Raw genomic sequence first — 50,773 nt, forward strand, 5'->3', positions numbered from 1 at the left:
AATTGTTGCACTTTATTTTTAGATCGAATGTCGAGTTTTAATAAAAACAGCTACTAGACAGTTATTTATATGCTAACAAGGCTGTCATTGCAATGCTTGACACGGCAATCTTTCCAACGGATTATCAACCGAGTTCCTTTCAGAAACATCGCAGGGGCAAGCACGGCAATGACAGTAAATTTACAAAACTCGAAGTTTGGGCTAATAAGAATATTGTGATTAACAGATTAAAGGATAAACTTTCTTCTTTAGATAATATCACTGAAGATTCAGAATTGTGGGAATATGGTGCATCTTGTTATGGAAATCCTTCGTCGATTTTGGGTTGTTGTGAAGAAGATGATTATGGAGACGAGTCATGGGCTTGAGTATGTGAGAAAAATTGTTAGATTTTTCCAATCCTTATGGCAATTTTAAATAATGTTTGTATTACAATTTGAAACTTCAAGTCTTTATTCCCCTAATTGCAGTTTTGCCATTGTTGTAATATAATCTATGCACACTATTTAATAGAGGAAACCATGCCTAAGATTGAAGTCAACGAAAAACTTTTTTTTAATTTGCTTGGAACTAAATACGACTGGGATACTTTTGAAAAGAAGCTTACATTTGCAAAAGCCGAACTTGACGAAAAGCCCGATGAATCTGCTCCAGAAAATGAGCGTGTTATAAAAATTGAACTGAACGACACAAACCGTCCTGACTTGTGGTCTGCCGGCGGAGTTGCAAGATGCCTTCGCGAGCACGAAGGAAAAGGCCATTCAGACTACAGCAAATTCATGTCGGATGAAGGGAAGCTAAAAGACACAGGAAATCGTCTTGCTGTTGTTGATCCGGCTTTAAAGCATATCAGGCCGTTTATGGTTTCTTTTGTTATAAGCGGAAAACCTATAGACAATGCGATGCTTATTGACATTATGCAGACTCAGGAAAAGCTTGCCTGGAACTTTGGGCGCAAAAGAAAAACAATTTCAATGGGCGTTTACCGCGCAGCAAATTTAAAGTGGCCGGTTCATTTTGTTGCAGCTGATCCAGACAAGGTAAGTTTTGTTCCGCTTCAGGGTGAAGAAAAACAGACTTGCCGTGAAATCCTTCAAAATCATCCAAAGGGAAAAGAATACGGCTGGATTTTAAAGGATTTTGAAAAATATCCGGTTTTGCAGGACGATTCTGGCGAAATTATGAGCATGAGCCCTATAATCAACAGCGCGACTTTGGGACAGATTGAAGTTGGCGACAAGGATTTGATGGTTGAGCTTACCGGCGTTGACATGAAAGACTTGATGCTTGCTGCGAATATTGTTGCCTGTGATTTTGCAGACGCAGGTTATGAAATTCTTCCTGTAAAAGTTCACCACGAATATGACACTGGATTTGGAAACGATGTTGTCATTCCTTATTATTTCCAGCAGACAGCAAAAGCCCGACTTTCTGCAATAAACAAAAAGCTTGGCAGTTCTCTTTCCGAGGACGAAGTGAAAGATGCTCTTGTGCGCATGGGAAGCAAAGTTGATGTTTTGAATGAAAACGGCGAAACTGTTTTTGTTGTGCATCCAGCTCCTTACCGCAACGACTTTTTGCACGAAGTTGATGTTATTGAAGATGTTATGATTGGAAAAGGCCTTGATTTCTTTAAGCCTGAAAAACCAAACGACTTTACAATCGGACGTCTTTTGCCAATTACCGTTTACAGCCGCAAAGTAAAAAATATTATGGCTGGAATCGGCTATCAGGAAATGATTTTCAATTACCTTGGTTCAAAGAAAACCTACATTGACAACATGGGAATCGATGGAAAAAATGTAATTGAAATTGCAAATCCAATGAGCGAAAACTATCAGTTTATCCGTCCGTCAATTATTGCATCTCTTTTTGAAGCCGAAGCCCAAAGCGGAAACGCAGTTTATCCTCACAAGATTTTTGAAGTCGGAAAAATTGCATTCATCGATGAAAGTGAAAATACCGGCACAAAGACAATTCAGAGCCTTGGATTTCTTACAGCTTCCAACAATGCAAACTTTAACGAAGCTGCAAGCGAAGTGAGCACAATTCTTTACTATCTTGACCATAAATATGAAGTTCAGGAAACAAATGATCCTCGCTTTATTCCGGGGCGTCAGGCTGGAATTATGGTGAACGGAAAGCAGGCTGGAATTTTTGGAGAAATTCATCCGCAGATTCTTGAAAATTGGCAGGTTGGAGTTCCTTGTGTGGCAGGAGAAATTGATCTTGAATATCTTATGGCGACAGAGCCTAAGGAGCACACTCAAAACATTCAGCCAAAAGAAGAGCACAAGCCTGAATCTTCTGCGCCAAAAATTGACCCGGTTGAATATTTTAACAAGCACATTGAGCTTAAAGTTGCAAAGATTTTGAGCGTGGAAACAAATCCGCAGGGCGACAAGCTTTACATTGAGCATCTTGACGACGGAAGCGGAACAGAGCGCATTATTCAGTCTGGCTTGCGTCCTTATTTAAAGGAAGAGGAGCTTTTGGGAAAACATGTTATTATTGCCGCTAACCTTGCTCCAAGAAAAATGAAGGGCGTTGAAAGCCGCGGAATGCTTCTTGCCTCTGACTATGTGGAAGACGGCGTTGAAAAAGTTGAGCTTTTGACAGCTCCTTGGGCAGCTCCTGGAACTCAAGTTGTTCTTGAAGGCTTTGAACCTTTTGAAAAGCCTTCAAAAATCGGCATAGACAAGTTCTGCAAAGTTGAATACAAGATTGTAAACAAAATGGCGCAAGCCGCCGGAAAAAATCTTGTTGCTGCAGGCAAGCCGATTGTAATGGAAAAAACAGTCAACGCGGATATTGAATAGTTTAAAACAAGCTGAATTATTGTATTAAGTATAAAAAAAGCAAAAGACCGTCCGAAAGGGCGGTCTTTTTTTTTGTATAAAAGAAAAAATGTCATTTAAAACAAACGCAGTAACCTAAAAAAACACGCCGAGTTTTCTAAAATTCTCGGCGTGAAATTTAAAAAGTACGGCGTGTTTTTAATAAATTCTCGCCGAGAATTTGCATTTATTTTTACCTAATCTGACCGTTTCCATCGATTAGGAATTTTGTCGTGGTCAAGGCTTCAGCTCCCATAGGACCTCTGGCATGAAGTTTTTGTGTGCTGATTCCAAGTTCCGCTCCAAATCCAAAAATTCCGCCATCTGTAAATCTTGTGCTTGCATTTACGTAGATGCAGGCTGCGTCAATTTGCTGCTGGAACATAAGGGCGTGGCTTCTGTCATTTGTGGCAATGCATTCGCTGTGCTTGGTGTTGTGTGTGTTTATAAATTCAATTGCCTGCTCTGTGGATTCAACTTGTCGGACGGCAACAATAAAGTCAAGAAATTCAAATCCAAAGTCGGAATCAACTGCTTCCTTTAAATTTTTGTAGCCTGCATTTTGCAAAACAGAATGGCATTCCTTATCTGCTCGGATTTGAACTTTTTCATCAAATTCCTTTGCAAGAAGCGGAAGAAATTCTTTTAGAACTTTTCTATTTACAAGGATTGTTTCAATTGCGTTACAAGCTCCCGGACGCTGCATTTTGGAATTCTGCGCAATTTTAGCTGCGTTTTCAAGATTCGCGCTTTTATCAACATAAAGGTGGCAGACTCCGGCTCCAGTTTGAATTACCGGAACTTTCGCATTTTCAACAACAAGATTTATGAGTTTTGCAGAGCCGCGTGGAAGAACTACATCGATTTTGCCGACTGCATTGAGAATTTCGTTTACTTCGGAATAACTGCCGGATTCACACAAATACAAAGCAGACTCAACGCCGTTTTTTCCGGCATTTTTTAAGCCTTCTTTGATTGCCTTTACAATGGCTTTGTTTGAATTAAGCGCAGAAGAAGAACCGCGTAAAAGGATAGAATTTCCGCTTTTGTAGGCAAGCGCAAACGCATCCGCTGTAACGTTCGGACGGCTTTCGTAAATAATTGCAGCGACTCCAAGCGGAACTCTTACTTGGCGGATTTCCATTCCGTTCGGAGCTTTCCAGCCGTCAACAATTTTGCCAACTGGATCTTTTTGCTGAATTACAGTTTTGATTCCGTCTAAAATATCATTGAATTTTTTTTCGTTTAGAGCCAGACGTTCAACAAGGGATTCTAGAGTTCCTTTTGCGCGCGCGTCTTCCACATCGGTTTGGTTTGCGCTTAGGATTTCCTGCTTGTTTTTTAAAATTGCCTCAGAAACACATTTTAACGCATTGTTTTTCTGAAGCTCTGTATAAAGCGCAAGTTGTGCCGCTCCTTTTTTTAATTCAGCGCAAATTGAATCAAGCTCCATGAAATTCCTCTAATAGTTTGCCAAAAAATAAATTCCAAGCAAAATGGCAATTCTTGTGCGTTCACTTGACCACTGCGCATCCCGCGGAAGGCTTTTTACATACCACCAGAAAATTCCAAATTCCGGATCGATTCTAAGCGCGTATTCTGGAAAATCTTTTGCTTTTGCCTGATTTCCGAACATAAGGTAAACAACATTGTCTAAAATAGAAAAAAACTGCGGATAAGCCTGAACATAATCTTTTGAATTTAACTGAACGCGGAATTCTTCAAGCTGATAAAGAATCTGCGCCTTAAGCTCTTCGTCGGATTTTTCAACCCAAGTTTTCTGAATTAAAAGCACAAGATTATTGTTAAAGCTGGAAACAAGTTTTGATTCCGTATCTGAATTTTTATCAGCGATTTTTTTGAATGTCTGCCCTGCGCCAAAAATATCTGCAAGCTGTACAGAAGAAGAAAGGGCTGCGTCATCCGAACTGGATTCAATAAGATTTTTCAACGCCTTGAGCGAATTACCATCCACAAATTTTTCTATAAGATTTTCTGACATAGGAACATTATAAATTTTTGCTTTCGTTGTTGCAATGGGTATTTTATATTGAAGAATTTATTGTATTAGCGTAAATATTCAAATAAAAATAAAGGGAAAGAATTTAAAATAGCGATTTTTTCTCTAATTAAATATTTGCTTAGCTGTTTGTTAAATATATTAAGTTGATTGATTTTGTCTTTTATAGCAGGAATTTCATTAATACTATGGCATATATAATTGGCTTTTTTTATATTTAAGTCTTTTACATGATTCCAATTTGATCTGACTTTATTGATTTCTTCTTCATCAATTACCTTGTTTGAGTTTTTAGGTAATTTGATTTCTTTTTCTCTATTTAAATCAAAAGTAATAAATCTTAAGTTTTGATAATACGAATTTTTAGCTGCTTCTTCCTTGAATTTTTTGCCAACAAACATATCTGTTTCATAATTGATATAATTTTCATCTGGCAATTTTTTCTTAAAATATCGGATAGATTCAACCATTGGATAGTCTATATAAAGCTTTCCTTTTTCGGTTTCATTATTAAAATATTCAAGAAGTTCTTTTATTTGATTGTTTTGTTCATCTACAGAAAGTTTGTTAAAATTGTCTTTTTGTTTTAAATCATAGTCGAAAAAGAGATATATTTCAGAAATTGAATCACTGCTTTTTACTTTATTAAGTTCATCATGTTTGTTTTTTGATGATTTTAGTTGTTCTTGTAAAACACTGACTATATCTGCAGAACCTCCGAAAATATCCAATTCTTTCATTTTCTTATAAAGTGAATAAATGTTGCTGCAATAAGAAACAATAATATCGTCTTCTATTGAGTTTGAGAGAAACAAATATTTCATTGTTTTATATAAAGCAGGCTCTCTTATTTCGCCTTCAAAGATAAAAAGAATCATTTGCCAAATGTGCCGCCACGATAGAGTTTTTCAAGATTATGACCAAGACGCAGCTCTTTCATTGTTGCATTATGAGCATTTACAATTTTATTTTTTGAACAAATATAAAAACAATCTGGTCTAAGCAAATCATTTGTGAATAAAGATGTATTGTGCGTTGTAAGAAGAACTTGGCAATTGCAAGCTCGTAGTTTTTCAACAACAATTCTTGCTAATTCAAAATGATAGAAAGCATCAAATTCATCTATAAAAATAAAAGATGGACATTTTTCTGGAACAGAGACATCTTCAAGCCAATAATATACTAAAAGCAAAGAACTCATTCCTGATGAACATGCCAAGCCAAAATCCAGTTTATTTTTATCATTGTATTTTATTAGTAATTGTTCTGTGCCATTAAAAATTCTATGGTCAAGTTCATCTTCAAAGCCAGCTTCTTTAAAGAAAGCCTGCAAGTCTTTAAAATGTCCACGTTTTACAATTTCACTGAAAATAGCTTGACCGGGATTTGGTGTATAACCTATAAACTCACGGGTTTCCAAAGACCAAAATAAGAGCATTTTATTAACAAAAGAAAATAGTTGATTAAATGCTGTATTTTCATCATTTTCTTTTAAAATGACATTCGATTTTATAAATCTTAATGCAGAGAAATTAAGTTGTGTTAAATCGATTTTTACATTTTCTGCACCTTCAAGACTTAGAAAAAGTTTATGCTTGTCTTTTAATCGGTCGTATTCAATTACTGTTTTACCATTGATTGTTAATCTTTCGGAAAGAATAGTTCTAACATCAGATTTTGAATATGAATAAATAATTTCTGATTTTCCAAAAACAAAATTATATTCAAAAAGGCTTAATTGATTATTAGTCTTGCGGTTAAGATAATTTATATAGTTTCTTGGATTTACAAAATTATCTGTAAGATTGGCTACAATATCAAAAATTGCAAGACCAAGAGAAGATTTTCCACTGGCATTTTTACCGTACATTACAGCTGTTTTTACAATGCCATTCTTTATAGTTTCTGTATTGAATGAGTAATTTCCTATAGCAGAAAAATCTATTGTTACAGGTTTTTCAAAAGCTTTAAAGTTACTTAGTGTTAGTGACTTGAGCATATTTATACTCCAATTTGAATATAACATATTATCGGAATAAATTTCTAAAAAAACAACCCCCGCCGTAATTTTTTTACGGCAAATATATGGTAAAAAAAATATATTACAGTTTTTTGTCTAAATGTTTGTCTCGATGCATAACTAGAAAAAAGTCTATGCGCAAATCCAAATTTAAACGATAAAAATATCTATGCCAAAACTATTATCTTCTTAGTCATATTTTGTAAAAAAGGAAGAACGGCATGATGAAAATGACAAAAGTTGTAATACCTGTTTTTTTATTTGGATTTTTAGGATTGTTTATATTTTCCTGTTCTAATGGTTCAGGCGGTGGTTCTGGAGATGATTCGTATTATGCGCCTGCAACGCCATCTTCAAATACTGGAAATTCATCAAACAATGGTGATAATACTGAAGAATTGCCTACAAACTACATAGACTCTCCGTATATTTTAAAAGCTGGGACAGATGGAAGCGCGGGAACGGAAGCAACTTATGTGCTTTTTGGAGAATGGCCGCAAACTGTAAAAACGCAGGATGTTGAAATTACAGAAGCAATTGACCAAGATAAACATCTTTATTTAGGTAGTGACGGCTGTAAATATTTTAAGATGCAGGCAAATCCAAATGCCTATAATGATGGGCTCTTCTCTGATGGTTCTAGTATAGTAGATGGGACTGAATATTACTTTAAAGTTGAACCAATAAAATGGATTGTTGTTACAAATGACTACAATGGAACGGGAAATGCTCTCCTATATTCTGAAAAAATTTTGATTTCAGGAATTCATTATGATATGACTATTTATTGGCTGCGGGATAATAGCGAAAATAATTTTGTATTTAAACGTTCGTCTTCTAAAGATAAAAATATTTATCCGTCAAACTATGAATATAGTTTTGTAAGGGCTGTGTTAAATGGCTTAAGCTATATAAGCCATTATGGAAATACACTGATTGATTCTTATAAAATTGACTCTTATGAAATAAAGTTCAAGGACAATGGATTTTTGCAGAATGCATTTTCTTCTGAAGGTCAAAATTTAATTGCAACAACTTATGTTTATAATGGTTCAGAGTCAATGAGATATTATTCAGGTACCAAAGTAGCGGACGGAGAAGAATCAGAAACAATCGATTTAAGGTGTAATGATACAAATGATAAAATTTTCTTGTTAAGTAAAAATGATTTAATTAAGTTTAAAGAAAAAACAAAATATAGCGATGATCGCTCTTCATCAGACCTTGCAAAAGCAAGCAATTTATATTCTCAAAAAAGCTATTTTACACGGACACCTGTCAAAGAAAAAGTTGATTATTATGAGAGATTTATCAATTCTGAAAACAGGGAAAATCGTTATTTTAATGTATATCTAAGTTCACTAGAAGAAGTTACTTCAGGAAGTACAAACTTTTCAGGCATTTGTCCTGCTCTTACAATCAAACTTGATTAATTAAGTTTCAAATATTTTACATAATTCCCCACTGCGATAACTGAACTTTTCACCCATTTCGTAGTGGGGTTCATTTAAAAAGTATTATTTCAAAATTTTTCCATATCCACTAAAATAAAAAAGATTGCTAAAAAATTCTTGCGGGTTTTGCTATGTTTGCTTTCTTGATGAAAAAGAATTGTTGGGTTTTATCAGTCTTGTTTTTTGTTTGCGGCGAATTTTTCTTTGCACAGGAAAATTCAGTGCAGGTTTATTATTGGCAAAGTTCAGACAGCGAGTTTTCTTCTGACTTTGCATTTCCTTCCGAATGTAAAAAAAGCGGATTTCGTTTTTCGCCGGGATTTGTAAAAGGTACTCTTTGGTGCGCCGTTCAGCGAAAAAATCCACAGAAATTTCCTGCGCAAATTCTTGACCTTGGTCCTGAAATTGTTGATTCCGTAGAACTTTATGTTTTTGAAAATGGCAGCTGGAAAAAAAGCAGCGTTGCAGGAAGAACGGTTTTCAATTCGCAAAAACCAATAAAATCCTGGAGAGTTTTCCTTGAAATTCCAGAAGGACATTTTTTTGATGAATGCTACATTTTAAAGATTAAGAATTCGGATTCAACTTCTTGCATATTCCGTTTTTTTACAATGGAGCGTTTTTTTGAGCAGACAGAGCATTTTTCATTTGTGCATATAATATTTTTTTGCGTTATGCTTGTTACGGCGGCAGCTCTTTTTGTTTTGTTTGCAAGTCTAAAGGAAAAACTTTTTTTGTATCTGGGCATTATGACTTTTGCGTTTTTTCTTTATCAACTTGCAATGAAAGGATTTGGCTGCACATACATTTGGAACGCTTTTTGCCAGAAACTGTTTTTTGTAAGATTCGGCTACATTGTGTGCGCCATTGGACTTTGTTTTTCGCAGATTTTGTTTTTGGAAAATCTTTCACTTGAAAAAAATTGGTTGTGTAAAAGAATTCTCGGCTTGATTTTATTTGTCTGCTTAGTTTCTGTTTTTCTGTACGGATTTTGCGATGATGTAAAAGTTCCATATATTGCGACAATTTGCTTTTTGATTTTGGGCTGCGCATTTTGCAGCGCGCTTCTTGTGCATTCATTTTTTAAAATAAAAAATATTCCGTCGCTTTTGATTTTTTCTTGGGTTCCGCTTTTTGTTTATATAATTTTCAGGCAGTCATTGCATCTTTTGCGTCTTAAATTCAATGTGAACTTTCTTTCTGTTTTTGACAATGACTATTATTTTGGCTACGACATTTGCTTTGTTTCTCATATTCTTATTTACGGCGTAAGCATTTTTGTAAAAGTCAGGCAAAGGCAAAATGAATTTAACATGCTTAGGGAATCTTCGTATTTCTTAAAGTCTTCAGCGCATGAACTTTTAGCTCCGGTTACGATTATTCAAAACTCTGTTGAAGAAATGGAAAACATTGTAAATGAATTTTTTAGGCAAAATAATTTCCGTGGGGGGGGGGCTTTAAAGAATTTTTTTGCCTGTGTAAAAAGCACGGATTGGAACATACAAAGAATAAAAAACATTGCGCTCATGGTAAACTCTCTTGAACGGCAGGAACAAAATATTCAGGAAGCTGCAAAAATAAAGTCCGCGGTTTTTGTTATGAATTTGTTTAGGCAATGTCTTGACAACTTTATTTCCTATGCGCGGATAAAAGGAATTGAAATTTCGTGGACTTATTCATGCGGCGAAGAACTTTGCGTTTTGATTTTTCCTTTGTTTTTGGAAACTGTTTTTATAAATCTGATTGACAATGCGATAAAATATTCCGTGGAAAAAAATAAAATTGACGTGAGCATTGAATGGGACACTTTGAGCAAAACACTGGTTTATAGAGTTTCAAATTTTTCTGAAAATATTTTGGAGCAGAACATTGAGCAGCTTTTTGCGTTTGGCTTCCGAGGAAAAAATATTTCAGAAAATATTGCTGGAATGGGAATCGGGCTTAATCTTGTGCGGCGGATTTGCAAATTGTATAACGGAAACTGCAATGCGGTTTGTGTTCCTGTTTTTAAGGATGGAAAAAATTTGCACAAAGTTGTTTTTGAAGCCCGCTTGCCTCTTGAAATTGTTTCCGGCAGCACTGATGAAAATTACGTTCAAAAGACGGAGCAGCTTTTCTATGAAAATGAACCTGAACTGAATATTTCCGCGCTTCAAAATTATGATTTTTTGCAAATAATGCAGGGCGTAAAAATTCTTTGTGCCGAAGACAATCTTTCGCTTTTGGAAAATATTCAAAATATGTTCAAGCCTTACTGCACGGTTTTTGCTGCTTGCAATGGAAAGGATGCTCTTGAAAAAATAAAGAAAGAAATTCCAGATTTAATAATTTCGGATATGGTTATGCCGGTTATGGACGGAAAGGCTTTTTTTGAAATTTGCCGCAAGGACGAAAATCTAAAGACAATTCCATTTTTGTTTTTAACGGGCGTGCAGGATTCCAAGCTTCGTCGTGTTTCAATTAAGGAAGGCGCGGTGGATTATATTTTTAAGCCTTTTTCACAAATGGAACTGCTTTTAAAAGTCTATTCGGTTTTGTCTTTAAAAATAAATGTTAAAAAAGATTTTGCAAGGACAATAACTGATTTTATAAACAAGACAGCAGAATCTTCTTATGGCGGCAAATTGAATTCAGACTTGACATTCGTGCCTGCCGTTGATTCAAGAGAAAACAGAATTTGTGCTTATAAAAAATTCGGCTTGTCGTCAAGGGAAATTGAAATCGCTGAGCTTTTGCTAAAGAATCAGACTAACAAGCAAATTGCAAAGGAACTTTTTATTGCTACCAGCACTGTTGCAACTCATATTCAGCATATATATGAAAAATTCGGTGTAAAAAATAGAACCGAATGGATTCAGGCAGTTATGAGCTTGTAGCTGAATTTATTTTAAATGGAGTATGCGCTGATTTCTTGAGCCGCGGAATTGCAGTGAAATATCCTTGAGTTCTTCTATAAAAGGTCCATCCACAAGAACATCAATGCAGCTTAAAAATTGCTCTGTAAAGTCGCAGTGCTTTTTTCCGCAGGAAGGAAGAATGTCCTTGTCGTAAACGTAGCCTGTGTAGCACCAGATTGTTTTTTTTGGAAACATTTTTTTTACTTTTGATAAAAACGGCGCAAGAACTTTCTGGTTTTCAGGCTCGAACGGCTCTCCTCCAAGAACTGTAAGTCCTGAAATAAATTCCTTTGAAAGAGCTTCGGTTATTTCGTTTTCTGTTTCTTCTGTAAAAAGTTTTCCGTACTGAAAATCCCAAGTGCATTTGTTAAAGCAGCCCGGACAATGAACTCTGCATCCTGAAACAAAGAGGGAAACTCTAACGCCCTCTCCGTTTGAGATGTCGAATTTTTTAATTTCTCCGTAGTACATTTACAAATGAAGCACACGCTCTTTTATTTCCTGTGTGCGTCCCTGATTCCAGTATTGTGTTCCAATGTAGCCGCAGGTTCTTCTTGCAACGTTCATTGTGGCCTGGTCGTGGTTTTTGCAGTTTGGACATTCCCAGATTAATTTTCCATCGCCGTCTGTTGCAATTTGAATTTCGCCTGTGTAGCCGCATTTTTGGCAGAAGTCGCTTTTTGTGTTCAGCTCTGCGTACATTATGTTGTTGTAAATGTGCTTTAAGAGAGCCATTACAGCTGGAATGTTGTTTTCCATATTCGGAACTTCAACGTAGCTTACAGCTCCTCCCGGTGAAAGTCTTTGGAATTCAGATTCAAATGAAAGCTTTGTAAATGCGTCGATTTTTTCTGTTACATTTACGTGGTAGCTGTTTGTGATGTAGTTTTTGTCTGTAACGCCTTCAATTATTCCGAATCTTCTTTTAAGGCACTTTGCAAATTTGTAAGTTGTGCTTTCAAGCGGAGTTCCATAGACGGAATAGTCGATATGCTCGGCTTCCTTCCACTTTTTGCAGGCTTCATTCAAGGCTTTCATTACATTGAGCGCAAAAGGTTTTGCATCCGGATCTGTGTGGGATTTTCCGGTCATATAGCGCACGCATTCGCAAAGTCCGGCATATCCAAGGGAAATTGTTGAATATCCGTTGTACAAAAGCTTGTCGATAACTTCACCTTTCTTTAATCTTGCCAATGCTCCGTTTTGCCATAGAATTGGCGCGGCATCAGATTTTGTTCCAAGAAGGCGTTCGTGGCGGATTCTAAGCGCTCTGTGGCAAAGTTCAAGGCGTTCCTGAAGAAGCTGATGGAATTTCATCATGTCGCCACCAGAAGAGCAGGCCACATCAACAAGGTTCAGCGTTACAACTCCTTGATTGAACCTTCCGTAGTATTTTGGCTTTCCAGTCAAGTCCAAGTAAGGCGTTAAAAATGAGCGGCAGCCCATGCAAGGATAGCAGTTTCCGTTTCCTTTTGCATCGATTTTTAGCTCCAGCATTTTCTTTTCGCTGATGTAGTCTGGAACCATTCTGCGCGCGGTGCATTTTGCGGCAAGCTCGGAAAGATAATAGTATGGAGAGCCTTGTTCCACGTTATCATTTTCAAGGACATAAATAAGCTTTGGGAACGCTGGAGTAATCCAGGCGCCTTTTTCGTTTTTTACTCCCTGATAACGCTGCTTGAGAACTTCTTCTATAATCAGCGCAAGGTCGGCTTTTTCCTGCTCGTTTTTTGCTTCGTTCAAGTACATGAAAACCGTTACAAAAGGAGCCTGGCCGTTTGTTGTCATAAGAGTTATGACCTGATACTGGATTGTCTGAACTCCGCGCTTGATTTCGTCTTTTACGCGCTGTTCAACCATATAATCAAACTGCTCTGAAGAAACCTGAAGTCCTGTGGCTTTGATAAGTTCTGTTGTTTCTGCCATGATTTTTTTGCGGCTTACGTCTACGAAAGGAGCAAGGTGAGTGAGCGTAATGCTTTGTCCGCCGTACTGGCAGCTGGCGACTTGCGCTATAATCTGTGTGGCTATATTGCAGGCTGTTGAAAAAGAATGCGGACGGTCAATTTTTGTTCCGCTGATTACAGTTCCGTTTTGAAGCATATCTTCAAGGTTTACAAGGTCGCAGTTGTGCATGTGCTGGGCAAAATAATCTGCATCATGAAAATGTATGATTCCCTCGTCATGGGCTTTGCAAATATCCGGATCCAAAAGAAAACGGCGTGTAATGTCTTTGCTGACTTCTCCTGCCATATAATCGCGCTGCACGGAAACTACGGTCGGATTTTTATTTGAATTTTCCTGCTTGACTTCTTCGTTATTTTCTTCAAGAAGGCTCATTATTTGCTGGTCGGTTGTATTTTCCTTGCGCAAAAGCTGATGGCGGTAGCGGTAGGTTATATAAAGCTTGGCAACTTCATAAGCGCCATTCTGCATGATTCCGTTTTCAACAAGATCTTGAATGTCTTCAACATTAAGAGCGTGTCCTGAATTATGGCATTCGATTTCAATATCATCAACAATGGATTCAATTTGGCTTTCTTTAAGGCGCTGTGATTCTCTTACCTGCTCATTTGCCTTTCTTATTGCCGTTGAAATTTTATTGCGGTCATAAACAGCTTCCGCACCACTTCTTTTGATGATTTTCATGCTTTTCCCTCTTTTTTTTTTAACACCGTTGTCTATATATGGTGTTAAAAGTGCCTTTAGTATACTAGCAGTAGTGTTTTCAGTCAATAAAACGAACTTTTGGCGTAAATCAAAGAATTCTATAAATAGGCGGTTTATGCGTGATTCTTGGGGGCAGATTTTTTTTGTTTTTTTTAACTGCGGAATTAAGGGAAAATCTTTAAAAGTAAGGGTACAAAAACGAATATAATTCTAAAAATTCCACATAATTAGTTGAATTGTCATACTTTTGTAGTATTAAGGCGTTTTTAGAGTCTATTCTATAAGAAAACAGCGCACTTTATGGTTTTCTGAAATCTGCTTTAAAGGCGGAATTTCAGAGCGGCATTTTTCCTGTGCTTTTGGGCATCTGTGGGCAAACGGACAGCCAGAAAGACTTTCAAGCAATGTTTTCATTTCGCCTGTTTTTTCAACTTGAAATTTTCCGCCTGCTCCGGCAAAAAGTGTCTGCGTGTATGGATGCAAGGCTTCCTTGTAAAGATTTTTCGCTTCTGCTTCTTCTACAATCATTCCGCGGTACATTACGCCGATTGTGTCGCAAAAATAGCAGGAAACTTTTAAATCGTGGGCAATAAACAAAAATGAAAGTCCGCGTTTTTTCCTTAAATCCTGCAAAAGATTCAGAATTTGTGCCTGAACAGAAACATCCAGCGCGCTTACAACTTCATCGCAAATCAAAAGTTCCGGCTCAAGAATAAGTCCGCGTGCAATTGAAATGCGCTGCCTTTGTCCGCCTGAAAATTCCTGCGGCCGTCTGTCCAAATCCGCTTTGTCTAGCCCGATTTCTTCAAGCAAGGCGGCGGCTTTTTCACGTGCCTGTTCTTTTCCCTGCCAATGCGATGAGTATTTTAAAGGCGATGATAAAATGCTTGCAATTGTCATTCGCGGATTCAGCGAGCGTGAAGGGTCTTGAAAAATGTATTTTACTTTTTCCCTATATGCGGAAAGAGCTTTTTTGTCCAGATTTGCGACTTCAATAGGTTCTGTTTTTTCCTGCGGATTGAAATAAATTTTCCCAGAATCAGCATCGTACATTTTTACTAAAAGCCGGGCTGTTGTTGTTTTTCCGCAGCCGCTTTCGCCTACAAGTCCGTAAGTTTTTCCGCGCTCAATTTCAAATGAAACTCCGTTTACCGCATAGACTTGCTTGTTTTTTTTTGCAAAGAATCCAGCGTCAAGTCCAAAGTGTTTTTGCAGGTTTTCAGCGCACAATATTATATCTTTTTTCATATAAAACTAATCCTTTTTATATCATTTTATAGCATTTGAAGTTTTCTTTTTCGCATTCATCTTTTCTAAAGCCGCATCTTGGAGCAAACGGACAGCCGCTTTCAGGAGATGCAGGATCTGTAACTCTTCCTGGAATAGAAGAAAGCACTTGCTCCGTGTAGTGGCTTCCGAATTTCGGCGTGGAAGCTAAAAGTGCCTTTGTATAAGGATGCCGCGGATTTTTTATTATTTGGGCAGAAGTTCCTTTTTCCATGATTAGTCCGCCGTACATTACAATTATGTTGTCGCAAAGCGAAGCTACAAGGTCAATGTTGTGGCTTATAAAAATTATTGAAAGTCCGCGCTTGTTTCTTAAGTCTGCCAAAAGCTCCACGATTTGCGCCTGAATTGTAACATCGAGCGCAGTTGTAGGCTCGTCCGCAATGAGAAGGTCGCAGCCTTGTGCCAATGAAAGCGCAATGCTGATTCTTTGAAGCTGTCCTCCTGAAAACTGGTGCGGAAAATTCTTTAGGCGCTTTTCTGCGTCTGGAAGTCCCACTTCATTTAAAAGTTCTATAGCGCGTTTTTTGCATTCTTCTTTTGAAAGCTCAGGTTCTGAATTCCTAAAAGTTTCCGCAAAAACATTTTCTATGCTTTGGAGCGGATCAAATGAGCGTCCAGGCTCTTGAAAGATGCAGCCGATTTTTCTTCCGCGCAATTCCCTAAACTGATCTTGCGAAAGAGATGTAAGTTCAATGCCTTTAAAGAAAATTCTGCCTTCAACAAAGGCGTTCCCCGGCAAAAGTCCAGAAACCGCCGTTGTGGAAACAGATTTTCCTGAGCCGCTTTCTCCGACAATTCCAAGAATTTCTCCGCGCTTCATTGAAAAAGTTACTCCGCGCACAGCCTGAATCTGAATATTTTTGTTTCCAGCTGAAACGTCAAAAGTTACAAAAAGATTTTGCACAGTTAAAAAAGAACGCTGAAGTTCCGCCATTGAAAATTCGCATTGAGCAGAATGTGTCTTGATTTTCTTTTCAAGCTGTCTTTTTTTCCAAGTTGGAAAAACTGAATGGAACGGATCATAAAAATCACGCAGACTGTCGCCCAAAAAGTTAAATGCGAGCGTTACGGCAAGCAAGAGCCACACAGGAGTTAAGAGCCACGGAAAATTTTTGAGATTGTTTAAAGTTGAAATATCGCGGTTTATAAGCGAGCCCCAGCTTACAGCAGGATCATTTATTCCAAGTCCAAGATACGAAAGTGTTGTTTCGCTCATAATAAATCCTGGAATCGAAAGCGTTGTGCTTACAATAAGAAGGCTTGCAATCTGCGGAATTATATAGTTAAAGATTACTACTAGAGATGGTGTTCCTTCAAGGACTGCGTTCTGAACAAATTCTTCACGCTTTATTGAATGAATCATTCCACGCAAAGTCCGCGCGCTTCCCGGCCATCCTACAAGAGAAAGGATTATCGTAATTACCATGTAGGAAGTTCCAGAGTCCATGTTTGTGTTTAAAAGCGAACGCAAAAAAAGGATTAAGTAAAGGCTAGGAATGAGCATAAAAAATTCGCTGAATCGCATTATAAACCAGTCTGTTGAGCCTCCGTAAAATCCTGCGAGTCCGCCAAAAACTATTGCAAGAACTAATGAAACTGCGCTGGCAATAAATCCAATCGTAAGTGAAATTCTGCTTCCGTATACGATTCTTGAAAAAAGGTCTCGTCCTAAATTGTCTGCTCCGATTAAGAATACCGGGTATTGGCTTCCATTTGAATCAGGCTTTGTTCCAAAAAGATGAAGGTCGCATGGAATTATTCCAAGAACTTTGTATTTATGTCCATGAACAAAAAATTTCAGGTCGTGCCGCAAATCCTTTACTTTTGCATAATGCCAAGTTGTGCTTTCCAAAACCCGGAATTCACGGACTTTTAGACCTTTGGAAGTCAGCTCAATATTTGCAGGATGAAAAGTATCTTTCGAAAAAGATGCAGTCGCTGAATAAGGAGCAAAAAATTCAGCAAAAATCATGACAATGTAAATCGCGGCAATCACGATTAAAGAGGCAAGCGCAACTGGTCGTCCTGTAATATATTTAAAAAGCTGCTTCATTTTGTTTTATTTTCCAATGGCAAATTTGCTTAGCGGAATTTCTTTTGAGCAAGACAAAGGCAAAGTTACTGATTTTAACTGCGGAAATGAAATGCCGCTTTCAAGCGCGAATGTCGGATTTGTTCCAGATTTATTTATAATCTGAGTGATAAATTTTCCAGCTGTAATTGTGTTGACTGTGGCTGTGAGCGGAATTGTTCCGTCTGCGGAATTTATTTCGTTTTGGGCAACGTCAAGAACTGTAAGTTCTTTTCCGCCTGAGCTTATTTTGCATGAATTCAAAATGTACTTCCAGTCTGCGCCTCCTTCATTTTTTACATTCAAGTTGAAGTTAATTTTTACGTCCATGTTCACTTTGTCGAGCAAGTTTTCTGCGATCGGTTTTCCAGAAGCCAGTGAAGTCGCCGCACTTGCCGCTTTTACCGCCGAGATTCCGCTTTTTGTGAAAGATGAAATAATTTCTTTTGCAGTCGGAAGAACAACTTTTGGACTTGAAAATGAAAAGCTTGGCTTGAATACAGGAACGTCAAAGTCTTTTGAAAAAGGCAATGTTATTGAAGAAATAAGCGGAATATTGTCGATTGTCGCATTTCCCGCTATCTTGAATGGAAGCGTTTTTTCAGACTTGAAAGTTTTTGCAAAGTTCAAAATTGAATCATAAGGAATTTTAAAGTTGAATGAGTTTTCTTTTGTGGATTTTGCTGAAAGTGAAATTCCTTCGTCTGCGGTCAAAGTTGTAAAAGCTTCGCCGTTGCAAGTTATATCCGCCGCAAGTTTTGCAAGTGAAAGTGAAACCGGATAAGGATTTTTGATTGCGTAGTCGCACTTTAATGTTATTCCTTCTAAATCGAGCGAAACAAATGAAATTGAATTGAATGAAACCGACGGCTTTGGAATTTCCGTTGGAATCTTGTTCGTAGAGCAGGAAATCTGAACAAAGGCAAGCAATGCGCTTGCGGCAATGGTAAACAAAAGTTTTTTCATAAAGCACTCCAAAAAATTATTTATATCTGATTCTAGGATCTACAATTGCAAGTGTGATGTCTGAAATAATCATTCCAGCAAGAACTAACGCGGAAACAAACATGCTGTTCGCCAGAACAAGATTTACATCCTGCTGGGTTACAGCTTCATACATCAGCCGGCCTATTCCCGGATATGAAAAGATTATTTCCAAAATCAAGCTTCCGCTAAAAAGGCTTGCAAGAAGATTTGCGCTGCCTGTTATATACGGATTAAGCGTGTTTTTAAAAGCATGGTTCAAATAAATTCTGCGCTCGCAAATTCCTCGTGAACGAAGAGCCATGATGTAAGGAAGTCCCATTTGATCCAGCATTGTTGAGCGGATCATTCTCATAGTTCCTCCGACTCCGCCAAGAAAAGAAGCTAGCAGCGGAAGAAAAATATGATGAACATAGCTGAATGAAAATTTCAGCGGATTTTCAGAGAATGGAAAATTCGGATAGCCTGTTACTGGAAAAAATCCTGTTATAGATGCAAAAAGCTGCAAAAGAATCAAAAGCAAAATTCCCGGGAACGCATGAAAAAACAACGCGAAAAAAGTTGCAGCCACATCGGTTCTAGTTCCGGCTTTGCTAGAAAAATAAACTCCGAGCAAAAAAGAAAATGACGTAATAAAAACAAGCGAAATCAAATTCAAAACTATTGAATTTTTAAGACGCGATAAAATCAAAAAACTTACCGGCGTTCTGGAAATCAAGCTTATTCCAAGATCGTGGTTTATAAAAACTCTTTTTAGCCAGTCCATATATTGCGCGTAAAACGGCTTGTCTAGTCCAAGTTCTTTTCTAAGCTGCTGGCCTTGATCTGTTGTAAAGCTGTTGTCTTTTGAAATTTGCGACGGTGAAACCGAAGTTGAATTCATGGAAGATGCAATTTGCTGCGTCATCATCTGGTCAACTATGTCTCCGGGAGCAAGTTCCATAAGCGCGAACATTGCAAGCCCCAAAAGAAAAAGAAGAGCTGCCATCGTTGCGATTCTGCCAGTTATAAAAGATGCGAGTGGACTTTGCTTTTTAAAGTAGTTCCAAGGAAAAGAAATTGTTTCCCAAAGTTTTTTTAAAAATGCTGCCATATTTTTTCCTTACTGAATCTGCGACAAGAAAATTCGTTCCGTCATTGCTCCGTTCATATTGTCGTAAAAAAAGTTTGAAATATCCCATTTGCCTTGAAGGGCAAAAAAAGTTTTCATGCTTACAAGATAAATTATCGGGCATTGCTCAAGAATAATGGACTGATATTCATCCCAAATTTTTTTAGCCTGATTGAAATCGTTTGTAAATGAACCTTCGTTGTAAAGATGGTCAATTCTTGCTTCCCATTCAGTTGCCGGAGTTTTTTGCTCTGGATACCAAAGATGCAGGTTTCCGCTTGAAGGCCAGACATTGCTTCCTTGCGTTGGAAAAATATTCGCGCCAAGCCCAATGAACACTGACTGCCAGTCATAAGTTGAAGTCAAAAGCTCAATCAGTTTCTGAAAGTCAACCTGACGAACATTCACGGTTATTCCAACGCTTGAACATTCGTCCGCCACAATTTGCGCCATGTCGTTTGCGGTTGTGCTAGAAGAAGCGATTGTAAGGTCAAATGAAATTTCGTTTCCAAAGGCATCGCGCATTGTTCCGTTTGAATCTTGGTTTATTCCGATTTTTGACAAAAGCCGCAAAGCCATTTCTTTGTCGAATCTGTATTTTAGTGTGATTGCTTCATTGTAATAAGGATTTACGCTTGGAAAAAAATTGTACTTTGGCTCAGCAAGTCCGCGGTAAGTCTGTTCAATTATTCTTTCACGGTTTAAAAGACAGCTCATTGCCTGACGGAATTCTTTTTTTGTAAACCAGCTGTAGAAATTTTTTCCTCTGTTTTTTGGATTCTGATTGAAAGTCCACATTGCAGTTCCAATTGAACCTTCTGAGCGGAAAACTTTGTAAGAATCTTTTTGTCCGCTTATTACAGCATCAACTTCTTCTGGAACAGGCGAATAGGATTCCAATTTTCCTTGCTTGAACAAAAGATATTCAGTCCGCGGATTTCCTACAATTTGAACTGTCTTTGTGTCTATGTAAGTTGTGGTTTTTCCTTGAAAGTCTTTTTCCCAGTAGTACGGATTTTTCTTGTACACTATTCTTTGGCCCGGAATATATTCAGCTATGTACCATCTTCCCATTGAAGGAATTTCCTGTACATTGCACGAAGCCTTGAATAAGTCTTTTACACCTTCTGCGCCTTTTTCTTCCTTTGCTTTTTTATAAATAAAAGACGGACAAAAGTTCATGTTTGTGGCAAGAAGCGGATCTGCTATAATCCGCGGAAAAACAAAATCAAACTGCCTGTCGTTTATTTTTACACATTCAATGCGCGCAGAGCTTCCGTCTGGCATGGAAACAAACTGTCCGTTGTAGCCTGAGCTTTGGAACGCTGGATCTCCTGCAATTTCGTTGTACCAGAAAACAACGTCATCAGAAGTTACAGGAACTTTTTTATCTGAACCGAACCAAGTCCAATAAAGATTTTCACGCAAGGTGTAATGAACGGTGAGCGTGTTTTTTTCCTTGTTTGTTTCTACTTCAAAGAATGCAGCTTTTGGAAACCATTTTTTTTCAGCATTGTCATAGTCCACAAGCGAATCCAAAGTCTGATTTATAATTCCTGCGCTTTCTGCATCGCGTTCTGCAATGTACTGGTTGAAAGTTTTTGGGTCCGCATTCACTGAAGAAAGCCATTCTCCGCCTTCTGTTCCATCTGCAAAACTGCCGCCTTTCCATGGTTTGTAGAGAGTCTTTCCAAGAAGAAGCGAGCCTGAATTTTTTTTGTATTCCGCAATTTCTTCAAGTGTCATTTCAGGAGATTTTTGTCCGCAGCTAAAAAACAAGCCGGCGCATAAAAATAAAGCGAATGTTTTTTTCATTTTACGCTCCTACGGTTATAGTTCCTTTAAAGACATCCCGGAGAATTTTTACTTCTGTAGGAATTTCCTGCTTTTTTTCTTCAACTTTTTTCGGAACAAACTGAATTTCAAAGCTTATTGTCCGTCCGTAAATTTTAGAAAGATATTCTGAAATTTTAGAAGCCTGCTGCTGAATCTGCATCTGCTCAAACTGATTTTCACTTATTGCGCTTGCTTTGTTTTCTTCAAGCTTCCATTCTTTTGTTTGCATTAAAGTGCTGGCAAGCAAAGCATCGTCCACAGAAAAATCAGAAATCATTGCTTCTTTTACTTTTTCTATGTCAGAAGTGTCTACATCTTTTGCCGCGGATTCTTTTTGTTGCGGAATATCTTGGTTTTGCTCTAAAGGCTTGGTTTCTGCCTCTGCTGAAAATTTTTCAGGCGGTTCAGCTCCGCCATCATAAAAAGAGTCTTCGTCTTCTTCCAGCGCGCTGAATGTGGGAATTGGAGCGGGAACAGATAAAAACGAATTCCTTGGCGCATTTATATTTACCGGTTCATTTTTTTTTTCAGCAGGGATTTTTCTTTGCGAGGTTGAATTTGCCAAAATCGGTTTTACAGCATCAATTGCTTTTTTGACTTCCGCTGCGCAAACGTAATCTTTAAGCCAGCAAAGCCTTGAAACTGCAAGCTCAAATTCGTATCTTGGGCTTAGCGAGTAGCGGACATCCCTGTAAAGTTGCATAAAAATTCCAAGTGCTCTTTCTGTCTGCACTGAATTCCAGGAATCCAACACTTCTTTAGAAAAACGGTCTGCGCTTTGTCCAAGCAAGGATTCTTTTTTTACACCGCTTTTTATAAGAAGAATTGACCTTAAATAGTCTGCGCAGTTTGAAATAAGCTGCTCAATGCTTACGCCGTTCTGCAAATATTCATCAAGCTTTAATAGCGCGTTTTCTGAATCTTTTTTTACACAGAATCCGAATATTTCATTCAAGCGGTCAACTCCAACAAGTCCAAGCTTGTCGCGGATTTTTTCGTAAGTGATTTCTCCGCCGGAAAAAGCTGCAACCTGATCAAAGAGCGTGTACGAATCTCTCATTGAGCCTGTTGATTCTCTTGCAATCCAATAAAGCGCTTCGTCTTCTGCCTTTATTCCAAGTTCGCTGGCGGCTTCTGCAAGCTGCTGTTTTACTTTTTCAATTGGAACAAGCCTAAAGTTGAACTGCTGGCATCTTGATTTTATTGTAGCTGGAACTTTTTGGATTTCCGTAGTTGCGAAAATAAAAATGCAGTATGGCGGCGGCTCTTCAATTGTCTTTAAAAGTGCGTTGAATGCTGAAGTTGAAAGCATGTGGACTTCATCGATTATGTAGATTTTGTATCTGCATGAATTCGGCGGAAACAAAACTTCATCTTTTATCTGGCGAACATCATTTACGCTTGTATTTGAAGCTCCGTCTATTTCAATTACATCGAGCGAAGAACCGGCTGTTATTTCCTTACAGGCTGCGCATTCTCCGCACGGAAAAGCTGTAGGTCCTTTCTGGCAGTTCAGGGCTTTTGCAAGAATTCTTGCAGTTGATGTTTTTCCGCATCCTCTCGGACCTGAAAACAAATATGCGTGAGCTATTTTTTTTGACTGAATTGAATTCTTGAGGGTTTCTGCAACGAATTCCTGACCAACAAGATTGTCAAAATTTTGTGGACGACGCCTTGTCGCTGTAACTTCGTAAGCCATACGCTATAGAATACAGTAAAAAATCAATATTTACAACGGCAGTTTTTAAAGGGAAATCAACCGTAGAATTTTTGTTTCCTGTTCTAAGCGGAACGTGCTTCCTATTCAAACAGGAACGGCATTTTTGCTTTAAGCGGAAGTTCTTTCCTGTTAGAGCAGGAACGTATTTTTTTGCTCTAACTGAAATGTTTTCTTCTATTATATATTACGTCAATTTAAATCTGACAGGGTATCTGTATCTTACAGCGCAAGCTTTTCCGTTGATTAACGATGGGACACAATCTATTCCGTTGAACGCTGCCACTGCCGCTTCTGCAAATCCGTAGCCGGGATTTTTCAGCACGTTGATTTTTACAACTTTTCCCTTGGAATCTATAAAAAGTTCAAGCACAACTACGCCTTCAATTTTCTGTTTTTTTGCCATCTGCGGATAGGAAAGTCGACTTAGAATTTTTTTTGAAGGAAATGCTGGTGCTTTTGAAATCTTGTGCTGAGGAACATAGTCTGCGAACGGCTCAGGCTCTGCTTCTTGTTTTTGTTGTTCTTTTGCAATTTCCTCTTTTTTCTCTTCGATTTTTTCGCTTGCTTTTGGCTCTTTGTGTTCTGCAACTTCAGCTTCTCTTTTTGGAGCGGATTTTTGTTTTGGTGGCGGCGGAAGATATTCCTGTGCATCAACGAGCTTGAAAACTTTTGTCTCAATAAAATCTTGCTCTTCAAGTTTTTTTTCGTTCTTTCCCTTGAAAATACAGAACGCCCCGATGTGAAGAAGAATTGTTACGATAAGTATGAGCGGCTTGTAGAATTTTTGGCAGATTCCGCAGAATTTCGGCTGTTTCATTTTACAAACTCCTTTACCACAAAGCTTACAACTCTGTGCTGAAGCGACTGCAAAACGGACACAACTGAATTCACATATTTATAAGGCGTGTTTTTATCTGCGATTATGTGGACTTGCACATCTGGATGCTCGGCAATTGCGGAAACAACAAGGGCTTCCAGAAGTTCCGGCGTTGCATTTTGCTTGTTTGCGCTTACAGTTCCGTCTTTTTGAATCCAGATTTCAAAGTTGTGTTCAAGACTTGTCTTTTGTAGCTGCTTTGCTTCGGAATATTCAATGTGTTCTTCATAACGCTGGTTCATAAGCGAAATCAGCATTATAAAAATCAGCAGGAGAAATCCTATGTCCGACATTGAGGATGTTGTTATGCTTGCTTTTCGTTTTTTGCGTTTTATGTTCATACACTGTCTTCCATTTTGAAGCAGAAGTTTTCTATATTAAGATTTCTTATCTCATAAATCACATCGACTACATTTTGATAAAGAGTTTCGGGATTTATAAAAAGAAGAAATGTCATGTTCGGCCATTCTTTTTGTTTTTCCTGAAGCGCGGTGCAAAGCTCTTCAAGGCTTGCGTTTTTTCCGTTGAGAATTAGAGTTCCATCTGCATTCAGTCTGGCTTTAATAAGGTCGTTCTGCTGCACAACTTTCGGTTTTTCTTTTGACGGCAAATTCAGCACAAAGCCCTTGTTCACATTGAATCCCGCAATCACAATGAAAAACACAATCAAGAGGAAGCTCAAGTCCTGAAGCGAGCCTGAGCTTGTGTCTTCAAACGGTCGTCTTTTGCTTTTAATCATTTTGTGCACCAAGAAGTTCTGGAATAATGTCGTTTACGGCTTTTGAAGTTTCGGCGGCAAAGACATCGACTTTCTGAACAAAAAGATTGTAGGCGACAAGGGCAACAATCGCAATTATAAGTCCGAAAACTGTTGTAATTAAGGCCTCGTAAATTCCGCCTGCGACAAGTTGCGCATTTACATCTGTGGCGTCCGCAATCGACTTGAAAGCTCCAATCATTCCTGAAACTGTTCCCAAAAATCCTGTGAGAGGCGCAAGTGAAGAAAGAGCTGTAAGATAATTAAAGCCGTTTTCCATTCTGCGGATTCTTTCCTGAGCTTCACTTTCCGCAGCTTTTTCCATTCTTGACTCTCCGAATTTTGAATTCTGTAAAAGAGCTAGAAAAACTGTTGCGGCTGTTTTTTTGCGGCTGAATGAAGAAAGAAGTTGTTCCGCTTCGTCTTTTTTGTTCTGCCTTAAAAGTTTTTTTATACTGTTGCTTAAAGATGAAACATTGCAGTCGTGCCAGAAAAGATAAATGCAACGTTCCAAAACCAGCGCGAATGTCGCAATGCTGAAAATAAGAAGAACCCACATAAAAGGTCCGCCGAGTTTAAAAAGTTCAACCAAATTGAATGTCATATTTTTCTCCCATAAAAATCGGTTTTTTATCTGTCATTCTTGTGCTTGACACGGGAATGACACTTAAATTGCTGTTCTTATCAAAGCTCGAAATTAAGGCTAATAGCTTATTTTAAGTCCGAGTGAAATCATCGGAATTCCAATGTTGAAATTTGCGCTTGAAGTGTTATCGTCTTCTTTTCCTGTGCGGCTGTTGAATCCTTTTTCGCCTTTTGGACTGTAAAGATTCAGGAAAATATTCTCTGCGCCGATGTAGTATTCAAGTGTTGTCCGTGATGATTTTCCGACTTTTTTCTTATAGCCAAGCCTAATGTCAATTGGGCACGAAATCTGTGTGCGCAAACTATCGTTGTAGAAACTGTTCCTTGTATAACGCTGAATTACAGTTCCGTCTTCAAGTTTTGCCGGGTAGCAGTAAATGCTGCTGCTGTCTTTTTTGGGAGTTCCTGTGGCGAAAGTTCCTTTTACAGTGAATGTCCAGTGCTCCTTGAACTTGAAGTTTGCAACAGCATTCAGCGTGTGGAATCTGTGGAAGTCAGGATAGTACCATTCATCAAGCGGATCGCCGTAATTTGTTGTCTGGTCGTCATAAAGTTTTGTATACGGATTTTTGAATCTTGCCATTACAAACGAGTACGAAAGATAGCCGTCCCATTTTTCGCCGTTTTTCTTTTCCAGCATAAGATCGAATCCTGTTGTGAATCCTTTTCCGTTGAATCTTGAATCAAGTTTTATATCCATTGGATCTGTGTCGTCTTCTACAGTAAACATTCTGTTCAGGTAGTGCTTGTAGTAGCCTTCAAGTTTAAAGTTCCAGTCCTCGTTGAATTTAAGCTCGGTTCCTAAGACAGTGAAAATTGCCCTGTTTGGACTTACATCTGATTCCTTAAGTCCCATGTCTTTGCTTGCAACAATCAGCTCCATTGGAACAGAAGAAAAAAGTCCGCAGCCTGCGCTGAATGAAACTTTGTCAAAATAATCTGTGTAACGCCACGGTGTGCAGTGCAGAACTGCCCTTGGATTAAACACTGGTTTTGCATCCAGGCTTAAATCAGCGTTGTAATTTCTTATGTTAAGCTCGTCAATGCGTAATCCAGTTTCTCCGCTAAAAACAGATGTTTCTGTTCCAAAATTCCAAAGCACATAAGCTGCTGATTTAAAAACATTATTTCCTTTTTCTTTTATTGAATAATCGATTTCGTAAAAGTCAGGGTACGGCGAATCTTTCTTTAGCTGCTCGTTCCAGCCGTGCATTTTTTGTGTAGTGTCGCTTCTGCTCCACATTTCTTCTGCGCCGACTGCAATTCTGTTACTTGCATTAAGTTCCATTTCGCCTTCAATTTTTCCCTGAATCTGATGGGCAATTATTCGCTCTTTTTGGCTTTCGTTCTGTGTGTTTAGTTGATATTTTTTTCTTGTTCTTGCCTCGTCGCTTAAAAGGGAACCGTACTGCTCAAGAAAATCATCGTTGTATTTAAATTCGCCGTCAACAGTTCCGCTGTACGTCAGGTTTTCGAAAGTCCAGTTGTAGCTTGCAAGTGCCTTGACTTGTGTGTTGTCGCTTGGAATCCATTTTGCGTTCAATGCTGCAAATGCGGTCTGCATACTAAAATCAAAGTCCGATGTTGTGTGCTCGCCATCGTCAGTGTCGTCTGTTTCAAGCCCAACTCCGTCGCTTCCGTAGAATGCGTTGAAAGTCAAGTTCAGTTTTTCCGCCGGATTCCAATAAATTTTTGTGTAGAAGTCGCGGATATAAGGAACGGTTTTTAGCGCGTCTGTAATTTCATTTGAACCGCCAAACATTTTGTATGCTCCAATGTAGCCTTCAATGTAAGTAATTTTTCCGCCTGCAAAAACTCCAAAATTATTTGTTACTGGAAGCTGAATAAATAAATCTGTCGCAATAGAAGTTATGTTGAAATCAAAGTGAATTTCTTCGCCCGGCTGAACTGTTGTTACTTCCATAAGTCCTGAAAGAGCCTGTCCGTAGCGCGCCGAAAAAACTCCGTTGCTCATCTTTACGCTGTCTGTCATGTGTGGATTGAAGATTGAATATGCGCCGCCCCAGTGCCACGGATAAAGAATGTAAACTCCGTCAAGAACAGTCTGCATTTCCCTTGGATAGCCTCCGCGGATTGAAGGCTCGCTGTTCCAGTTGCCGTTAAAAGTTATGCCGGGCATTGTTTGCACGGAACTCATAACGTCTTCAACAAGTCCGATCTGCGAAGTTGTTTTGAGTTGTTCCTTGTCCATTACGACAGAAACTCCGCTCACTGCTTCTTTTTCCGAATCTGCGGTTTGTTCAAGAGTAAGGCCTTCGCCTTCCATTATGATGTCGTCAAAATTGTCATCAGACTGCATTGCCTCTTGTGCTGCCTGCGCATGAACAAAAAAACTTGAAGCGAAAAGTCCCAGTGCGATAAATAGTTTGAATACCTGGTTCATTTTTCCTCCCATTTGTACTTGAATAATAAAACCTAAGTGCTTTGGTACTTATTTTGTTAGTTTTATTGAATTATATAAAATGTATATCGTTTGTCAATATGATTTTAGTAATTAACATTAATATATTTTTGTTTTAGAATAAAATATTAATGTAAAACATAGATTTTAAAGTAAACATATAAGTTTGTGGACAAAAGAAAATATAATTTGTGTTATGCCGCGTTTTTTAGGTGATAAGTTGCATAATTTTAAAGATGAATTTTTGCAGATGACAATTTTGCTGTTTGTTGAATAAATTGACAAGCTGATATTTTTCATATAAACTCTCTTTTACAATAACGTATGTTATTTTTATATCTTATAATCTTTTTGCTTGTCAATACAGAATAAAAAAAATTTCTAAAAACACGTTGTTGTGTTATAAACTTTTATGAACCATCTTGTGGAGTTTTATTTATGAAAAAGATTTTTTTGCTTTTAGCTGTAGCTTTTGTTGCTGCAATCAATTGTTTTGCAAATATTCAGTTTAGCTTCGATGTTGTTGGAAAGCCTATCAATCATTCAGAAATTGAAATTCCTACTGTGCGCGGAAAAAATTTAGATGACTTTACAGGCTCGATTAACAAACTGCTAGAATTTGGATTTGAAGCGGGGATTGTTTATTTTGTTGAAAAAGAAAATTCAGAAACTGGAAAAATGCTTTTTAGTTTATTAGATGAAGATTCTGCAGAAAGTCAGCAGGAAAACCAAACGGACAGTTCAAAATATCAGTGTGGAATTTATTTTGATGTTGAAATGCTTTCTTACAGAAATGCAATAATTAAAATAAAAAAAGATGATAAAACAAAAAAGACTTTCAATGACAAAGTTAATGGTGGAGATTATTCTTTGGCTTTGGGATTTTGCGGCCGCTACAACAAGTCTGAATCTTTTTTCTTTGATTTTAAACTTGGACTTTACGGAAGCTATACTTCATTTGAAAACAAAGACGATTCGTATAATTTAATGTCGCTTGCAGGCGGATGTGAACTCGGAATTTCTATAAATTACAGAATTCTAAAAACTTCAAAGTTTGCAACGGCTCTTTCCTTGGGATGCGAAATAAATGCTGGTTCTTGCTTTGGAACTTTAAGTGAATCTGGCTATGATGACACGACATTTGATCTTTCTTCTAAATCTACTGAAATAGGAATAGAAGTTCACACAGGCGTAAAGTTTATTCTTTAAAAACTGAAACTCTGCATGGCAATTTCGCGTCGGCGTTCATTGCGCTTCAAGTCCTAGAATTTTTGTTGATTAATTTAAATAAAAAAAAGGATACTTCATTACGAAGTGTCCTTTATAATTTTACTGGGCCATCTAGGACTTGAACCTAGGACCAAGGGATTATGAGTCCCCTGCTCTAACCGACTGAGCTAATGGCCCGAATGTCAAATATTATATCTGAAATTTTACATTGGGGTCAATAGCAAAAATGTTTTCTTCCGCTAGATTTTGAATTTCGACAGGACGCTGTCCATGACCTTTATGCTGTCGTGGGTTGTCTGCGCCATTTCGGAGATGTTCTGCGCGGAGGTGTTTATTTCCTTTACGCCTTCCGACATTTCGTCCATGCTTCCTGCAACCTGCTGGGCGAGCATATCGAGGTTTCCGGCTGCGGTCGCAACATTCTCAACTGCGGCGGACATTTCCTTTGCGGTCTTGAGAACTGTTGAAGTCGTATCGTCCACGTCCTGCAGATTCGCTAGAACCTGTTTTGAGGACTCATGCTGGCGCGACATTGTTGTGTCCACATTCTGAACAAGTGATTCAGTGGAGCTGACTTTTTCAGTTATCTTTTCAAATTCCTTTACGGAAATTTCTGAAGTCTCAACAACCTTTGCAATCACCTGGCCGATTGTCTCAAGCTCCTTCTTGATTGAATTTGACTGCGCGGCGGAATTCTCGGCAAGCTTTCTGATTTCGTCCGCAACAACACTGAATCCCTTTCCGGCTTCTCCTGCATGCGCGGCTTCAATCGCGGCGTTCATGGCAAGAAGATTCGTCTGCGAGGCAATCTGCGAGATTACGGAGTTCGCGTCGGCAAGATTCTTGGACTGCTCCGCCATGTTCTTGATTTCATCCGCCATTTCGTTCTGGCGCGTCTTTCCGGAATCAGTGATGCGGATAAGCTCCTTGTATTCTCCGGCAAGGTTTGCGACGGATTCCGACATTTCCGCGATGTCAGCAACCATTTTCTCGATGAAAGATGACGATTCCGTGATTTTTGCGGACTGGTCTTCGATGTTCTTTTCAAGCGAATCAATTCCGCGGCTTGAGCTGTCAAGAATTCCCTGAACTTCATCAAGCGTCTTGTTCTGTTTTTCAATCTGATTTTTTACGCTCAGAATGTTCGACATAATCTGGGAGACCGCGCTTGCCGATTCCTGCGAAGTTGAAGCCAGGCTTGTTCCTATTGACTCAAGCTGGGATTCCGCCGAATTCACGTCCGCAAGAAGACTTCTCAAAGTTCCGATAAACTGGTTCACGGAATCTATCATCTCGCCGATTTCATTCTCTTTGTTTGTGTCTATTTTTACAGTAAGGTCGGAAGTGCCGGATTCTCCGTTCAGGCTTCTGAATGCCACGGACGTTCTTCTCAAAGGCTTCATCACAATCTGCAGAATTATAAATAGGATTACTCCAAGGCTTGCAAGAATCGCAACAATCACAACAGGAAGCGCAAGACTAACAAGGTGCGATGAGCTTTTTGCAAGTTCCTTCAGATTTATTCCGAGGTAAAGCATGGCGTTTCCGTCTTCGCTGTCAATCGGGCTGAAAACCGTCGCGGCAACGTTTCCCTTGTAGCGGTCAATCAGCTCAAGGACATGGCGTTTTTCGTAGACTTCGCCGATGATGAAAGGACTTCCCATTTTTCCGCCGGTCTTTGGTTTGCCGTTCTCGTCAATGTCAGAACTTTCAACGCAAGTGTCTTCTATAAAGATGTTCATGCTGCATCCGAGCGTGGAACCGTATTCTGAAATCCACTCATGGTCTGAAATTTCCTGCTGAATCAAAAGAACGCTTCCGTTTATCGCTGGAAACTTTGCGGCTGCGGTTGCAAGAACCTCGTCATTTTTGAGAGAGACGCATGAATTCAGTTTTCCGCCCGCGGCAGCCTTGAGCGCGTTCTTTTCGGAGGCAAGCGAAACAGAACTGTTCTTTCCGGCTGAATAGATTGTCTCGCCTGAGGTTTTGGCAAGAATCACGCTGTAAAGCTCCGCTTCTTTCTGAGCTTCCGAAAGCCTCTTAAAAATTTCGTCCTTAGATGAAATGCCACTCCAGTCAATCTTGTCCTGAATCACTGAAAGCTTTTTCTCAAGATTTTCCCGCCGTGAATCGAACAGAACGTGCATCCTGTCCGAGCTTGCTCTAAGCTCCATTTTTTTCATTCCTGTAATTTCGCCCGAAATCATCTTGCGCAGAACCAGCGAAACGCAGACCGAAACAACAACTGAAAGCACAACAGAAATAACAACAAGCACTGAATAAATAGACTTCTTCTTTTCCATAAAAAACCTACCGAGAATTTCGTAACCCCTTTTTATATTATTCAGCTACGGGGTGAATGTCAATTTTTTTTGCTTAACTAAACGATATTTTATTGATACAATTTTAACATGAGCAATGTAACTACGATTATTCCGACGCCTTCAACTTTTAAACGTGTGGTTCTTGTTATTGCCGGCGCAGTTATTTTTTCCATGAATCTGAATTCTTTTGCTTATGCGGCAGAACTTTTTCCAGGCGGATTTGCAGGAATTTCGCTTTTGATTCAGCGAGCATTTTTGAAGTTTTTCAATGTAAAAATTCCGTATACAGTTTTGTATTTTGCGCTGAATGCCGTGCCGGTTTTTATAAGCTTTAAATATATTGGAAAGAAGTTCACAATTTTTTCTTTGCTGATGATTGCAATTTCTTCGTTTCTTACAGATTTTATTCCTTCAATACGCATTACAGACGATTTGCTTTTGTGCTCGATTTTCGGTGGAATTTTAAACGGACTTGCTATAACTTGCTGCCTTTATGCTGATGCTACAAGCGGCGGAACGGACTTTATCGCAATTTATTTTTCTGAAAAAAAAGGCATGGATATGTGGAACATGATTTTCGGAATGAATATTTGCGTTCTTGTTGTGGCTGGAATTCTTTTTGGCTGGGACAAAGCTCTTTATTCGATTATTTTTCAGTTCAGCTCGACTCAAATCTTAAATGAACTTTATCGCCGCTATCAAAAAATAACGCTTTTTATTATCACAGAAAAACCCGACGAAATGTACCATGTTGTAAGGACTTCTACAAACCATGACGCTACAAAATTTATTGGAACAGGCTGCTACAAAAATTCAGAAAAGACAATGCTTTACACAGTTGTTTCTGCGGATGAGCTTGGACCTTTGAGCCGTGAGCTTAAAAAATGCGATCCAGCCGCTTTTATAAATGTTTTAAAAACAAAAGAAATTTTAGGGCGGTTTTTTACAAGAAGCAAAGATTAAGCGTTTATTAAACTTTTCCGCAGCATTTGAGAAGAAAAAATATGTGCTGAATTTTTCGGGGAAGAATTTTCCGCAGAGGCTCGGTGCTTTTGTTTTCGGGGCAGAGAGCCATTGCCTGCGCCATTATGTCGCTCATTGCAGGAGGAACGCCGCCTAGAATTTTTTCTGCTTCATCTTTTGAATACTGCCTGTGGGAAAGTCCAAGCCTTGAAAGTTTTTCTTCCGGATAAAATTTGCATGGCCGCCAGACAAGTGAACGGTTTTTGCTGTAAAAACAGCTTGCTCCAAAAAGCCTGCAAATAAAAGGACGTCCGCCGTAAATGGAACAATGATAATTATTTTCCGCATTGAAAAAGATGCAGGTTTTGCCGGAATTTTCTGCGCTTTCAAGAAGTTTTTCCGCAGTTTGCCTTTGATTTTGTATAAGCCACAATGCCATAAAGTTGGCCTCGGCTTGTGTTAAATCCGGCTCAAAGTTGTGGCAGCACATTCCGCATCCAGAAGGACAGGTGAATTTTGTTTTTTTGTACCAGTCCGACTGCTGCTTTTCAAGTTTAAAATAAAGTCTTTCTGTTTCGGCGGCAATTTTGCCTTCGCAAGTGTCTTTTAGGCTTTCAAAAACTGATTCCATGGCCTTTGCCTAAATTAAGTTTTTACAAAAATTTTGCGCTGCACGTTTTTTTATTCTAGGTTTTATACAAGTCAAAAAAAGCGGCTTCTTAAATGTCATTCCCGTGCTACGACACTGCGATGTTTACGCAGTAAACTCGGTCAGGAATCTGTTTTAGATTATCGGGTCAAGCCCGATAATGACAGGCTCGACATTCAGTTTAAAACTATCTTTTGTAAGCGTCATTGTGTACGCCGCTTATAGCTCTTCCGCTAGGCTCGTCCATTTTGCTCCAGGCTTCGTCCCATTCTAGGGCTTTTGCTGTTGAGCAGGCGACTCCGGCTTCATGCGGAACTACAAGTGCTGCGCTTTCGCTTGGGAAGAGGTTTGAAAAAATTTCCCTGTAGTAATATTCTTCCTTTGTAACAGGAGTGTTTACCGGGAATCTTTTTGCTCTCTGGGCGAATTCTGCATCCGAAACTTTCTGCGCTGTCATTTCTTTTAATGTGTCAATCCAGCTGTAGCCTACGCCGTCGCTGAACTGTTCTTTTTGTCTCCAGCAAATGTCAGGCGGAAGAATGTCTTCAAATGCCTTGCGGACAATCCATTTTTCAATGCGCTGTTTTCCGTTCGGAAGCTTTATATTCATTTTGTCGAGAGGATTCAACCTCATTGCAATATCAATAAAATCTTTGTCAAGGAAAGGAACTCGGCCTTCAACTCCCCAGGCTGCAAGAGATTTGTTTGCGCGCAGGCAGTCGTAAAGGTGCAGTTTGCTCATTTTGCGTACAAGCTCCTCATGGAACTCGCGGGCATTAGGCGCTTTATGGAAGTACAAATATCCGCCAAAAAGCTCATCGCTTCCTTCGCCAGAAAGAACCATTTTGATTCCCATGGATTTTATAACGCGGGCAAGAAGATACATTGGTGTTGATGCGCGCACGGTTGTGATGTCGTAAGTTTCAATGTGGTAAATTACGTCTTCAAGAGCATCCAGCGCTTCCTGAATTGTAAAGTGAACTTCATGGTGAACTGTTCCTATAAAGTCAGCGGCTTTTTTTGCTGCGATTAAGTCCGGGCTGCCTTCAAGTCCTACTGCAAAACTGTGAAGCTGCGGCCACCAGGCATCTTTTAAAGATCCGGTTTCAATTCTTTTTTTTGCGAATTTTTGTGTTATTGCCGCGATTACAGTTGAGTCAAGTCCTCCTGAAAGCAAAACTCCATAAGGAACGTCGCTCATAAGCTGCTGCTTTACGGCTTTTTCAAGTCCATCGCGCACATTCTGAATCACATCTTCATTTATGATTTCTCCGTTGTCATCTGTTGCGCGTTTTGCGTTTTCTACTGCGCTGAATTCTTCCCAGTCGCGTTTGTACCAAAGAGTCGGTTTTTTGTCTTTTGAATAGAAATAATGTCCGTTTGGAAACTCCTCTATAGAAACCATGTTCTGTCCTTCAAGAGCCTTTAGTTCCGAAGCAACATAGTAACGTCCCTGCTTATCCCATGCCTGATAAAGCGGAATAACGCCGATTTCGTCGCGGGCAATTAAATAAACGTCTTTTTCTGAATCATAAAGCGCGAATGCAAAAATTCCAGAAAGCTCTTCTATCATTTTGCAAAAGCCGTTTTCTTCTGCTCTGTATTTTTTGTAAAGCGGAATTATAACTTCGCAGTCGCTCTGTGTTTTGAAGCTATATTTTCCTGCAAATTGTCTGCGGATTTCCTGATGATTGTAAATTTCACCGTTTGCCGCAAGAATAATTTTTCCGTCATCGCTAACAAGCGGCTGTTTTCCAGAAAGCGGATCTACAATAGAAAGACGTTCGTGGCTTAAAATTGCGTTGTTTCCTGTGTAAACCCCGCTCCAGTCCGGTCCCCTATGACGGATTTTTTTAGACATATCCAGAACTTGGGAACGAAGCTGTTCTTTTAAACCTTCATCAATTGGCTGTGAGCCGCTGTTTAAATCAAATGCGCCAACAAATCCACACATAAATAACCCCTTTTTCAATTAATTGGCAAAAAAAAGACGCCTGTTCTAAGGACATAAAAATACCCAAAAAACAGACGTCATTGTCTAAAAAACAATATATTGATTTTTTAAATTTGTGTCAATTCGTAGATTGAAAATTGAAATTCCTTTTGCTTTCTATTATTCTGTTTTTGACAAAAAAAATAACGGGCTGCCCTAAGGAGGAGAAAGACAGTCCGTTTATGAAGCGTGTTGACTTCATTTTGTCATTTTATTTACTGCTGGCTATAATCTATATGAAAACTTTAATGTAGTCAATAATTTTGAAGAATTTTTACGAAAAATTTTATAAACAATGCGGTATTTCGCAAGGAGTAACATTTTATGTCAAAGAAGATTGGAATAATTGGTGCAATGAGCGTTGAATTGGAGTTTTTAAAGTCTAAACTGGAAGAAAATTCAGCGGAAACTAAGGCTGGCGGAATGATATTTACGGAAGGAAAAATAAACGGCTCTTCTGTGGTTCTGGTTCAGTCTGGAGTTGGAAAAGTAAATGCTGCTTTGTGCGCCCAGCGGCTGATTCTTCAGTTTGGATGCACGCATATAATTAACACTGGGATTGCCGGCGCAATGGCTTTTGGGCTTAAAGTTCTTGACTTTGTTGCTTCCACGGATGCGGTTTATCACGACATGGACGCAACAGGATTCGGCTACAAAAAAACTGAAATTCCGCAGATGAAATGCAGCGATTTTCCGGCGGACGGCAAAATGCTTGAAGCGGCTCGTTCTGCATTTAAAGAATTTCCGGCGGAACATAAGCTTGTGTTTGGGCGGATTGCCACAGGAGATCAGTTTGTAAGCGACAAAGAAAAAAAATCTGCAATTCAGGAAACTTGCTCTCCGGCTTGTGTTGAAATGGAAGGAGCTGCCGTTGCGCACGCTTGCTGGATAAATGAAATTCCGTTTGTAATTATCCGTTGCATGAGCGATATGGCGGACGATGACGGAGAATCAACTTACAGTTTTAATGAAAATGAAGCGGCTTCATTGAGCGGTTCTCTTGTTTTGTCTATGCTTGGCAGATTTTAATTACGTTTAATTCTTTTTCTTGCATTATATTGCTAAATCTTCCCATTTGTTGTAAAAATAAAACTTCAGCAATTTACAATAAATGGAGATGTTTTAAATGAAAAAATCATTTTTTGCAGTTGCGCTTTTTGCTGTTTTTGCAGGTTTTCTGAATGCGGAGCCTATAATTACAAAATTTGAAATTCAAGGCTTAAAGCGTACAAAAGAATTTGCTGCTCAGCGTGATTTAAAAAAATTCATTGGAAAAGAAGCCTCTGCAGAAACCTTGCACAGCATAGAAAATTCGCTTCAGGCGGACAATCTTTTTACAAACATTTCAATTGAATGCGAGCCTATAACCGAAAACGAAAGCTGCGTGAAAATTTCACTTGAAGAGAAAATGTCCATTTTGCCGTTGCCGATTGTTGCCGTTAACGACGGACTTTTTTCTGCGGGCGCATTTCTTATTGATTCAAATGCGATGGGGTTGAAGGATTTTTTTATTCTAGGCGGAATTTTTTCGCGCGACAACATTTCTGGAATGACATTTTTTTCACGTCCGCCAAAAGGCTCGTCATTGGGATTTTCGATTTACACAGGAATTTCAAAATCAGACACGGAGCTTGTTACAACAAAAGACGATTCAGTTTACGATTTTGGCTCTCTTTCTTTCCGCGGAAGCCTTGGCGTTTCCAAAAAATTCTTTGACTGTTTTTCTGCGGAATTAAACACAGGGTTTGGAATTGTAAAAATTGACGGCTCGGACGAAATTAAAGGCGAGATTGAATCTGAAAAAGTATGGGAATCTTCCGCCACAATAGATTTTAAAACCGCTGACTGGAACGGTGTTTTTATGTCTGAAAAATCCGCAGCCGCAAAGGCTTTTGTTGATGTTACGCCTTGCCGGGATGTTTTTAACGGATTTGAGCTTAAAATAAAAATTCAGCAGCCGATTCTTGACAAGCTTAGAATTGTGCAGTCAGCGTCTTGCTTCTATGAATTCGACGCTCCGATTGTCTTTTACACTGGCGGACGTTCAGCTTCTGTTAGTCTTTTTCCTAGCGAATTTTCTTCTGATTCAATGGCAGGACTTTCTATTGGGCTTGAATATGCTGCGCTCAAGACAAAAATAGGCCTTTTTTCTGTTTATGCGGTTTATCAGACAGCGCGCGCAAAAGACTTTGACAGGACTTGGGTTTTTAATCAGGGAGCTGGCGGCGGAATGAAAATGTACCTTTCAAAAGTCGCGTTTCCGGCTTGTTCAGTTGAAGTCATTTACAATATTACAGAAAAAGAATTCAGGACAGGCTTTTCTATAGGAATGTCGATGTAGTTTTTTTTATAAAAACTGAAAAAAAATATTTTGCCGTAAAAGACGAATGTCGAATTTTAATAAAACAGCTACTAAACAATTATTCCTGTGCAAACATCGCAGTGTCAATCCTAGTAATGACATTAAATCATAAAACTCGGAATTGAATCTAATAATTTTGATGACAGACAACTAGAATCAATAATAAAATTAATGTCTTTAAATGAACAGAACCCCGGATGCCCGGGGTTCTGCCGTTCACTTTCGTGAACTAAAGGAGAGAGTTTTATCAGCTTTATAAGCTGATTAGAATATACATCATTGCATTTTCTTTGTCAACAGTTTTTAAAAAATTTTTTAATTTTTTTTACTCGCTTTTGATTGTAATTTTCTTTTCTGTGGAATCTTCCTTGCGTCCGATTTCAATAGAAAGAATGCCGTTTTTGAATGTTGCGTTTACTTTGTTGGCATCAATGTCTTTTGGCAAAGTAAATGAACGTTTGAATTGGCTGTGCCTTGTTGTGCGTTCGCGCAGAATGTAGTAAACATCGTCAACTTTTTCTTTCTTTTCTCCTGAATCAGACTTTGCGTTTTCAACAGAAGAAATTGTAAGAACATCGTTTTTAAGCGTTATGTCTACATCTTTTTCAGTTTTTCCAGGCAAATCCATAGAAAGCACATAGCTGTCTTTTTTCTGCACAACGTCTACTTTCGGGGCAAAAGCTGCTTCGCGGTAGCTTGGCAATGCAAATCCGTCATTTCCAAAAAGTGAATCTAAAAGTGAAAGTTCGTTCATATAAATCTCCTCGCTGGTTTTACAGCATTGTTTTAATTTTTTTTCGTACTGCCTTTCAGCCGTACACTAAATATATAGCAGAATGCGTGCCAAGTGGAGAAAAGTCAGCAATTTGCTGAATAAATGCCTTTTTCGCTTGTTTTTGGCTTATTATCTGCGTTTGAGTTTTGTGTTTGCTTGAAAATTTGTGCTATGACCGTTGAATTTGCCTTTTTATTTGAATTTTTTTGACGCAGAAGATGAAGTTAATTTTGTGAAAATTGGGAAATTTTGGCTCACGTTAAAGATATGAACTTGCTGTATGGATTGGAAAAACTTGGCGATTTTTTTTGTGGATTTGATAAATTGAGAAGTCTGCGATTTGCTTTAAAGAATTCCTTTTGAAAAAATTCAAATTTTAATTTGCAATTCTTGCTGATATTAAAAACATTTGTTGACGATACAAGAAATTACCATTATAATTTTCTTCACATATATATATGGAGGACATAATGGCTAAGACCAAATATGTTTATTACTTTGGTGATGGCGACGCAGAAGGCGATGAATCAATGCGTCCAATCCTCGGTGGAAAAGGCGCAAACCTTGCTCAGATGGCAAAGAAACCTTTGAGCCTTCCTGTTCCATCTGGATTCACAATTTCAATTGATGTTTGTCAGGAATACTACAAATTAGGCAAAAAGTATCCGGCAGGACTTGATGCAGAAGTTGCTAAGTATCTTGCAAAGCTTGAAAAGTCAATGGGCAAAAAGCTCGGCGATGCAAAAGATCCGCTTCTTGTTTCAGTTCGCTCAGGCGCTGCAGAATCTATGCCTGGTATGATGGACACAATCCTCAACCTCGGTCTTAACGACAATTCAGTTCTTGGTCTTGCAAACAAAACACAGAACCCACGCTTTGCATGGGATGCATACCGCCGCTTTATTCAGATGTACGGCAACGTTGCAATGGGTGTAGATCACGACAAGTTCGAAGAAATCATCGACGAAGTTAAGTCTCACCGTGGAATCACACAGGATACAGATCTTACTACAGAAGAACTTCAGGAAATTGTTTCTAAGTACAAGGCAATGTACAAGAAAGAAAAGGGCGAAGACTTCCCGCAGGATCCACACAAACAGATGTGGGGAGCAATCGGAGCTGTATTTGGTTCTTGGATGAATCCTCGTGCTATCACATACCGCAAGCTCAACAACATTGATGAAAGAGTTATCAAAGGCACAGCCGTAACTGTTATGGCAATGGTATTTGGAAACATGGGCGACACATCAGGAACTGGTGTTTGCTTCAGCCGCGATCCTTCTACTGGTGTTAACGAATTCATGGGTGAATACCTTATGAATGCTCAGGGTGAAGACGTTGTTGCTGGAATCCGCACACCTCAGCACCTTTCTCAGCTTGCTGAAACAAATCCAAAGATTTACGATCAGCTTTGCAAAATCCGCGCTCGCCTTGAAAAGCACTATCACGATATGCAGGATATGGAGTTCACAGTTCAGGAAGGAACTCTCTATATGCTTCAGTGCCGCAACGGAAAACGCACAGGACCGGCAGCTGTTAAAATGGCAGTTGACATGGTTGCAGAAAAACTCATCACAAAAGAACAGGCTCTTCTCCGTGTAAAGCCAGATCAGCTTGACCAGCTTCTTCACCCTCAGTTTGAGCCAAAAGCTCTTAAAGCCGCTGCACCAATCGCAGAAGCTCTTAACGCATCTCCTGGAGCTGGAGCCGGACAGATTGTATTCACAGCAGACGAAGCTGTTGAATGGAACAAGGCTGGAAAGAAAGTAATGCTCGTTCGCAAAGAGACATCTCCTGATGACATTGCAGGTATGTACGTTGCAGAAGGAATCTTGACATCTACAGGCGGACGCACTTCACACGCTGCTGTTGTTGCACGTGGTATGGGAACTCCTTGTGTTTGCGGTTGCGCAGCAGTTGTATTCGTAGACAAAGAAACAGTAAAGATTGGCGACAAGACTTTCAAGAAGGGCGACAATATTTCTATTGACGGTTCAACTGGTAAAGTTTACGCAGGTCTTATTCCTGTAGAAGAAGCAAAAGTTTCTGGCGACCTTGAAACATTCCTTGGCTGGGCTGATGAAATCCGCGCAAAGTCTGTACGCAAAACAGCTTCTGGAAAGACTGTAAAAGGATTCGATGTTCTTGCAAATGCAGAGCAGAACGAAGCTCCACAGGCATTCAAGTTTGGCGCAAACGGTATTGGTCTTTGCCGCACAGAGCACATGTTCTTTGAGGAGCCAAAACTTTCTTCATTCCAGAAGATGATTATTTCTGAAAACACAGAAGCACGCAAAGAAAACCTTGCAAAGATTCTTCCACTTCAGGAAAAAGATTTCTACGGAATCATCAAGACAATGGGCGGACGCGCTGTAACAATCCGTCTTCTTGACCCGCCTCTTAACGAGTTCATTCAGGCTGCTACAGATGTTGAAGCTCAGGCTCTTGCTTCTAAGCTCGGAGTTTCTGTTGCAACAATCAAGGCAAAGTTCGCTGACCTCAACGAACACAACCCTATGCTTGGACACCGCGGATGCCGTCTTGCAATCACATATCCTGAAATCTACGAAATGCAGGTTGAAGCAATCGCTTTGGCAACTGCACACGCAGAAAAGGACGGAATTGCACATGATGTTCGCATTATGATTCCTAACGTAACTTCTGTAAACGAACTCAAGCAGATCCGCGCACAGGCAGAAGCTGTAATTGCAAAAGTAAACGAATCAAAGGGAACAAAACTCAAGTTCCAGATTGGTTCTATGATTGAATTCCCACGCGCAGCTTGCACAGCAGATCAGATTGCACAGTACGCTGACTTCTTCTCATTCGGTACAAATGACCTTACACAGACAACATTCGGCTTTAGCCGTGATGACTATGGCAAGTTCATTGATTCTTACCTTGACCAGAAGATTCTCGAAAAAGACCCATTCAAGACTCTTGATCCAGACGGACCAGGCGCTCTTATGGAAATTGCAGAAGCTAAGGGACGCTCGGTAAAATCTGACCTTCACCTTGGAATCTGTGGAGAACATGGCGGAGACCCAGATTCAATCGCTCTTTGCTACAAACTTGGTCTTAACTACGTTTCTTGCTCACCATTCCGTGTACCAGCTGCACGTCTTGCCGGAGCACAGGCTGTTATTAAAGCTCTTGCCGCTGCAAAAGCTGCAAAAGCCCCAGCAAAAAAGCCAGCTACTGCAAAGAAAACTGTAGCAGAAAAAAAGACTTCAACAGCAAAGAAACCGGCTGCAAAAGCCCCAGCAAAGAAAGCTCCTGCTAAAAAACCGGCTGCAAAGTCAACAGCAAAGAAACCAGCTGCAAAAGCATCAGCAAAAAAAGCTCCTGCTAAAAAAACAACAAAGAAATAATTTTCATTGATGTTTAGCGGCTAAATGCTAACTTCCCCTCTAGGAAACTGGAGGGGATTTTTTTATGCCCTTAACATAATTCTTCTTTTTTACTAAAATCAAACATATATGAAATCAATTTCTAACTTTCATACGCACACAGAGCTTTGCCATCATGCAAAAGGACAGCCGGTCGATTATGTTAATCAGGCTATGCTGGAAGGCTGCACTGCTTTGGGATTTTCTGACCATTGCCCTTATCCGGAAGATTTTTTTGACTACTGGCCGGAAATAAGAATGACAACAAAAGAGGCTTCTGAATACAGCGAATGGATTGAAGAGGCAAAGGAAGCTGCGGCGTTTCCTGTTTACCAAGGATATGAATGTGAATGGGAAGAATCATACACCGGCTGGTACGATGAGCTTAAGGCGAACTTTGGAGCGGACTATCTTGTTCTTGGCTCGCACTGGGTTGCAGACGGATCAAGCCATATTTATATTCCCGATGTTGAAAGCCCTTCGCTTTTGAACAAATACATTGACCAAACTATAGAAGGAATGCGGAGCGGTCATTTTGCTTTTCTTGCTCACCCGGATTTGTTTATGGCAGGCTACAAGGAATGGGACGACCAGTCAAAGGCTTGCAGCCAGGCAATTTTGGATGCGGCTTCTGATTTAGATTTGCCTATTGAAATAAATGGACTTGGAATAACTAGAACTCCGAATCATACAAAGCGCGGAATGCGCTACCCTTACCCGTTTGTTGAGTTCTGGGAAATGGCGTCCCTTACGAATGTCCGTGTAATTTGCAATTCTGATGCGCACAATCCTCAGGATGTTATAATGAACGCCTGGAAAGCTAGGGATTTTGCAAGCCGCTTTGGAATTGAGCCTTTGGAGCTTCCAGATTTCTGTACTGATTAAAAACAAGAATTCCGCTTTTCCTTGAATTTATCAGACTGAACTTTTGAGGGCGGTTTATAAAAATTTTTGCATTTGGAAAGTTCTTGCAAAAAACTGTTTCGTAGATAATGCCGTCCACAAGGTTCTTTCTGAACGCTTCTGCAAATAGCTTTTTTCCGCCTATTAAAAAAATATCATCCGGGCAAAAAAAGTTAAGCGCATTTAAAGCTTCTTCAATAGAAGAAAAAAACATAAACTCATTGCCTGTGTTTTCTATTTTTTGCGGAACAGCGTTTCTTTTTATTACAATGTTCAGCCTGTCTTTGAGCGGAAAAGGCAGAGTTTTAAAAGTGTTAAATCCCATTATGACGGCTTTTTTTAAAGTCATTTGTTTAAAAAAAGCCATGTCTTCCTTGCATTCTTTTTGAAGCTCGGGAACTTTTTTCCATGGAAGAGTTCCATTTTCTAGTGCGAATTCTCCGTTAAGCCCGGCGGCGTAAATTGCATTCATTTTTTCATCAGCCTTTTTCTTTAAATTTGATTTCGAGTTTTATAATTTGATGTCATTATCGGGCTTGACCCGATAATCTATTTAAATTTTACAACAGATTCCTGTGTCGAAGCACAGAAATGACTGTTTTTATCAAAACTCAACATTTGACCTTTTGCTTTAGTTTATAGTTCATGGAATTGCAAGGTCAAGACTTTTGCGCGCAAGGTTTGTATTGCCATATTTTTGCAAATCAGAGATAATGTTTAACTATGAAAATTACAGATTTTATGAAGAGGCTTTTTCAGAAGTCTGGAAATAAAAAAGAAAATTCCGATTTGCTGGAAAGAATTGATTTATCAATGAATCTTCTTGTGCAGAAATCGCAAAATTTAAATAGCCAGTTTGATGAAGAAAAAAAACAGATAGCGGAACTTGCCGAAGAAGCAAAAAAAATTGCCGGCTCAAATGAAATTTTTTCTGCAAAGCTTGAGCAAGACATCCTTGGAAACATTACAGCCGTAAGTTCAGCTTGCGATTCAGTTCTTTCAGGAAGCAATGAGTCCGCAGTAAAAGAAACACTTGCTTCCCTAAAAACAGTTTTGGCGCAAAGAATGGCATTAAAGTAAATTTAATTGTCATTCCTGTGCTTTGGCACAGGAATCTTTCCAACAGATTATCAACCGAGTTTTTTTCAGAAACATCGCAGGGTCAAGCCCGATAATGACAGTAAAATATAAAATTTGATATTTGACTACAATTTTGAAAAAACGTTTCCAAGGTTTTCGTGCAGAACGAGGTTTGCAATTCCGTCGCTTGGAGTCGGGTCGCGGTTTATAAGCACAATGTTTTCTCCGCGGAAATAATGAATCATTCCTGCCGCCGGATAAACAGTGAGCGAAGTCCCTCCGATAATCAAAAGGTCTGCGCTGCCTATTGCCTTGATTGCGCCGCTTACAACTTCATCCTTTAAAGATTCTTCGTAAAGAACAACGTCCGGCTTTATGAGGGACCCGCATTTTTCGCACCGTGGAAGTCCGTCTTGGTCTGAATGAGAAGCAATATATTTTTCATCGTAGAACGCTCCGCATTTTGTGCAGTAGTTTCTAAGGACACTTCCGTGCAGCTCAAAGACATTTTTGCTTCCTGCCGCCTGATGAAGTCCGTCAATATTCTGAGTTACGACTGCCAGAAGTTTTCCTTGTTTTTCAAGTTCCGCAAGTTTAAAATGCGTAATGTTCGGCTTTATTCCGGAAACAAGAAGTTTTTCCCGGTAGAATCTGTAGAATTCCTTTGGATTTGAATGAAAAAAAGTCGCGCTCAGTATTGTTTCCGGCGGATAAGCCCACTTTTGATTGTAAAGTCCGTCAACGCTCCTAAAGTCTGGAATGCCGCTTTCTGTACTGACTCCAGCTCCTCCAAAAAACACAATCTTCTGGGATTTTTCTACAAGCTGTTTCAACTGTTCGATTTTTTCTTCCATAAAAGTACCTCCGTTTACATTTCAAGCGCGGAAAGTTCTTCCCATCTTGAATATGCTTCTTCAAGCTCTTTTTCTAGGTCTGCGTATTCTTTTCCGGCTTTTGAGGATTTTTCGTAGTCAGGGCAGGCCATAAGTTTTTCAAGTTCCGGCTTTTTATCTTCAAGCTCAAATATGCGCTGCTCAAGCTGCTCGAATTCCTTTTTTTCCTTGAACGACATTTTGTTCTTTTTCTGATGAACTGGAGTCTTTTCTGTTTTTTCTTCCTGCTTGGATTGTGATTTTTGTTGCGCGCTTTGTTCCTGTTCAAGCTCAAGATATTCAGAGCATTTCCCTACAAAACCGGAAACACTTCCATCGTTTTCCATTATAAACATTGTGTCGCAGATTTTGTCCATAAAGTAACGGTCGTGGCTAACAACTAAAAGGCAGCCCTTGAACGAAAGCAAAAACTGCTCAAGAATATTCATTGTAAAAATATCAAAGTCGTTTGTAGGCTCGTCCAGAATCAGAAAATTCGGATTGCTGATTAAAAGTCGCACAAGATAAAGCCGCTTGCGCTCTCCGCCGCTCAAAGTTCCCACTGGCGAATGCTGAATTTTTCCTTCAAAGCCGAACTGCTCAAGAAAAAGAGGCGCGCTTAAAACTGTGCCGTCATTCATTTTCATAACGTCCGCCGCTTCCTTTATGTAGTCAAGAACTGTAAGTTCCGTGTTTTCAAAATGTGGATTCTGCTCATAGTAAGCAATAGAAGTGTTTTCGCCTTTTACAACTTCGCCGGAATCTGGCTGGATTTTCTGCGTGATTATATTCAAAAGCGTAGTTTTTCCAGAGCCGTTGCCGCCGAACACGCCGATTTTTTCGCCTTTGTTAAAACTGTAGCTAAAGTCTTTAAGAACTGGAAAGGCATTTTCTGTTTTGCTTTTGCCCGAAGATGCGAATCCTTTTTGAAAATTCTTTGTGATTTTATGAAGCTCAAGAATTTTTCCGCCGAGCCTTCTGCCTTCAACTTCAAAAGTAAAGCCCTTGTCTGCGGAAAACTTTTCACGGTTTATTAAAGCCTGGTCGCGCTGGATTCTTGCCTTTGCTTTTGTTCCGCGGGCGCAAGGTCCTCTCATAAGCCAGTCGCGCTCAAACCTCAAAACGGATTCAATGCGGCGTTCTGTGTTCGCTTCAATCTGCGCTTCTGTCTGTTTTTTTTCAAGGTAAGTTGAATAGTTGCCTGTGTAAAGCTTTATCTTGTTGCGCGCAAGTTCATAGATATTGTTGCAGACTGCGTCCAAAAAATAACGGTCGTGGGTTACCATAAGAACTGACCTTTTAGTTTCGGCAAGATAATTTTGAAGCCAAAGAATTGTGGAAATGTCCAGATGGTTTGTGGGCTCGTCCAAAAGAAGCAGCTTTGTGTCTTCAACAAGAACTTGTGCAAGCGCGACTTTTTTTATCATTCCGCCTGAAAGCTCTCCCATCTTGCGGTTAAGGTCGTTTATTCCAAGCGTGGTAAGAATTGACTTTATCTGGGACTCGTAGTTCCAAAGATTGTCCTTTTGCATTTTTTCGTTCAATGTGTTGAACTTTTGCTGGGCTTGCTGCGAGTTTGTTTTTTGAAGCTCGTCGCAGGCTTCTTCGTATTCGCGGATTGTCTTGAGCTTGGGACTTTGGAATTTGAATATGTGGCTTTTGATTGTGTCATCCTTGCTGTACAAAGGATTTTGTGCAAGAAAAGAAACTCCGGCTTCCTTGTTAAGAACAACAGTTCCTTCGTCCGGGGAAAGCAGGCCTGCAATTGTGTTAAGCAGAGTTGACTTTCCAGTTCCATTGCGTCCTATAAGAGCTGCCTTGTCTCCTTCGTTCAAGCCAAATGTTACTCCTGTAAACAAAGGTTTTTCACGCCCGATTTTTGCAAGGTTATTCACAGATAAAAGATTCATGCCAAAGATTCTAGCAGTTAAAAAGTGAATTTTCAATTAACCTTTTTTTGGAGGGAGGAAAACCAATTAATTCGGTTGAAAGCAAGGCGATTTCATCGCTATTTTTCCTCCCTCCATACCACCCTTCTTTCCTTGCACCGCTTAGGGGGGTGCACCCTAAGAACCTGCTTTAATAGGGTAGACGCTGGAGAAAAGTTTTGTTATTATAAGTGCATATTTTGCGCGACTAGCTCAGTTGGTTAGAGTACAAGCATGACACGCTTGGGGTCTTTGGTTCGATTCCAAAGCCGCGCATTTTTTTTGTTTGCTTGCCAGAAAAAAATTGTGAAATATACTTTGCCTTTATTGAAAGAAAAAATTCTCCACGATATAGATTATAATTTTCTTGATACAATCAAAAACAAGTTCCCAACAAATAATCCGTATTCCTTAGTTTGTCTTGCGGAAGTTATTTTTAATCGTGAAGAAGATGACACATATGACATATTGAAAGAAGTTATTGATGAAGCCTACGACTTGTATAAAAACGCAAATATTTCAGAATATTTAAGCGGGATTTAGAAATAAAGCTAGTTGAGTTTATAATCAATATTTTAGGTTCAATTTTGAGTTTTATGATTTAATGTTATTATCGTGCTTGCCCCTGCGATGTTTGCATAGCAATGACAGCCTTGTTGCATAGGAATAATTGTTTAGTAGCTGTTTTATTAAAACTCGACATTCTGCCTTTTAGAAAAATCAGAAATTTCTCTTAAACAAGATGCAAATCGATGTTGTAAAATCATTCTTTATTTTTTCATGCAAAAATTCACTCAAAACTCACTGAGGTTTCACTCAAAAGTCTGTGAGTTTTTTTTAAAAGTTACTGAGTTTTCACCTAAAAGTTACTGAGTTTTGACCCAAACCTCACTGGCTTTTGACCTGTTGTAAAAAAATATAAAAATTCTGCAAAAAAAAGTTGGCAACTTAGGCTATTTTTATTAACTTGTTATTGTACTTTCCGGCCGGAAGTATGAGGTTCCGTTGGAGCTTCTAAAAAATTATTTGCTAGCGGAGGTGCTTATTGAGAGTGCTTCATATTTTTATTAAGGAGAATCACCGAAATGATGTATTCTGTAAAAAAAAGGGAAAACCCCATTAACAGGGAAGAGTCTAAGTTTTATGCAACAGCGGAATATTCCGATGAAATCAACATCCGTCAGTTGGCTTGTGAAATTTCAAAGGGATGCACGCTTAATCCGGCAGATATTGTGGCTGTTATCGAAAGCTTCTTGGATAAAGTGCCGCATTACCTGAAAAACTCAAACAAGGTAAGGCTTGATAACTTTGGTATCCTTAAATTGTCGTTTAGGGCAAAAGGACAGCAGGTGGAAAAAGACGTTACTTCAAATGATATAACTAATGTACGTGTGCTTTTTCAGCCTTCTACAAAGCTAAAGCAAGAACTTGCCGATATAACCTACACAAAGAAGTAAGTACAGCTTTTGATGTAGGAACATTACAATGTACTAATATCACTTTTCGAGGCGCAATATAAGCTTTGGAATATAATTTATAAAAATAAATTGAGGCCAATGCAATGGCAACTTAATAAAAGCCATTGAATGCCAGAAAAAACGACACCTCCAGTGTAACTTGAATAGTTTGCACTGGAGGCTTTTTGTTTAGCAGGCTGATTTTTCCACACTGATTAGAAAAAACAAAGAGTTTCTTGTATTTATTGCGATTTATTCATTATAATGTAAAATAGATTATTAAAAAGTTGATTATAAAAGAGATTCCCATATCAAGTGTGGGAATGACAGGGAAATTCAAGTACGACAATGACAGAGAGATGAAACAAGTGCGGGAATGACAGAGAAATGAAAGTTGTCATTGTCGGACTTGATCCGACAATCCAAAAAACTAGAGGTCTTTTATGAAGAAATTTATTGTTCTAGCTTTATTTGCGTTTTTATTTGTGGCGGCGTCCTGCATGAACATGAGCGGCGGCTCAGAAAAAGGCGGCTCAATCCGTGTAGCTCTGCCTGGCAGCGGACGCTACTACCTTTACAATAAGGAAAATGCCGACAAGTTCGTTGTGCGTGTAATTGGCGAAAGTGAGACTATAGAGAAAGATGCGGCGTTGGGGGGGGTAATAGAGTTCACGGAGCTTGAAGCCGGTGAATATACCGTTGAGGCAGAAGCGAGAGATTCTGCGAACAATGATGAGCTTATCGCATCTGGAAGCAAAGATATAAAAGTTGAAGCTGATAAAACTACAGAATGCTCTTTAACCTTAATACTTTTGTCTAACATCTTTTCTATTGCTGAAGACGGAAGCATAGTTATAAACAAAACCAAGCTTGAAAAGACAGCCCTTGCGACAGTAATTGATGTCGCCACGACAATCACAGGAAGCGGAAGCGAAGGCGTTTTTATTGACGGCCGCACAGTAACTTTAAGCCCATACAGCATAGGTAAGTACGAAGTGACGCAGGAACTTTTTGAAGCCGTAATGGGAGAAAATCCAAGCAAGTTCCAAGGAGGCTCTTATCCTCCAGAAGATGGAGAAACTCAAAAGCTTCGTCCAGTTGAGTCGATAAGCTGGTATCATGCAATTGTGTTTTGCAACAGGCTTTCTATATTAATGGGGCTTGAGGAATGTTATACAGCATATGATGAAAATGGTCAAAAAGTTGACTGTGAAAATATTGCTTATAGTGATATAAAACCAAATTATCCCAGTGCAAAAAATACTTGGCAAAGTGTTTCTTGTGATTTATCAAAAAACGGCTTCCGTCTGCCTACAGCTGCCGAGTGGGAATTTGCTGCGCGCGGTGGAGACCAAAGCGCTTCTACTGACTGGAATTATACGTACGCCGGTACTAGTGATATTAATGCTTTATCTGATGTTGCATGGTATAATAACGATTTAGATGCTAGTACTAAGAAAACTCATGAAGTTGGAAAGTTAAAGCCTAACAGACTTGGACTTTATGATATGAGCGGAAACTGTTGGGAGTTTTGTTCTGATAGATCAGAAAGCATTCCTTTAGGAGTTGTAACAGATCCTATTGCTGAAAATGCAAGCGGAGAATGTATACGTATAAGTGGCTCTTTCAGTGATAGTAGTACCTGGGCACATGTTTATAGCTCTTATACTAACAGTGTTACTGATACTTATTCTAACAACGGTATCCGTCTTGCCCGCAGCGGCTTCCCTCGTGCAAACTAAGATAAAATAAAAGGTTAAAATTCGAGTTTTGAAAATTTACTGTCATTGCCGTGCTTGACACCGTGACGTTTGTGTAGCTAAATTTGACATTTAGCTGAAGGAATACTTCCTAAGAGGCTGAGTGAGTATCCCTAAAGCCCTAAGTGAGTATTCCTAAGAGGCTGAGTGAGTATCCCTAAAGCCCTAAGTGAGTATTCCTAAGAGGCTGAGTAAGTATTCCTAAGAGGCTGAGTGAGTATCCCTAAGACCTGAAGTGAGTATTCCTAAGGGGCTTAGGAAGTATTCCTTAGCCTTTTAGGAAGTATCGCTACGGCTCTTAGGAAGTGTTCCTTCAGTTTTGAAATTATTCAGCAGAAAACCAGTCTTCTGTGCGCAAAAAAGAGCGTTCTGAGGCTTCGGCAAAATCTGTTGCATTGTGCGTTACAAGAACCATTCCGTTTGCAATTGCGGTGGCGGCAATTTGTGTGTCGCAATAAGGGAGGGTTTTTCCTTCTGTTGAACATTTTCCTGAAAGTTGACCGCAGATTCTGGCTGCAAAGTCATCGTATGGAATTATCTCAAAGTCTTTCTTGTATTCTGCAAGACATTCTTCTATATAAGTTTTGCGTTTTCCATTTGGCATTCTTTCAAGTCCATAGACAAGTTCCTGCCAGGTAACAGCTGAAATTGCACAGAGATTTTTTCGCGCTTCGTACAAGGCAATAACGTTTTTGTTAGGACGTTCCTTTGAGAACTCGGACACGATGTTTGTGTCAAGAAGATATATTTTTTTCATTTTTCCTCCGTAAATGTTTACTATTATATTTGTGCATGAACAAATCTTCAGTACTTATTTATTCTTCAAAAATCACCCTGTTCGGATCAGGATAAACTTTTGGCCTAAGCGGGATTCCCTCATCATTTAGAACATCCGCATATTTTTCCTTTATTTTGTTAAGCCGAGTAATCAAAGAAGGCTTTTCATCTCTGTGTTCATAATCCGCATAGCTGATAATTACCGCAACCGGCTTATCGTACCTTGTAAGTTCCACAGGCTCTCCGCTTTCCGCAATCTTCACGAAATTTGAAAGATTGTTCCGCGCCTCATAAATAGAAGTTCTGCACATAGTTACCTCCACAGTTTATAAATTGAATAGCATCAAGTAAAATAATAACAGTGTTTTGTGTTATAGTCAACATTGAAAATCCTAGCCAACATTTTTGCAGTGAGATATTCATAAACATATTAATTGCAATTTTATTACAAGTATAACGATGTTCTTGTTTTGACTTTGGTTGACACAGGAACACACAGCGATATTTTTAAGAAATAGAGATTTGTACGTTGCCCAAACTTCGAGTTTTATGATTTAATGTCATTATCGGGCTTGACCCGATAATCTATTGCACTTTTTTTGCAAGATTGCTAACCGAGTTTGCTATGCAAACATCGCGGTGTCAAGCACGGCAATGACACTTAAATTACTGTTCTTATCAAAACTCGACATTCGGGCTA

At 39.2% G+C, this 50,773-nt stretch carries 40 protein-coding genes and 2 tRNA genes; 15 read left to right on the plus strand and 27 right to left on the minus strand.

Annotated features, from left to right (window positions below; genetic code table 11):
- Positions 1-92: 92 nt before the first annotated feature.
- The gene (locus B3209_RS06720) at positions 93-368 is read left to right on the plus strand and encodes a hypothetical protein (protein WP_296690271.1); all 276 of its coding nucleotides are present in this window, start codon (positions 93-95) and stop codon (positions 366-368) included.
- 153 nt (positions 369-521) lie between these two features.
- Complete coding sequence (gene pheT, locus B3209_RS06725) at positions 522-2,819, plus strand: phenylalanine--tRNA ligase subunit beta (protein WP_296663932.1); 2,298 nt, start codon at positions 522-524, stop codon at positions 2,817-2,819.
- A 211-nt stretch (positions 2,820-3,030) separates the two neighbouring features.
- Here pheT and B3209_RS06730 read toward each other — a convergent pair whose 3' ends face one another.
- The 4 genes from B3209_RS06730 to B3209_RS06745 form a co-directional block, all read right to left on the minus strand.
- A complete protein-coding gene (locus B3209_RS06730; RefSeq protein ID WP_296663933.1) occupies positions 3,031-4,290 on the minus strand; it encodes a glutamate-5-semialdehyde dehydrogenase in 1,260 nt (419 codons plus the stop codon).
- A gap of 9 nt (positions 4,291-4,299) precedes the next feature.
- Entirely contained in the window at positions 4,300-4,839 is a 540-nt protein-coding gene (locus tag B3209_RS06735) for a hypothetical protein (RefSeq protein ID WP_296663935.1), read from the minus strand.
- Positions 4,840-4,904: 65 nt separating this feature from the next.
- Complete coding sequence (locus tag B3209_RS06740; protein ID WP_296663937.1) at positions 4,905-5,735, minus strand: hypothetical protein; 831 nt, start codon at positions 5,733-5,735, stop codon at positions 4,905-4,907.
- Entirely contained in the window at positions 5,732-6,856 is a 1,125-nt protein-coding gene (locus tag B3209_RS06745; RefSeq protein WP_296663938.1) for an AAA family ATPase, read from the minus strand. The genes B3209_RS06740 and B3209_RS06745 overlap by 4 nt, the downstream gene beginning before the upstream one ends.
- 242 nt (positions 6,857-7,098) lie before the next feature.
- Here B3209_RS06745 and B3209_RS06750 point away from each other — a divergent pair, with 242 nt between their 5' ends.
- On the plus strand, positions 7,099-8,310 hold the full coding sequence (locus B3209_RS06750) for a DUF6273 domain-containing protein (protein WP_296663939.1): 1,212 nt from the start codon (positions 7,099-7,101) through the stop codon (positions 8,308-8,310).
- Between the two features lie 242 nt (positions 8,311-8,552).
- Entirely contained in the window at positions 8,553-11,207 is a 2,655-nt protein-coding gene (locus B3209_RS06755) for a response regulator (protein ID WP_296690273.1), read from the plus strand.
- Between the two features lie 6 nt (positions 11,208-11,213).
- Here the strand turns inward: B3209_RS06755 and nrdG are convergent, their stop codons facing one another.
- From nrdG to B3209_RS06820, 13 genes are all read right to left on the minus strand, one after another.
- Positions 11,214-11,699 carry an anaerobic ribonucleoside-triphosphate reductase activating protein gene (gene nrdG, locus B3209_RS06760; RefSeq protein ID WP_296663943.1) on the minus strand — a complete coding sequence of 162 codons (486 nt, stop codon included), beginning with the start codon at positions 11,697-11,699 and terminating at the stop codon, positions 11,214-11,216.
- Positions 11,700-13,877 (minus strand): anaerobic ribonucleoside-triphosphate reductase, encoded by a 2,178-nt coding sequence (nrdD, locus tag B3209_RS06765; RefSeq protein WP_296090359.1) that lies wholly within the window; start codon positions 13,875-13,877, stop codon positions 11,700-11,702.
- 294 nt (positions 13,878-14,171) lie between these two features.
- Entirely contained in the window at positions 14,172-15,146 is a 975-nt protein-coding gene (locus B3209_RS06770; protein ID WP_296663945.1) for an oligopeptide/dipeptide ABC transporter ATP-binding protein, read from the minus strand.
- A 16-nt stretch (positions 15,147-15,162) separates the two neighbouring features.
- Positions 15,163-17,241: a dipeptide/oligopeptide/nickel ABC transporter permease/ATP-binding protein gene (locus tag B3209_RS06775; protein WP_296663947.1), complete on the minus strand. Its 2,079-nt coding sequence runs from the start codon at positions 17,239-17,241 to the stop codon at positions 15,163-15,165.
- 6 nt (positions 17,242-17,247) lie between these two features.
- On the minus strand, positions 17,248-18,225 hold the full coding sequence (locus B3209_RS06780) for an LEA type 2 family protein (RefSeq protein WP_296663950.1): 978 nt from the start codon (positions 18,223-18,225) through the stop codon (positions 17,248-17,250).
- 16 nt (positions 18,226-18,241) lie between these two features.
- A complete protein-coding gene (locus B3209_RS06785) occupies positions 18,242-19,336 on the minus strand; it encodes an ABC transporter permease (RefSeq protein WP_296090350.1) in 1,095 nt (364 codons plus the stop codon).
- A 9-nt stretch (positions 19,337-19,345) separates the two neighbouring features.
- Positions 19,346-21,169 (minus strand): ABC transporter substrate-binding protein, encoded by a 1,824-nt coding sequence (locus tag B3209_RS06790; protein ID WP_296663953.1) that lies wholly within the window; start codon positions 21,167-21,169, stop codon positions 19,346-19,348.
- 1 nt (position 21,170) lies between these two features.
- Positions 21,171-22,889 carry a DNA polymerase III subunit gamma/tau gene (gene dnaX / locus B3209_RS06795; protein ID WP_296663955.1) on the minus strand — a complete coding sequence of 573 codons (1,719 nt, stop codon included), beginning with the start codon at positions 22,887-22,889 and terminating at the stop codon, positions 21,171-21,173.
- A 205-nt stretch (positions 22,890-23,094) separates the two neighbouring features.
- Positions 23,095-23,727, minus strand: coding sequence for an energy transducer TonB (locus B3209_RS06800; RefSeq protein ID WP_296663957.1), 633 nt, complete (start codon positions 23,725-23,727; stop codon positions 23,095-23,097).
- On the minus strand, positions 23,724-24,128 hold the full coding sequence (locus B3209_RS06805) for an ExbD/TolR family protein (protein ID WP_296663958.1): 405 nt from the start codon (positions 24,126-24,128) through the stop codon (positions 23,724-23,726). The genes B3209_RS06800 and B3209_RS06805 overlap by 4 nt, the downstream gene beginning before the upstream one ends.
- Positions 24,125-24,526: an ExbD/TolR family protein gene (locus B3209_RS06810; RefSeq protein ID WP_296663960.1), complete on the minus strand. Its 402-nt coding sequence runs from the start codon at positions 24,524-24,526 to the stop codon at positions 24,125-24,127. The genes B3209_RS06805 and B3209_RS06810 overlap by 4 nt, the downstream gene beginning before the upstream one ends.
- Entirely contained in the window at positions 24,519-25,148 is a 630-nt protein-coding gene (locus tag B3209_RS06815) for a MotA/TolQ/ExbB proton channel family protein (RefSeq protein ID WP_296663962.1), read from the minus strand. The genes B3209_RS06810 and B3209_RS06815 overlap by 8 nt, the downstream gene beginning before the upstream one ends.
- A 99-nt stretch (positions 25,149-25,247) precedes the next feature.
- Entirely contained in the window at positions 25,248-27,593 is a 2,346-nt protein-coding gene (locus tag B3209_RS06820; RefSeq protein WP_296663963.1) for a TonB-dependent receptor plug domain-containing protein, read from the minus strand.
- Positions 27,594-28,049: 456 nt separating this feature from the next.
- On the opposite strand from B3209_RS06820, the gene B3209_RS06825 reads away from it, so the two are divergent.
- Positions 28,050-28,820 (plus strand): hypothetical protein, encoded by a 771-nt coding sequence (locus B3209_RS06825; RefSeq protein ID WP_296663965.1) that lies wholly within the window; start codon positions 28,050-28,052, stop codon positions 28,818-28,820.
- Positions 28,821-28,944: 124 nt separating this feature from the next.
- Here the strand turns inward: B3209_RS06825 and B3209_RS06830 are convergent.
- Both B3209_RS06830 and B3209_RS06835 read right to left on the minus strand, forming a co-directional pair.
- A tRNA-Ile gene (locus B3209_RS06830) sits at positions 28,945-29,018 on the minus strand.
- A 62-nt stretch (positions 29,019-29,080) separates the two neighbouring features.
- A complete protein-coding gene (locus B3209_RS06835; protein WP_296663966.1) occupies positions 29,081-31,144 on the minus strand; it encodes a methyl-accepting chemotaxis protein in 2,064 nt (687 codons plus the stop codon).
- A 108-nt stretch (positions 31,145-31,252) separates the two neighbouring features.
- On the opposite strand from B3209_RS06835, the gene B3209_RS06840 reads away from it, so the two are divergent.
- Positions 31,253-32,128, plus strand: a complete 876-nt coding sequence (locus B3209_RS06840; protein ID WP_296663968.1) for a YitT family protein — start codon at positions 31,253-31,255, stop codon at positions 32,126-32,128.
- 7 nt (positions 32,129-32,135) lie between these two features.
- Here the strand turns inward: B3209_RS06840 and B3209_RS06845 are convergent, their stop codons facing one another.
- The gene (locus tag B3209_RS06845) at positions 32,136-32,759 is read right to left on the minus strand and encodes a YkgJ family cysteine cluster protein (RefSeq protein ID WP_296663970.1); all 624 of its coding nucleotides are present in this window, start codon (positions 32,757-32,759) and stop codon (positions 32,136-32,138) included.
- Between the two features lie 205 nt (positions 32,760-32,964).
- A complete protein-coding gene (gene asnB / locus B3209_RS06850) occupies positions 32,965-34,731 on the minus strand; it encodes an asparagine synthase B (RefSeq protein ID WP_296662231.1) in 1,767 nt (588 codons plus the stop codon).
- A gap of 363 nt (positions 34,732-35,094) precedes the next feature.
- Here asnB and B3209_RS06855 point away from each other — a divergent pair, with 363 nt between their 5' ends.
- Entirely contained in the window at positions 35,095-35,799 is a 705-nt protein-coding gene (locus B3209_RS06855; RefSeq protein WP_296662230.1) for a 5'-methylthioadenosine/adenosylhomocysteine nucleosidase, read from the plus strand.
- Positions 35,800-35,896: 97 nt separating this feature from the next.
- Positions 35,897-37,111 carry a hypothetical protein gene (locus tag B3209_RS06860; RefSeq protein WP_296662229.1) on the plus strand — a complete coding sequence of 405 codons (1,215 nt, stop codon included), beginning with the start codon at positions 35,897-35,899 and terminating at the stop codon, positions 37,109-37,111.
- A gap of 346 nt (positions 37,112-37,457) precedes the next feature.
- Here B3209_RS06860 and B3209_RS06865 read toward each other — a convergent pair whose 3' ends face one another.
- Entirely contained in the window at positions 37,458-37,886 is a 429-nt protein-coding gene (locus B3209_RS06865; protein WP_296662228.1) for an Hsp20/alpha crystallin family protein, read from the minus strand.
- A 491-nt stretch (positions 37,887-38,377) separates the two neighbouring features.
- Here B3209_RS06865 and ppdK point away from each other — a divergent pair, with 491 nt between their 5' ends.
- On the plus strand, positions 38,378-41,278 hold the full coding sequence (ppdK, locus tag B3209_RS06870) for a pyruvate, phosphate dikinase (RefSeq protein ID WP_296662227.1): 2,901 nt from the start codon (positions 38,378-38,380) through the stop codon (positions 41,276-41,278).
- A gap of 108 nt (positions 41,279-41,386) precedes the next feature.
- A complete protein-coding gene (locus B3209_RS06875) occupies positions 41,387-42,181 on the plus strand; it encodes a histidinol-phosphatase (protein WP_296662226.1) in 795 nt (264 codons plus the stop codon).
- On the opposite strand, the gene B3209_RS06880 is transcribed toward B3209_RS06875, so the two are convergent.
- Complete coding sequence (locus tag B3209_RS06880) at positions 42,117-42,671, minus strand: dihydrofolate reductase (protein WP_296662225.1); 555 nt, start codon at positions 42,669-42,671, stop codon at positions 42,117-42,119. The two genes, B3209_RS06875 and B3209_RS06880, sit on opposite strands and share 65 nt — an antisense overlap.
- Before the next feature lie 251 nt (positions 42,672-42,922).
- On the opposite strand from B3209_RS06880, the gene B3209_RS06885 reads away from it, so the two are divergent.
- A complete protein-coding gene (locus tag B3209_RS06885) occupies positions 42,923-43,279 on the plus strand; it encodes a hypothetical protein (RefSeq protein WP_295799976.1) in 357 nt (118 codons plus the stop codon).
- A 125-nt stretch (positions 43,280-43,404) separates the two neighbouring features.
- On the opposite strand, the gene B3209_RS06890 is transcribed toward B3209_RS06885, so the two are convergent.
- Together B3209_RS06890 and abc-f are read right to left on the minus strand one after the other, a co-directional pair.
- Positions 43,405-44,133, minus strand: coding sequence for an NAD-dependent protein deacylase (locus B3209_RS06890; RefSeq protein WP_296662224.1), 729 nt, complete (start codon positions 44,131-44,133; stop codon positions 43,405-43,407).
- A gap of 14 nt (positions 44,134-44,147) precedes the next feature.
- Positions 44,148-46,061: a ribosomal protection-like ABC-F family protein gene (gene abc-f, locus B3209_RS06895; RefSeq protein WP_296662223.1), complete on the minus strand. Its 1,914-nt coding sequence runs from the start codon at positions 46,059-46,061 to the stop codon at positions 44,148-44,150.
- A gap of 220 nt (positions 46,062-46,281) precedes the next feature.
- Here abc-f and B3209_RS06900 point away from each other — a divergent pair.
- The 4 genes from B3209_RS06900 (at position 46,282) to B3209_RS06915 (ending at position 49,278) form a co-directional block, all read left to right on the plus strand.
- Positions 46,282-46,355, plus strand: a tRNA-Val gene (locus B3209_RS06900).
- A 51-nt stretch (positions 46,356-46,406) separates the two neighbouring features.
- Entirely contained in the window at positions 46,407-46,622 is a 216-nt protein-coding gene (locus B3209_RS06905) for a hypothetical protein (RefSeq protein ID WP_296690275.1), read from the plus strand.
- A gap of 542 nt (positions 46,623-47,164) precedes the next feature.
- Positions 47,165-47,536 (plus strand): HU family DNA-binding protein, encoded by a 372-nt coding sequence (locus tag B3209_RS06910; RefSeq protein ID WP_296690276.1) that lies wholly within the window; start codon positions 47,165-47,167, stop codon positions 47,534-47,536.
- Positions 47,537-47,979: 443 nt separating this feature from the next.
- Positions 47,980-49,278: an SUMF1/EgtB/PvdO family nonheme iron enzyme gene (locus tag B3209_RS06915; RefSeq protein ID WP_296662220.1), complete on the plus strand. Its 1,299-nt coding sequence runs from the start codon at positions 47,980-47,982 to the stop codon at positions 49,276-49,278.
- A gap of 343 nt (positions 49,279-49,621) precedes the next feature.
- Here B3209_RS06915 and B3209_RS06920 read toward each other — a convergent pair whose 3' ends face one another.
- Both B3209_RS06920 and B3209_RS06925 read right to left on the minus strand, forming a co-directional pair.
- Positions 49,622-50,053 carry a type II toxin-antitoxin system VapC family toxin gene (locus tag B3209_RS06920; RefSeq protein ID WP_296662219.1) on the minus strand — a complete coding sequence of 144 codons (432 nt, stop codon included), beginning with the start codon at positions 50,051-50,053 and terminating at the stop codon, positions 49,622-49,624.
- A 58-nt stretch (positions 50,054-50,111) separates the two neighbouring features.
- Complete coding sequence (locus B3209_RS06925; protein ID WP_296662218.1) at positions 50,112-50,384, minus strand: type II toxin-antitoxin system Phd/YefM family antitoxin; 273 nt, start codon at positions 50,382-50,384, stop codon at positions 50,112-50,114.
- Positions 50,385-50,773 lie beyond the last annotated feature (389 nt).

Origin of the sequence: Treponema sp. UBA6852 (assembly GCA_002449305.1) — a bacterium.
Taxonomy (GTDB): Bacteria; Spirochaetota; Spirochaetia; order Treponematales; family Treponemataceae; genus Treponema_D.

Bases quoted from the DNA above. Each gene is read 5' to 3' on its own strand.
- B3209_RS06780 (WP_296663950.1), bottom strand. From the start codon at position 18,225: ATGAAAAAACTTTTGTTTACCATTGCCGCAAGCGCATTGCTTGCCTTT.
- B3209_RS06805 (WP_296663958.1), bottom strand. From the start codon at position 24,128: ATGAACATAAAACGCAAAAAACGAAAAGCAAGCATAACAACATCCTCA.
- B3209_RS06885 (WP_295799976.1), top strand. From the start codon at position 42,923: ATGAAAATTACAGATTTTATGAAGAGGCTTTTTCAGAAGTCTGGAAAT.
- B3209_RS06740 (WP_296663937.1), bottom strand. From the start codon at position 5,735: ATGATTCTTTTTATCTTTGAAGGCGAAATAAGAGAGCCTGCTTTATAT.
- B3209_RS06835 (WP_296663966.1), bottom strand. From the start codon at position 31,144: ATGGAAAAGAAGAAGTCTATTTATTCAGTGCTTGTTGTTATTTCTGTT.
- B3209_RS06790 (WP_296663953.1), bottom strand. From the start codon at position 21,169: ATGAAAAAAACATTCGCTTTATTTTTATGCGCCGGCTTGTTTTTTAGC.
- pheT (WP_296663932.1), top strand. From the start codon at position 522: ATGCCTAAGATTGAAGTCAACGAAAAACTTTTTTTTAATTTGCTTGGA.
- B3209_RS06865 (WP_296662228.1), bottom strand. From the start codon at position 37,886: ATGAACGAACTTTCACTTTTAGATTCACTTTTTGGAAATGACGGATTT.
- B3209_RS06785 (WP_296090350.1), bottom strand. From the start codon at position 19,336: ATGGCAGCATTTTTAAAAAAACTTTGGGAAACAATTTCTTTTCCTTGG.
- ppdK (WP_296662227.1), top strand. From the start codon at position 38,378: ATGGCTAAGACCAAATATGTTTATTACTTTGGTGATGGCGACGCAGAA.
- B3209_RS06770 (WP_296663945.1), bottom strand. From the start codon at position 15,146: ATGAAAAAAGATATAATATTGTGCGCTGAAAACCTGCAAAAACACTTT.
- B3209_RS06920 (WP_296662219.1), bottom strand. From the start codon at position 50,053: ATGAAAAAAATATATCTTCTTGACACAAACATCGTGTCCGAGTTCTCA.
- B3209_RS06750 (WP_296663939.1), top strand. From the start codon at position 7,099: ATGATGAAAATGACAAAAGTTGTAATACCTGTTTTTTTATTTGGATTT.
- nrdD (WP_296090359.1), bottom strand. From the start codon at position 13,877: ATGAAAATCATCAAAAGAAGTGGTGCGGAAGCTGTTTATGACCGCAAT.
- B3209_RS06890 (WP_296662224.1), bottom strand. From the start codon at position 44,133: ATGGAAGAAAAAATCGAACAGTTGAAACAGCTTGTAGAAAAATCCCAG.
- B3209_RS06915 (WP_296662220.1), top strand. From the start codon at position 47,980: ATGAAGAAATTTATTGTTCTAGCTTTATTTGCGTTTTTATTTGTGGCG.
- B3209_RS06910 (WP_296690276.1), top strand. From the start codon at position 47,165: ATGATGTATTCTGTAAAAAAAAGGGAAAACCCCATTAACAGGGAAGAG.
- B3209_RS06860 (WP_296662229.1), top strand. From the start codon at position 35,897: ATGAAAAAATCATTTTTTGCAGTTGCGCTTTTTGCTGTTTTTGCAGGT.
- B3209_RS06815 (WP_296663962.1), bottom strand. From the start codon at position 25,148: ATGACATTCAATTTGGTTGAACTTTTTAAACTCGGCGGACCTTTTATG.
- B3209_RS06855 (WP_296662230.1), top strand. From the start codon at position 35,095: ATGTCAAAGAAGATTGGAATAATTGGTGCAATGAGCGTTGAATTGGAG.
- B3209_RS06745 (WP_296663938.1), bottom strand. From the start codon at position 6,856: ATGCTCAAGTCACTAACACTAAGTAACTTTAAAGCTTTTGAAAAACCT.
- B3209_RS06720 (WP_296690271.1), top strand. From the start codon at position 93: ATGCTTGACACGGCAATCTTTCCAACGGATTATCAACCGAGTTCCTTT.
- B3209_RS06810 (WP_296663960.1), bottom strand. From the start codon at position 24,526: ATGATTAAAAGCAAAAGACGACCGTTTGAAGACACAAGCTCAGGCTCG.
- B3209_RS06840 (WP_296663968.1), top strand. From the start codon at position 31,253: ATGAGCAATGTAACTACGATTATTCCGACGCCTTCAACTTTTAAACGT.
- B3209_RS06845 (WP_296663970.1), bottom strand. From the start codon at position 32,759: ATGGAATCAGTTTTTGAAAGCCTAAAAGACACTTGCGAAGGCAAAATT.
- B3209_RS06825 (WP_296663965.1), top strand. From the start codon at position 28,050: ATGAAAAAGATTTTTTTGCTTTTAGCTGTAGCTTTTGTTGCTGCAATC.
- asnB (WP_296662231.1), bottom strand. From the start codon at position 34,731: ATGTGTGGATTTGTTGGCGCATTTGATTTAAACAGCGGCTCACAGCCA.
- B3209_RS06735 (WP_296663935.1), bottom strand. From the start codon at position 4,839: ATGTCAGAAAATCTTATAGAAAAATTTGTGGATGGTAATTCGCTCAAG.
- abc-f (WP_296662223.1), bottom strand. From the start codon at position 46,061: ATGAATCTTTTATCTGTGAATAACCTTGCAAAAATCGGGCGTGAAAAA.
- B3209_RS06925 (WP_296662218.1), bottom strand. From the start codon at position 50,384: ATGTGCAGAACTTCTATTTATGAGGCGCGGAACAATCTTTCAAATTTC.
- B3209_RS06775 (WP_296663947.1), bottom strand. From the start codon at position 17,241: ATGAAGCAGCTTTTTAAATATATTACAGGACGACCAGTTGCGCTTGCC.
- B3209_RS06730 (WP_296663933.1), bottom strand. From the start codon at position 4,290: ATGGAGCTTGATTCAATTTGCGCTGAATTAAAAAAAGGAGCGGCACAA.
- B3209_RS06820 (WP_296663963.1), bottom strand. From the start codon at position 27,593: ATGAACCAGGTATTCAAACTATTTATCGCACTGGGACTTTTCGCTTCA.
- B3209_RS06880 (WP_296662225.1), bottom strand. From the start codon at position 42,671: ATGAATGCAATTTACGCCGCCGGGCTTAACGGAGAATTCGCACTAGAA.
- nrdG (WP_296663943.1), bottom strand. From the start codon at position 11,699: ATGTACTACGGAGAAATTAAAAAATTCGACATCTCAAACGGAGAGGGC.
- B3209_RS06875 (WP_296662226.1), top strand. From the start codon at position 41,387: ATGAAATCAATTTCTAACTTTCATACGCACACAGAGCTTTGCCATCAT.
- dnaX (WP_296663955.1), bottom strand. From the start codon at position 22,889: ATGGCTTACGAAGTTACAGCGACAAGGCGTCGTCCACAAAATTTTGAC.
- B3209_RS06800 (WP_296663957.1), bottom strand. From the start codon at position 23,727: ATGAAACAGCCGAAATTCTGCGGAATCTGCCAAAAATTCTACAAGCCG.